Below are 54,601 nucleotides of genomic sequence, written 5' to 3' on the forward strand. Positions count from 1 at the left end.
GCCACCGCGAGCCCCCGCCACCGCCGCGCGGCCACGAACAACAGCAGCACCGGCACAAGGAGCGGCTTCACCGCGATGGCCGCTCCCACCACCGCACCCGCGACCACCCACCGCCCCCGGTGCGCGAGCAGCAGCGCGAGCGGCAGCGCCGCGGCCGCGACCACCGTCCAGTTGCCGAGCCGCACCAGATGCCCGAACGGCGCGAAGCCGAGGGCGAGTCCACCGAGACCGAGCGCCGCGTACCGGCTGCGCCACGGGATCCCGTACAGCCGCAGCGCGCTGCCCCAGCCGACCAGCAGCCCGCAGACGACGACGGTCGGGGCGAGGAAGCGCAGCAGCCGAGCCGGTACGAACACCTCCGCCGACGCGGCGAGCACCGCGCTCGGGAGATAGAGGAAGTGCCGGTCGGCGTACGGCGATCCGCCGTCCAGCCAGGTCTCGGCGGCGCGCACCACGATGGCGTTGTCCATCCCGCCGTCCGGCGAGCTCAGCCCCGCGTGCACGACCGAGGCGAGCAGTACCGCACCGACCGCGCCCCACACCTGCCAGGGCACGGAGCGCCAAAACCACTGCACTACACCCGATTTGACCGCAATCATGGTGTTGAGGCTAAGTCGCGAACCCCACATCACCCCTGCATAACGCGCGCTCCAGCCCGTTCGAATAGCGCTTAGGATGCGGCCCATGAGCTTTGGGCAAGGGGGGCCTCAGTACGGCCCCGGCGCACCGCAGGATCAAGGGTCGACGCCCGACTGGGCAGCGCTCGCGGAAGCCTCTGAGGCACGCAGCAAGCGCCGCAAGTGGGTCATGGTGGGAGGCGGAGCGCTCGCGACCGCCGTGGTCGCCGGCATCGTCGCGGTCGCCGTCGTCTCCGCCAACAGCAAGAACGAGGCGAAGGACCCCGACGAGCTGCCCCCGTCCCAGTCCATCCCGAACAGCACCTCGTCCGGGGGCCCGACCTTCGCGGAGACCAAGCCGCCGCCCCCGCCGGACCCCAAGGAGTTCATCTCCAGCGCCAAGAAGGACAAGGCGCCGCTGAGCGTCCAGTCCCTCTTCCCCGGCACCAAGTTCACCAAGGGCGCCGTGGTCTACAAGAAGGGCGCGACGGACGCCACCAAGAAGTGCGCGGGCGTCACCCAGGGCAAGCTCGGCTCGGTCCTGAACGCCAACGACTGCTCCCAGCTGATGCGCGTCACCTACAGCAAGGACGGCATCGCGGTCACCGTCGGCGTCGCGGTCTTCGACACCGACAAGCAGGCCCAGAAGGCCAAGGACCAGGCCGACCGCGACGGCAACGTCACCTCGCTCTCCGGCAAGGGCGTCCCCACCTTCTGCCGTACGTCGACGTGCTTCACGACCATCAACTCCTATGGCCGCTACGCCTACTTCACGACCGCCGGGTTCACCAACGGCAAGACGGTCACGGAGAAGGACGAGAAGGTCTTCACCGTCGCCAAGGACCTGCAGGGCCTCGCCTTCCAGCAGATCCACAAGCGCGGCGAGATGCAGGCCTCAGCAGCAGCCGGCCTCGGGTAGCGAGCCGGGCAGCGAACGCTTGTTGCGGGCCGCGCGGTTGCGCGCGGCCAGCAACTCGTCGGCGGGGTAACCGACTTCCTCCAGCGTCAGCCCGTGCGGCCGTACGACATGCACCGCCGAGTCCCGCACCCGCGCGGCGAGCACCTTGCCCGGCCAGTCGCTGTCCCGGTGCCCGTCGCCGACGAACAGCAGCGCGCCGATCAGCGAGCGCACCATGTTGTGGCAGAAGGCATCGGCCCGCACGGTCGCGGTGATGATCCCGTCATCCCCGCGCACGAGGCTCAACTGCTGCAGCGTACGGATGGTCGTGGCGCCCTCACGCTTCTTGCAATACGCCGCGAAGTCGTGCTCACCGAGCAGCGCCTCGGCCGCCGCGTTCATCGCGTCGACGTCCAACTCCCAGTCGTGCCACAGCACATGACCGCGCAACAGCGGGTCGACGCCGCCCGGATGGTCGGTCACGCGGTAGGCGTACCGCCGCCAGATCGCGGAGAACCGCGCGTTGAACCCGGCCGGCGCCTCCTCGGCCCGCCAGATCCGCACATCGTGCGGCAACCGCCCGGCGAGCCGCCGCAGCAGCTTCTCCCGGTGCTCGGCCCACAGTTCCTCGGGCAGGTCGACGTGGGCCACCTGCCCGCGCGCGTGCACCCCGGAGTCGGTCCGCCCCGCGACGGTCAGCTCGAAGGTCTCCGCGGACCGGGTCACCGTCCGCAGCGCGTCCTCGATCTCGCCCTGTACGGTCCGCTGGCCCTGGCGCTGCTTGGCCCAGCCGGAGAAGTCCTTGCCGTCGTACGACAGGTCGAACCGCACCCGTACGAACCCGGCCGCCGCTTCGTCACTCACCAGAACATCCTCATCTTCCGGTCCTGCACCGGTCTCACAAAGAAAAGCGGGCCCACCCCGCGAAGGGGTGGACCCGCTCACGAACGCGAGGCGAAGCCTCAGGCGTCCTTGGCGTCCTCGGCCGGGGCCTCGACGGCCTCGTCCTTCTTGAGGGCGTCTTCCTTGACCGCGCGCTTCGTCGCGGCCTCGGCCTCACCGGTGGCAGCCTGCGCCACGGTCAGGGCCTCGACCAGCTCGATGACAGCCATGGGCGCGTTGTCGCCACGACGGTTACCGATCTTGGTGATACGGGTGTAACCACCGGGGCGGTTCTCGTACCGCGGGCCGATCTCGGTGAACAGCGTGTGCACGATGCTCTTGTCCGTGATGGTCTGCAGCACCTGGCGACGGTTGTGGATGTCGCCCTTCTTCGCCTTGGTGATCAGGCGCTCGGCGACCGGACGCAGACGACGGGCCTTGGCCTCGGTCGTGGTGATGCGGCCGTGCTCGAAGAGCGACTTCGCCAGGTTGGCGAGGAGCAGCTTCTCGTGCGCGGCGGAACCGCCGAGGCGGGCACCCTTCGCGGGACGCGGCATGGTGTTTCTCCTTGTGATCTGCACCGGCCGTATGAGGTACCGGTGTCAGTGTCCGAGCAGGCGGTCACCCGTCGGAGACCCCGCGCCCCATAGGGGCGCGGGGAACTGCGCGGCCGGCAGAAGCCGGTCGGCAGCCAAATCTGGACCGTCGGGCCCGAGCTATCAGTACTGCTCGGTCTCGACGAAGCCCGCATCCGCGTCATCGTCCGCACCGAACGCGTCAGCCGCGGCGGTCGGGTCGAAGCCGGGAGGCGAGTCCTTCAGCGCGAGACCCATGCCGGCGAGCTTGGCCTTGACCTCGTCGATGGACTTCGCACCGAAGTTGCGGATGTCGAGCAGGTCCGCCTCGGAGCGGGCGACGAGCTCACCCACGGAGTGGATGCCCTCGCGCTTGAGGCAGTTGTACGACCGAACGGTGAGCTCGAGCTCCTCGATCGGCAGCGCCAGATCGGCGGCCAGGGCGGCGTCCGTGGGGGACGGGCCCATGTCGATGCCCTCGGCGTCGATGTTCAGCTCGCGGGCGAGACCGAACAGCTCGACCAGCGTCTTACCGGCGGACGCCATGGCGTCACGCGGCCGCATGGCCTGCTTGGTCTCGACGTCGACGATCAGCTTGTCGAAGTCGGTGCGCTGCTCGACACGCGTGGCCTCGACCTTGTACGTGACCTTGAGAACCGGCGAGTAGATCGAGTCGACCGGAATACGGCCGATCTCCTGGCCCACCTGCTTGTTCTGCACGGCGGAGACGTAACCGCGACCGCGCTCGACGGTCAGTTCCATCTCCAGCTTGCCCTTGCCGTTGAGCGTGGCGAGGACGAGGTCGGGGTTGTGCACCTCGACACCGGCCGGGGGCGCGATGTCGGCGGCGGTGACCAGACCCGGACCCTGCTTGCGCAGGTACATCACGACCGGCTCGTCGTGCTCCGAGGAGACGACCAGCTGCTTGATGTTGAGGATGAGGTCGGTGACGTCCTCCTTGACGCCCGGCACGGTGGTGAACTCGTGCAGGACACCGTCGATACGGATGGACGTGACAGCCGCACCCGGGATCGAGGAGAGGAGCGTACGACGGAGGGAGTTACCGAGGGTGTAGCCGAAACCCGGCTCCAGCGGCTCGATCACGAACCGGGAGCGGAATTCGTCGACGACCTCTTCGGTCAGCGACGGACGCTGAGCAATAAGCATGTGGTGTTCCTTCAGTCATGGGCACCCACTATTTGATGCCCGACCAGTACTGCAAGGGTACGGGCGGCACAGCCGGAAAGAGCCGTACCGCCCGAAAACCTCAGACCAAGCGGTCGTGCGTCAGACGCGACGACGCTTGGGGGGACGGCAGCCGTTGTGCGGGGTCGGCGTGACGTCCTGGATCGAACCGACCTCGAGGCCGGTCGCCTGCAGGGAGCGGATGGCGGTCTCGCGACCGGAACCCGGGCCCTTCACGAAGACGTCGACCTTGCGCATGCCGTGCTCCTGCGCGCGACGGGCAGCCGACTCGGCGGCCATCTGCGCGGCGAACGGCGTGGACTTACGCGAGCCCTTGAAGCCGACGTGGCCGGCGGAGGCCCACGAGATCACGTTGCCGGTCGGGTCCGTGATGGACACGATCGTGTTGTTGAACGTGCTCTTGATGTGCGCGTGGCCGTGAGCGACGTTCTTCTTTTCCTTGCGGCGCACCTTCTTGGCAGCGCCCTGACGACCCTTGGGGGGCATCTATAACTCCTACGGGGAGGTGGTCGGTCCTACAGCGAAGACCGCTGATGAAGCGTTGTCCGCTGAGGACTACTTCTTGCCCGGCTTCTTCTTACCGGCGATGGCGCGACGCGGGCCCTTGCGGGTGCGGGCGTTGGTGCTGGTGCGCTGACCGTGGACCGGCAGGCCACGACGGTGGCGGATGCCCTGGTAGCAGCCGATCTCGATCTTGCGGCGGATGTCGCCCTGGATCTCGCGACGGAGGTCACCCTCGGTCTGGATGTTGGCGTCCACGTACTCGCGGATCTTGACCAGGTCCTCTTCGGCCAGGTCACGAACGCGGGCGTTGGGGTCCACACCGGTGGCGGCCAGCGTCTGCTGGGAAAGCGTCCGGCCAATGCCGAACACGTAGGTGAGGGCGACCTCCACGCGCTTTTCGCGCGGGATGTCAACACCGGAAACGCGTGCCATTTAATGGCTCCAGTTGATTTTTCGGAGGTCTTCCACAGGGCCGCTCCCGCCCGCCGTCCACCCATCAAGGGGTTTCGGTACGTATCGGGTCCCCGGCCTCCGACCGGGGGTATCGCCCTCCATCACTGAAGAGAGGCGGGTCCTGCGTATGTACGTTTCGCTTGCGTCGCGCGAAGATCTGCGGATGCAGACCTGCGTCAGCCCTGGCGCTGCTTGTGGCGCGGGTTGTCGCAGATGATCATGACTCGGCCGTGACGGCGAATCACCCTGCACTTGTCGCAGATCTTCTTGACGCTCGGCTTGACCTTCATTGGGTGAGGTTCTCCGGGTCAGGTGCCACCACCCCGCGGGAAGCGGGATGCAGGCAAGATCTACTTGTACCGGTAGACGATCCGGCCACGCGTCAGGTCGTACGGAGACAGCTCCACCACGACCCGGTCGTCAGGGAGGATGCGGATGTAGTGCATGCGCATCTTGCCGCTGATGTGTGCCAGGACCTGGTGGCCGTTCTGGAGCTCCACCTTGAACATGGCGTTCGGGAGAGACTCGACGACAGTGCCTTCGATCTCGATGGCACCTTGCTTCTTGGCCACGCTTTGCCCTTCGAATCGACTACCTTGATCGACTCTCGCTGGCCACTGTCTGACATGCAGACATGCGGATACACGAGAGCCGACGAGTCAGTCTACGTCAGAGCACTCGGAAAGACGAATCCAGAGAGAATGCCCCGAACGGGAGATCCTTAAGCGGCGCGTTAGGCCAGAGGATCCGGAGCGGCCGTGATCCCGTACTCCGCGAGCTTCGCCTTACCGCCGTCAGGCGCGGTGAGAACCAACGGGCCCTGCTCGGTCAGCGCGACCGAGTGCTCCCAGTGCGAGGACCAGGTGCCGTCCGTCGTCTCGACCGTCCAGTCGTCCTCGAGGACATGGGTCCGCGGTGTGCCGAGGCTCACCATCGGCTCGATGGCCAGGCACATGCCGGGCACCAGCTTCGGACCGCGGCCACGCCTGCGCTCGACGTAGTTCAGGACGTGCGGGTCCATGTGCATCTGGGTGCCGATGCCGTGGCCGCCGTAGTCCTCGATGATCCCGTACTTACCGGTCGCGGGGCGGGGCTGACGGCGGATATACGACTCGATGGCCTTGGAGATGTCGACCAGGCGGTTGCCGAGCTTCATCGCGGCGAGCCCGGCCCACATCGACTCCTCGGTCACCCGGGACAGCTCGATCAGCTCGGGCGCGTGCCCGGAACCGACGAACGCGGTGTACGCGGCGTCGCCGTGCCAGCCCTCGATGATCGCGCCGCAGTCGATGGAGATGATGTCGCCGTTCTCGAGTACGACGTCGTCGCTCGGGATGCCGTGCACGACGACCTCGTTCTTCGAGGTGCAGATGGTCGCCGGAAAGCCGCCGTAGCCAAGGAAGTTGGACTTCGCGCCGTGCTCCGCGAGCACCTTGCGCGCCACGTCGTCCAGGTCCTTGGTGGTGGCTCCCGGAACGGCCGCCGCGCGAGTCGCCTCATGGATGGCGGCGACGACCAGGCCCGCCTCGCGCATCTTCGCGATCTGCTCGGGAGTCTTGATCTCCACCATGGCCTGCCGTGCCTTCCGCCGCTGCTTTCGGTACTACCGCTGGAATTCAACAGTACGGCCGCGGAGACCTGTCGGTCACCGCGGCCGTACCTGCGTAACTCTGTGCTGCCGGGCCGGTCAGGCCTCGGCGGACTTCTTGAGCGCCGCCATCGCGCGCTCCGTCACATCGGCGACCTCGCCGAGCGCGGAGATCGTGACCACCAGGCCCTGGGCCCGGTAGTGGTCGATGATCGGCTCGGTCTCGCTGTGGTAGACCTCGAGCCGCTTGCGCACGGTCTCTTCCTTGTCGTCACCGCGCTGGTACAGCTCGCCGCCGCAGACGTCGCAGACGCCCTCGGACTTGGGCTGCTTGTACTCGACGTGGAAAACGTGCGCGCTGTCGTTGCGGCAGATGCGGCGGCCGGCGATGCGCTTGACCACCTCGTCCTCGGGGACCTCCAGGTCGAGCACCGCGTCCAGCTTCACCTCGTCGGCCTTGAGCGCCTCGTCGAGGGCCTCGGCCTGCGAGACATTGCGCGGGAAACCGTCGAGCAGGAAACCGCCGACAGCGTCGGCCTGCTCCATCCGGTCCTTCGCCATGCCGATGGTGACCTCGTCGGGAACCAGGTTGCCGGCGTCCATGTAGGACTTGGCCAGCTTGCCCAGCTCCGTCTGCTGGCTGATGTTGGCGCGGAACAGGTCACCCGTGGAGATGTGCGGGATCGACAGGTTCTTGGCAAGGAACGCGGCCTGCGTTCCCTTGCCCGCACCGGGCGGTCCGACGAGGACGATACGCATCAGCGGAGGAACCCTTCGTAATTACGCTGCTGGAGCTGGCTCTCGATCTGCTTCACGGTCTCCAGACCCACACCCACGATGATCAGGATGCTTGTCCCGCCGAACGGGAAGTTCTGGTTAGCCCCGAAGCCCGCCAACGCCATCGTCGGCACGAGAGCGATCAAGCCCAAGTACAACGACCCCGGCCAGGTGATCCGGTTGAGCACGTAGCTCAGGTACTCAGCAGTGGGTCGGCCAGCCCGGATACCCGGGATGAAGCCACCATACTTCTTCATGTTGTCGGCGACTTCCTCGGGGTTGAACGAGATAGCCACGTAGAAGAAGGCGAAAAACACGATCAAGAGGAAGTACAGCGCGATGTGCACCGGAGCGTCCGTTGGCTCCAGATTGTTCCGGATCCACTGGGCCCAACCGGCTTGAGAATTACCGGAGAACTGCACGATCAGCGCCGGAATGTAGAGAAGCGACGACGCGAAGATGACGGGAATCACACCCGCCTGATTCACCTTGAGCGGGATGTACGTCGACGTACCGCCGTAGGAACGGCGCCCGATCATGCGCTTCGCGTACTGCACGGGGATACGGCGCTGCGCCTGCTCGACGAAGACCACCAGGCCGACCATGAAGAGGCCGACGAGGATGACGGTGCCGAACTCGATCCAGCCGCCCGCCAGGTCGCCCTGCTCCTTGATGGCCCACAGGGCACCGGGGAAGCCGGCGGCGATCGAGATGAACATCAGGATCGACATGCCGTTGCCGATGCCGCGGTCGGTGACGAGCTCACCGAGCCACATCACGACGGCGGTACCGGCGGTCATGGTGAGCACCATGGTGATGGTCACGAAGATCGACTGGTCAGGCACGATCTCGCTGGCGACCGGGCACCCCTGGAAAAGCGCGCCGCTGCGGGCAGTGGCCACCAGGCCGGTGCCCTGCAGGATGGCGAGGGCGACCGTCAGATAACGCGTGTACTGCGTGATCTTGGCCTGCCCCGACTGCCCTTCCTTCTTCAGCGCTTCCAGCCGCGGGATCACCACGGTGAGCAGCTGCAGAATGATGCTTGCCGTGATGTACGGCATGATGCCCAACGCGAAAATGGTGATCTGCAGCAAGGCGCCGCCGCTGAACATGTTCACCAGGCTCAACAGGCCCTGGTTGGCGTTGGCCTGGTCCATACAGACCTGAACGTTCGCGTAACTGACGCCCGGGATCGGGATGTGCGCACCGATCCGGTAGATCACGATCATGCCGAGTGTGAAGAGCAGTTTCTTGCGCAGGTCGGGCGTTTTGAACGCCCGGGCGAACGCGGTGAGCACGGTGCCTCCTGCGACCCCCGCGCTATGCGTCAGAGGTGACGGTCTTGAGGATCGACAAATACGTATCAGGCAAGAACCGCGCGATACGCCCTCAAGCAGACCGCGCGGAGAGTAGCAAGTGCACGCCACCTTACCGGCGTACGTGCCCCCCTTGGAACGACCAACCGGGGATGCCCCTTTTGTGAGGCATCCCCGGTGGGATCGTTCAAGTCACGGTACGTCAGATCCAGTCAGGATCAGACGAGTTCGGTGACGGTACCGCCCGCGGCGGTGATCTTCTCCTTGGCGGAGCCGGAGACGGCGTCAACCGTCACCTGCAACGCCACGGTGACCTCGCCCTGGCCGAGGACCTTGACAAGGCTGTTCTTGCGAACGGCACCCTTGGCGACGAGACCCTCAACGGTGACCTCGCCACCCTCCGGGTACAGCGCGCTCAGCTTGTCGAGGTTCACGACCTGGAACTCGGTCTTGAACGGGTTCTTGAAGCCCTTGAGCTTCGGGAGACGCATGTGGAGGGGCATCTGGCCACCCTCGAAGCGCTCCGGAACCTGGTAGCGGGCCTTGGTGCCCTTGGTGCCACGACCGGCCGTCTTACCCTTCGACGCCTCACCACGACCGACACGGGTCTTGGCGGTCTTGGCGCCGGGGGCCGGACGGAGGTTGTGGATCTTGAGCGGGTTCTGCTCACCCATGATCAGTCGACCTCCTCGACCGTCACGAGGTGGCGGACGGTCTGCACCATGCCGCGGAACTCGGGACGATCCTCCTTGACGACCTGCGTGTTGATGCCCTTGAGACCAAGGGTGCGCAGGGTGTCACGGTGGTTCTGCTTGCTGCCGATGTACGACTTCGTCTGCGTGATCTTGAGCTGTGCCATTACGCAGCACCAGCCCCGGCACGCGCACGCAGCAGGGCCGCGGGAGCGACGTCCTCGAGGGGCAGACCACGGCGAGCCGCGATCTCCTCGGGACGCTGCAGACCCTGCAGGGCCGCCACGGTCGCGTGCACGATGTTGATCGCGTTCGACGAACCGAGCGACTTCGACAGGATGTCGTGAACGCCGGCGCACTCGAGCACGGCACGCACCGGGCCACCGGCGATAACACCGGTACCGGGGGAAGCCGGCTTGAGCAGGACGACGCCCGCAGCCTTCTCGCCCGTGATCGGGTGCGGGATGGTGCCCTGGATACGGGGGACCTTGAAGAAGTGCTTCTTGGCCTCCTCAACACCCTTGGCGATGGCGGCCGGCACCTCCTTGGCCTTGCCGTAACCGACACCCACGGTGCCGTCACCATCGCCCACTACGACGAGCGCAGTGAAGCTGAAGCGACGACCACCCTTCACAACCTTGGCGACGCGGTTGATCGCGACAACGCGCTCAACGTACGCGGTCTTCTCGGCGGCGGCGTTGCCACCGTCGCGACCCTTCCGGTCCCGCCGCTCGCCGCCACCGGCACCGCCACCGCGGCGCTGGGGTCCAGCCATTGGAATTACCTCTCTCTGTTTCCGCTAGCTACGGAACCAGGACTCAGAACTTGAGTCCGGCTTCGCGGGCGGCGTCCGCCAGGGCAGCGATGCGCCCGGCGTACTGGTTACCACCACGGTCGAACACGACAGCCTCGACGCCGGCGGCCTTGGCGCGCTCAGCGACCAGGGCACCGACGGACTTGGCCTGCGCGGACTTGTCGCCCTCGCCACCGCGGATCGAGGTGTCCAGGGTGGACGCCGACGCGAGGGTGTGACCCTTCACGTCGTCGATGACCTGGGCCACGATGTTGCGGTTCGAGCGTGTCACGACCAGACGCGGACGCTCAGCCGTACCCGAGATGTGCTTACGGATACGAATGTGGCGGCGCTTGATAGACGCACGCTTGTAAGCGTCGCCCTTAGCGATCTTCTGACCGTATGCCATGGCTTACTTACCCGCCTTTCCGACCTTGCGGCGGATGACTTCGCCTTCGTACTTGACGCCCTTGGCCTTGTACGGGTCGGGCTTGCGCAGCTTGCGGATGTTGGCCGCAACCTCGCCGACCTTCTGCTTGTCGATGCCCTCGACCGAGAACTTGGTCGCCGATTCGACCTTGAACGAGATGCCCTCGGGCGCCTCGATCAGGATCGGGTGGCTGTAGCCCAGCGAGAACTCCAGGTTGGAGCCCTTCGCCAGAACGCGGTAACCGACACCGCTGATCTCGAGCTTCTTCACGTAACCCTGGGTCACGCCGGTGATCATGTTCGCCACCAGCGTGCGGGACAGGCCGTGCAGGGCCTTGTTCTGACGCTCGTCGTTGGGGCGGGTGACGTTCAGAACGCCGTCCTCACCCTTGGCGATCTCGATCGGCGCCACGACGGTGTGGGTCAGCGAGCCCTTGGGGCCCTTGACCGCGACCGTCTGGCCGTCGATGGTGACGTCCACGCCGGCGGGAACCGTGATGGGGAGCTTGCCAATACGCGACATAGCTGTTTCCTCCGTTCCCTTCCGTTACCAGACGTAGGCGAGAACTTCTCCGCCTACGCCCTTCTTGCCTGCCTGCTGGCCGGTCAGGAGACCGTGCGACGTGGAGATGATCGCCACGCCGAGGCCGCCGAGGACCTTCGGCAGGTTGGTGGACTTCGCGTAAACGCGCAGACCCGGCTTCGAGATTCGCTTGATGCCGGCGATCGAACGCTCACGGTTCGGGCCGAACTTCAGCTCGAGAACGAGGTTCTTGCCGACCTCGGCGTCCTCGACCTTCCAGCCGGTGATGAAACCCTCCTGCTGGAGGATCTCGGCGATGTGCGACTTGATCTTGCTGTGCGGCATAGCCACGGTGTCGTGGTACGCCGAGTTCGCGTTCCGCAGACGCGTAAGCATGTCTGCGATCGGATCAGTCATGGTCATGAATTGGCCTTCGGCCTCTCTCGCCGGGGTTTCCTGTATGCGCCATCCCTCTCCCCACTCAGAGGCAGGACGGGTGCGGCACGGGGACCTACGGCGTAGTAAGTCGGTCAGGGCGGCAGACGCCCAACCCTCCTAGCCTAAGCCATGGAGAGAAGCGCCTCTGCCGACCCTTTACTTACCGAGAGATCCGGACAACCCCTACGCCCAAAGGGCAGTAGTGGTTACCAGGAGCTCTTGGTCACGCCCGGCAGCTCGCCACGGTGAGCCATCTCACGGAGGCACACGCGGCACAGGCCGAACTTGCGGTACACGGAGTGCGGGCGGCCGCAGCGCTGGCAGCGGGTGTAGCCACGCACACCGAACTTGGGCTTACGAGCAGCCTTGGCAATAAGTGCCTTCTTCGCCATCTCGCTCACGCCTCCTTGAAGGGGAAGCCGAGGTGACGAAGGAGGGCACGGCCCTCGTCGTCGTTGGTCGCCGTGGTGACCACGGTGATGTCCATACCCCGGACGCGGTCGATCTTGTCCTGGTCGATCTCGTGGAACATGACCTGCTCGGTGAGACCGAAGGTGTAGTTGCCACGACCGTCGAACTGCTTGGGGGAAAGACCACGGAAGTCGCGGATGCGCGGAAGCGCGAGCGACAGGGTGCGGTCCAGGAACTCCCACATGCGGTCGCCACGGAGGGTGACGTGCGCACCGATCGGCTGACCCTCACGCAGCTTGAACTGCGCGATGGACTTGCGGGCCTTGGTGATGGCCGGCTTCTGACCGGTGATGGTGGTCAGGTCACGGACGGCACCGTCCATGAGCTTCGAGTCACGGGCGGCGTCGCCGACACCCATGTTGACCACGATCTTGACGAGGCCCGGGGTCTGCATGACGTTCTCGTACGAGAACTCTTCCTGCAGCTTGCCCGCGATCTCCTCGCGGTACTTCGTCTTGAGACGCGGAGTGGTGGTGGTAGCCATCAGATGTCCTCACCCGTCCGCTTGGCAACGCGAACCTTGTTGCCCTCGTCGTCGAAGCGGTAACCGACACGCGTGACGACCTTGTTGCCGTCCTTCTCCACCACGAGCTGAACGTTGCTCACGTGGACAGGGGCCTCGGTCGTGACGATGCCACCGGCCTGCGAACCGCTGGCGGTGGGGCCGGCCTTGGTGTGCTTCTTGACCCGGTTGACACCCTCGACCAGGACGCGGTCCTCGCGGGGGAAGGCCGCGATGACCTTGCCCTGCTTGCCCTTGTCCTTACCGGTGATGACCTGGACCAGGTCGCCCTTCTTGATCTTCATGCTTACAGCACCTCCGGCGCGAGCGAGATGATCTTCATGAACTTCTTCTCGCGCAGCTCACGGCCCACCGGGCCGAAGATACGGGTGCCACGAGGGTCGCCGTCGTTCTTGAGAATGACAGCGGCGTTCTCGTCGAAGCGGATGTACGAGCCGTCCGGACGGCGGCGCTCCTTGACGGTGCGAACGATGACCGCCTTGATGACGTCACCCTTCTTCACGTTGCCGCCGGGGATCGCGTCCTTGACGGTGGCGACGATGACGTCGCCGATGCCCGCGTAGCGGCGACCCGAGCCACCGAGAACACGGATGCAAAGGATTTCCTTCGCACCAGTGTTGTCGGCGACCTTGAGCCGCGACTCCTGCTGGATCACGTCTATCTCCTGTTTGTCTGCCGGTTCCCCCGGGGCAGTTCAGTTGAACTGCCCCGGGAGCCTGGCGGAACGAACTCCGAGGGGGATGCCCCTCGGAGAATTACTTGGCCTTCTCGAGGATCTCGACGATGCGCCAGCGCTTGGTCGCCGACAGCGGACGCGTCTCCATGAGGAGGACACGGTCGCCGACGCCGGCAGCGTTCTGCTCGTCGTGCGCCTTGAGCTTGTTCGTACGGCGGATGACCTTGCCGTACAGCGCGTGCTTGACGCGGTCCTCGACAGCGACGACGACGGTCTTGTCCATCTTGTCGCTGACGACGAGACCCTCACGGGTCTTGCGGAAGCCGCGGGCGGCAGTCTCTTCAGTCACAGTCTTCTCGCTCATCAGGCGTTCTCCACCGTCTCGATGCCGAGCTCACGCTCACGCATGAGGGTGTAGACCCGGGCGATGTCCTTGCGGACGGCCTTGAGCCGGCCGTGGTTCTCGAGCTGTCCGGTCGCCGCCTGGAAGCGGAGGTTGAACAGTTCTTCCTTGGCCTCACGAAGCTTGGCGACAAGCTCCTCGTTGCCGAGCTCACGGAGCTCGGACGCCTTGGTACCGGCCGACATCACACTTCACCTGCCTCGCGCTTAACGATCCTGCACTTCATCGGCAGCTTGTGCGCCGCACGAGTCAGCGCCTCACGCGCGGTCTTCTCGTTGGGGTACGACAGCTCGAACATCACGCGTCCGGGCTTGACGTTGGCGACCCACCACTCCGGGGAACCCTTACCGGAACCCATGCGGGTCTCGGCAGGCTTCTTGGTGAGGGGACGGTCCGGGTAGATGTTGATCCAGACCTTGCCGCCACGCTTGATGTGACGCGTCATGGCGATACGAGCGGCCTCGATCTGACGGTTCGTCACGTACGCCGGCGTGAGGGCCTGAATGCCGTACTCGCCGAACGCAACCTGCGTGCCACCCTTGGACATACCGCTGCGCTTCGGGTGGTGCTGCTTGCGGTGCTTGACCCTACGGGGGATCAGCATTTCGGTCAGGCCTCCGTTCCGGTGCTCTCAGCAGCCGGAGCGGCGGCGGGAGCCTCGGCCTTGGGGGCCTCGGCAGCCTGAGCCTGCTGCGGCTTGCGACCGCGACCGCCACGCTCGCCACCGCGGCCACCACGGGCCGGGCGGTCATTGCCACCACGGGCCGGGCGGTTGCCGGCGCGGGCAGCAGCGTTCTCGGCGCGGACCTCGGCGATGTTCTTGACGTCGCCCTTGTAGATCCAGACCTTCACGCCGATACGGCCGAAGGTCGTCTTGGCCTCGAAGAAGCCGTAGTCGACGTTGGCGCGGAGCGTGTGCAGGGGCACGCGGCCCTCGCGGTAGAACTCCGAGCGCGACATCTCGGCGCCGCCGAGACGGCCACCACACTGGATCTTGATGCCCTTGGCGCCGGCCTTCATCGTGCCCTGCATGCTCTTACGCATGGCGCGACGGAAGGAGACGCGGGAGGACAGCTGCTCGGCAACGGCCTGAGCAACCAGCTGAGCATCGGTCTCGGGGCTCTTGACCTCGAGGATGTTGAGCTGGACCTGCTTGCCCGTGAGCTTCTCGAGGTCACCGCGGATGCGGTCGGCCTCGGCGCCACGGCGGCCGATGACGATGCCGGGACGAGCGGTGTGGATGTCCACCCGCACGCGGTCACGGGTGCGCTCGATCTCAACCTTCGAGATGCCGGCGCGCTCCATGCCGGACGTCATCATCCGACGGATGGCGACGTCTTCCTTGACGTAGTCCTTGTACAGCTTGTCGGCGTACCAACGCGACTTGAAGTCGGTCGTGACACCGAGCCGGAACCCGTGCGGGTTTACCTTCTGGCCCATTACCGGGTTCCTTCCTTGCTGCTGACGACCACGGTGATGTGGCTGGTCCGCTTGCGGATCCGGTAGGCACGACCCTGTGCACGCGGACGGAACCGCTTCAGGGTCGGGCCCTCGTCGACGTACGCCTCGCTGATGACCAGCGAAGAAGCGTCGGTGTGGTCGTAGTTGTGCGCGGCGTTGGCAATGGCGCTGTCAAGCACCTTGCCGACCGGCACAGACGCGGCCTGCGGGGCGAAACGCAGGACCGCCTGGGCCTCCGTGGCATCCATGCCACGGATGAGGTCCACCACGCGGCGGGCCTTCATGGGCGTGACGCGGATGTACCGCGCCTGGGCCCTGGCTTCCATGGTTGTCCCTTCGGTGTTCTTCATCAGTCTTTGCACCCGCCTCGTCAGCGACGCTTCGACTTGCGGTCGTCCTTGACGTGGCCGCGGAAGGTGCGGGTCGGCGCAAACTCGCCGAGCTTGTGGCCGACCATCGACTCGGTGACGAACACCGGGATGTGGGTCTTGCCGTTGTGCACCGCGATGGTGTGTCCCAGCATGGCCGGGATGATCATCGAGCGACGGGACCAGGTCTTGATGACGTTCTTGGAACCAGCTTCGTTCTGTACGTCCACCTTCTTGATCAGGTGGTCGTCGACGAAGGGCCCCTTCTTCAGGCTACGAGGCATCTCAACCCGTCCTTAGCGCTTCTTGTTCGTCTTGCGGCGGCGGACGATGTACTTGTTCGACGCCTTCTTGGGCGAACGAGTACGGCCTTCCTTCTTGCCCCAGGGCGAGACCGGGTGGCGACCACCGGAAGTCTTGCCCTCACCACCACCGTGCGGGTGGTCAACCGGGTTCATCACGACACCGCGAACGGTGGGACGGACGCCCAGCCAGCGCTTACGGCCGGCCTTACCCCAGTTGATGTTCGACTGCTCGGCGTTGCCGACCTCACCGATGGTGGCGCGGCAGCGGACGTCGACCAGGCGGATCTCTCCGGACGGCATGCGGAGGTGGGCCATCGAGCCCTCCTTCGCGAGCAGCTGAACGGAGGCACCCGCGGAACGGGCGAACTTCGCGCCACCACCGGGACGGAGCTCGATCGCGTGGATCGTGGTACCGACCGGGATGTTGCGGAGCGCCAGGTTGTTGCCGGGCTTGATGTCGGCGCCCGGGCCGTTCTCGATCCGGTCGCCCTGGTTCAGGCCACGCGGAGCGATGATGTACCGCTTCTCGCCGTCTGCGTAGTGCAGCAGCGCGATGCGAGCGGTGCGGTTCGGGTCGTACTCGATGTGCGCGACCTTCGCCGGCACGCCGTCCTTGTCGTGACGACGGAAGTCGATCACTCGGTAGGCGCGCTTGTGGCCACCGCCCTGATGGCGGACGGTCACACGACCGGAATTGTTACGGCCGCCCTTGCTGTGCAGGGGGCGGACCAGCGACTTCTCCGGCGTGGACCGCGTGACCTCGACGAAGTCGGCGACGGAGGAGCCACGGCGGCCCGGCGTCGTCGGCTTGTACTTGCGGATTCCCATTTCTCAGTCCTCGTCCGATATCGGACCAGGGCACTCCGTTAGGAGGCCTGGCCGAAGATGTCGATACGGTCGCCCTCGGCGAGGGTCACGATGGCCCGCTTGGTGTCGGCACGCTTGCCGAAACCGGTGCGGGTGCGCTTCCGCTTGCCCTGACGGTTGATCGTGTTGACCCCGGTGACCTTGACCGAGAAGACCGCCTCGACGGCCTGCTTGATCTGGGTCTTGTTGGAGCCAGGCGCGACGATGAACGTGTACTTGTTCTCGTCGAGCAGCGCGTAGCTCTTCTCCGAAACAACCGGCTTGACGAGGACGTCGCGCGGGTCGGTGAAGGTCTTGCTGGTGACGTTGGCCTCAGACATCAGGCCTCGCTCCCTTCGGTCTCAGCGGCCTTGGGGCCAGCGACGAAGGAGTCGAAGGCGGCCTTGGTGAAGACCACGTCGTCCGAGACGAGCACGTCGTACGTGTTCAGCTGGCCCGGCTCCAGGATGTGAACCTGGGGCAGGTTACGAGCGGACAGCAGAGCCGTCTCGTCCTCGCGGGTGAGGACCAGGAGCACGTTCTTGCGCTCGCTGACCTTGCCCAGGAGGGTCTTCGCAGCCTTGGTGGAGACGTCGCCCGAGACCACGTCGGACACGACGTGGATGCGGTTGTTGCGGGCCCGGTCGGTGAGGGCGTGACGCAGCGCGGCAGCCTTCATCTTCTTCGGGGTCCGCTGCGAGTAGTCACGCGGCACGGGACCGTGCACAACGCCACCACCGGCGAACTGCGGCGCGCGGGTCGAGCCCTGACGGGCGCGACCGGTGCCCTTCTGGCGGTAAGGCTTCTTGCCACCACCACGGACTTCGCCACGGGTCTTGGTCTTGTGCGTGCCCTGACGGGCAGCGGCCAGCTGCGCGACGACGACCTGGTGAAGCAGCGGAACGCTGATCTTCTCTACGTCGAAGATCTCCGCGGGGAGCTCGACGGACCCGGCCTTGTCGCCCGCCGGCGAAAGGATGTCAACAGTGCTCATCGGTACCTCAGGCCCCCTTGGCCGCAGTGCGGACCAGGACGAGGCCGCCGTTCGGACCAGGAACCGCGCCCTTGATGAGCAGCAGACCCTTCTCCGCGTCAACGGCGTGGACGGTCAGGTTCTGGGTGGTGACCCGCTCGTTGCCCATGCGACCGGCCATCCGCATGCCCTTGAAGACACGACCGGGGGTGGCACAGCCACCGATGGAACCGGGCATACGGTGCACACGGTGGGCACCGTGGGACGCCTTGCCACCTTTGAAGTTGTGGCGCTTCATGACACCGGCGAAGCCCTTGCCCTTGGTCTTGCCCGTGACGTCAACCTTGACGCCGGACTCGAAGACCTCGGCAGTGATCTCCTGGCCGAGCGTGTACTCGCTGGCGTCGGAGGTACGGAGCTCCACCAGGTGGCGGCGCGGGGTCACGTCGGCCTTGGCGAAGTGGCCCTTGAGGGGCTTGTTCACCTTGCGCGGGTCGATCTCGCCGAAGGCGATCTGGACCGACTCGTAGCCGTCGATGTCGTTCGTACGGACCTGGGTCACGACGTTCGGGCCGGCCTTGACGACGGTGACGGGGACAACGCGGTTGTTGTCGTCCCACACCTGAGTCATGCCGAGCTTCTCGCCCAGGATGCCCTTGATCTGCTTAGCCATCTCTCAGATCACCGGCCCTTAGAGCTTGATCTCGATGTCGACACCGGCCGGGAGGTCGAGTCGCATCAGGGAGTCAACGGTCTTGGGCGTCGGGTCGAGGATGTCGATCAGGCGCTTGTGCGTACGCATCTCGAAGTGCTCGCGCGAGTCCTTGTACTTGTGCGGCGACTTGATGACGCAGTACACGTTCTTCTCGGTAGGCAGCGGCACCGGGCCCGCGACCGACGCACCAGTACGCGTCACCGTCTCGACGATCTTCTTCGCCGAGGAATCGATGACCTCGTGGTCGTAGGCCTTGAGCCGGATGCGGATCTTCTGTCCCGCCATGGCTACTTAGTAGTCCTGTCTCTCGTAACGCTCTGGAACCCGGAGGCTTGAACCTTCTCCGACCCACGCGGTCGGGCGTGTCGCAACCTCACTGACACGGATTTCCCGAAGGATTTCCCTGCTAGGGGTGCGGGCCCGAAGACCGCGGCCGGAGAAGACTGCGTCGATCGCAGTGGGCCACCGGATGCCTGGAAGAGGCACCCCGCTGACACTTCCCGGAAGATTCCCGTACGTCCGCCTCAGCGCTGCCTCACGGCAGTTGAAGCGACGAGTACTGTGGGACTCGCTTCCGGTCCTCCCGGCGGGAGGCGCGCAGCATTGGCACTCAACCGAGCAACCTGGACAGTGTGCCATATCGGCCGCACTGGGCGCCAATCGGGGCCCAGGAGCGTACCCCTCGACGGGTCCTTGTCAAACTCGGCACCCCGTTCGGACCTCCGAAAAACGACCGAAGCCCCCGCACACGCAAGGTGTGCGGGGGCTTCGGCTTGAAGCTGGAGCTCAGCGAGCTACCAGGTCAGAGCAACAATTACTTGTTGATCTTGGTGACCTGGCCGGCGCCGACGGTCCGGCCACCCTCACGGATGGCGAACTTCAGGCCCTCTTCCATCGCGACGGGCTGGATGAGCTCAACGGTCATCTCAGTGTTGTCGCCCGGCATGACCATCTCGGTGCCCTCGGGGAGGGTCACGACGCCGGTCACGTCGGTGGTGCGGAAGTAGAACTGCGGGCGGTAGTTGTTGAAGAAGGGGGTGTGACGGCCACCCTCGTCCTTCGACAGGATGTACGCCTGCGCCTCGAACTCGGTGTGCGGCGTGACCGAACCCGGCTTGATGATGACCTGGCCGCGCTCGACGTCCTCGCGCTTGATGCCACGGAGGAGCAGACCGACGTTCTCACCGGCCTGGCCCTCGTCGAGCAGCTTGCGGAACATCTCGATGCCGGTGACCGTGGTGGTGGTCTTCTCGGTCTTGATGCCGATGATGTCGACGGTCTCGTTGACCTTGAGGACACCACGCTCGATACGACCGGTGACGACGGTGCCACGACCGGTGATCGTGAAGACGTCCTCGATCGGCATCAGGAACGGCTTGTCGACGTCACGCTCGGGCTCCGGGATGGACTCGTCGACAGCCTTCATCAGGTTGAGGACGGACTCACCCCACTCCTTGTCGCCCTCGAGCGCCTTGAGCGCCGAGACCTTGACGACCGGCAGGTCGTCGCCCGGGAACTCGTACTCGGAGAGGAGCTCACGGACCTCGAGCTCGACGAGCTCCAGGATCTCCTCGTCGTCCACCATGTCGGCCTTGTTCAGGGCGACGACGATGTACGGAACGCCGACCTGGCGGGCCAGGAGCACGTGCTCCTTGGTCTGCGGCATCGGGCCGTCGGTGGCGGCGACCACGAGGATGGCGCCGTCCATCTGCGCGGCACCCGTGATCATGTTCTTGATGTAGTCCGCGTGACCCGGGCAGTCGACGTGGGCGTAGTGACGCGCCTCGGTCTGGTACTCGACGTGCGCGATGGAGATCGTGATACCGCGCTGGCGCTCCTCAGGAGCCTTGTCGATCTGGTCGAAGGCCGAGGCCTCGTTCAGGTCCGGGTACGCGTCGTGCAGCACCTTGGTAATGGCGGCCGTGAGGGTCGTCTTACCGTGGTCGATGTGACCGATGGTGCCGATGTTGACGTGCGGCTTAGTCCGCTCGAACTTCGCCTTCGCCACTGGGTCCTCCTGTGGAGTGGTTCTGGTACGCCTTACTCATCGGCGCCAGGTGATCTTTGCTGGGATGCCGGGGCCCGGGGCACTCCGTCACGGAATCGGACGGAATGCCCCAGCAGGCTCCGGTGACAAGCCTAAAGCGTGAACTCGGGTGAGTTACTCGCCCTTGGCCTTCGCGATGATCTCCTCGGCGACGTTCCGGGGAACCTCGGCGTAGGAGTCGAACTGCATCGAGTAGCTTGCGCGACCCGAGGTCTTGCTGCGGAGGTCTCCGACGTAGCCGAACATCTCCGAGAGGGGCACGAGGCCCTTCACGACGCGGGCGCCGCTGCGCTCCTCCATGGCCTGGATCTGACCACGACGGGCGTTGATGTCGCCGATGACCTCACCCATGTAGTCCTCGGGCGTGGTGACCTCAACGGACATCATCGGCTCGAGAAGCACGGGGGACGCCTTGCGCGCGGCCTCCTTGAAGGCCTGCGATCCGGCGATCTTGAAGGCGAGCTCGGAGGAGTCGACCTCGTGGTAGCCACCGTCGAGAAGGATGACGCGGACGCCAGTCATCTCGTAGCCGGCCAGGATGCCGAACTGCATGGCCTCCTGCGCACCCGCGTCCACCGACGGGATGTACTCCCGGGGGATGCGGCCACCGGTGACCTTGTTCACGAACTCGTACGACGAGTCGCCGCCCTCGATGGGCTCGATCGCGATCTGCACCTTGGCGAACTGACCGGTACCACCGGTCTGCTTCTTGTGGGTGAAGTCGTGACGCTCGACGGCCTTACGGATCGTCTCGCGGTACGCGACCTGCGGCTTGCCGACGTTCGCCTCGACCTTGAACTCGCGACGCATACGGTCGACGAGGACGTCGAGGTGAAGCTCGCCCATACCACCGATGATGGTCTGGCCGGTCTCCTCGTCCGAGTGGACCTGGAAGGAGGGGTCCTCCTCCGCGAGACGCTGGATGGCTACACCCAGCTTCTCCTGGTCACCCTTGGACTTGGGCTCGATGGCGACCTGAATGACCGGCGCCGGGAAGTCCATGGACTCCAGGATCACCGGCTGCTTGTCGTCGCACAGCGTCTCACCGGTGGTGGTCTGCTTCAGGCCCATGACGGCGACGATGTCACCGGCGCCCACCGACGCGATCTCCTCACGCTTGTTCGCGTGCATGCGGTAGATCTTGCCGATGCGCTCCTTCTTGCCCTTGACGGAGTTCAGCACCGCGGTGCCGGCCTCCAGGCGACCCGAGTAAACCCGGATGAAGGTGAGCTTGCCCAGGTGCGGGTCGCTCGCGATCTTGAAGGCGAGAGCGGCCAGCGGCTCGTCGTCGTTCGGCTTGCGCTCGACGACCTTCTCCGGGTCCTTCACGTCGTGGCCTTCGATGGCCTCGACGTCCAGGGGGGAAGGCAGGTAGCGCACGACCGCGTCGAGCAGGGGCTGAACGCCCTTGTTCTTGAACGCGGTGCCGCAGAACACGGGGGTGACGGTGGTGTCGCCGCCCTTGCCCGACGCGATGGTGATGCGGCGGATCGCCGCGTACAGCTGCTCCACCGAGGGCTCGGTGCCCTCGAGGTACAGCTCCATCATCGCTTCGTCGTTCTCGGCGACGGCCTCGAGCAGCTTGCCGCGGTACTCCTCGGCAGCCTCGGTGTGCGTGGCCGGGATCTCGACGGTGTCGTAGGCCTCGCCCTTGGCGGCCTCGGCCGACCAGACGTACGCCTTCATCGTGACGAGGTCGACGACACCCTGGAAGTCGGCCTCGGCACCGATGGGCAGCTGCATGACGATCGGGGTCGCGCCGAGGCGGTCCACGATCATGTCGACGCAACGGTGGAACTCGGCACCGGTCCGGTCGAGCTTGTTGACGAAGCAGATACGCGGAACGCCGTAGCGGTCCGCCTGACGCCAAACGGTCTCGGACTGGGGCTCGACACCGGCCACGCCGTCGAACACAGTCACAGCACCATCGAGAACACGCAGGGAGCGCTCCACCTCAACGGTGAAGTCGACGTGCCCAGGCGTGTCGATGATGTTGATCGTGTGGTCGACGTCCTCGAGCGGCCAGTGGCAGGTCGTCGCGGCGGACGTGATCGTGATGCCGCGCTCCTGCTCCTGCTCCATCCAGTCCATCGTGGCAGCGCCGTCGTGGACTTCACCGATCTTGTACGAAACGCCGGTGTAGAACAGGATCCGCTCGGTGGTGGTCGTCTTGCCCGCGTCGATGTGGGCCATGATGCCGATGTTGCGCACCTTGGCCAGGTCAAGCGAAGTGGTAGCCATATCGGCTCAGTCTTCTCTCGGTCTCGATGTGGGTTGCGACTACCAGCGGTAGTGCGCGAAGGCCTTGTTGGACTCGGCCATCTTGTGCGTGTCCTCGCGCTTCTTCACGGCTGCGCCGAGGCCGTTGGAGGCGTCGAGCAGCTCGTTCATCAGACGCTCGGTCATCGTCTTCTCGCGGCGAGCGCGCGAGTAGCCGACGAGCCAGCGGAGCGCGAGGGTGTTGGCGCGACCGGGCTTGACCTCGATCGGCACCTGGTACGTGGCGCCACCGACACGGCGGGACTTGACCTCGAGGGTCGGCTTGATGTTCTCAAGCGCGCGCTTCAGCGTGATGACCGGGTCGTTGCTGGTCTTCTCGCGCAGGCCCTCCATGGCGCCGTACACGATGCGTTCGGCGGTGGAGCGCTTGCCGTTCAGCAGCACCTTGTTGATGAGCGACGTCACCAGAGGAGAACCGTAGACCGGGTCGATGATGACCGGGCGCTTCGGGGCGGGGCCCTTACGAGGCATTCTTACTTCTCCTTCTTGGCGCCGTAGCGGCTGCGGGCCTGCTTGCGGTTCTTGACCGCCTGGGTGTCGAGCGCACCACGGATGATCTTGTAGCGAACACCCGGCAGGTCCTTCACACGACCGCCACGCACGAGCACGATGGAGTGCTCCTGCAGGTTGTGCCCCTCACCCGGAATGTAGGCCGTGACCTCGATGCCCGAGGTCAGACGCACACGCGCGACCTTCCGCAGCGCCGAGTTCGGCTTCTTGGGCGTGGTGGTGAACACACGCGTGCAGACGCCACGACGCTGAGGCGACGCCTCAAGAGCCGGGGTCTTCGTCTTTTCGACCTTGTCCTGCCGGCCCTTCCGGACCAGCTGCTGGATCGTAGGCACTACTTCTCCGGTTTCTGTGTGCCGTATGAGTAAAGCTAACCTGGAACTTTGCCGACCCACGCGGTCGGGTGTGTCGAACCCCGCAGACTCCTGCCGTAAGGCAGAAGAGAGCACGGATTACGGTGGCCACCTACGGCTCCCCGTGCGGTTGATGGCACGCACTGAAGCCAGGGCACACCCCAGGCACAAGGTCTGAGCGTACCTACCTCATGGACTTCGGTCAAAACAAATGAGATGGACCCTGACACGCCGGAAACCTTTCGCATTCGCGGCACCGAAGACCGGACACATCGGCCGGTTCTCGCCCGTTTCTTGCATGGCCCCTTCAAGTACGTTCTGACTGATCGCGGAGTGACCGCGTCGGTACACAGAGACACGGGGGCGATCGATGGCCGAGGGCCGTACCCACGCGTGGGACGACGACGGGTTCGACGACCGGGTGCCGTTCCTCGCCCGGCTTGAGAAGGAGGACCGGGTCGCCCTGCTCGCGATCGGCCGCCCGCTGAAGTACCGCGCCCGCGGCGTACTGATGCACCAGGACGAGCCGTCCACCCACGTACTGCTGCTCCTGCACGGCTGGACGAAGGTGACCGCCCTCGCGGCCAACGGGTACGAGGCCCTGCTCGCGCTGCGCGGGCCCGGCGACATCATCGGCGAGGGCGCCGCGCTCAGCGGGCGGCACCGCTCGGCCACGGTGACGGCGCTCGAACCGGTGGAGGCGGTGGCGATCGACCAGAACCGGTTCACCGCCTTCCTCTCGGGCAACGCACCGGTCGCCCTGCAGCTCCTCGGCCTCGCCACCGACCGGCAGCGGTCCACCGACCGGCGAAGGCTGGAGTGGGCCGCCCTCAGCGTGCGGGAGCGGCTCGCCGTACTCCTTCTCGAACTGGTACGGACCCACGGCACCCGCACCGAGCAGGGCATCGAGCTCGCCATCGGGCTGAGCCAGCAGGAGTTCGCCGGGTCCGTCGGCTCGTCGCGAGAAGCCGTGGCCCGGCTGCTGAAGGAGCTGCGGGCCCGCAAGGTCGTCGCGACCGAGCGACGGCGCATCGTCGTCCTGCGACCCGACGTACTGCGTCGCATCATCGGCGAGAGTGCCGCCTGACGGCACACCGTCACGTCGTTGTCTGTGCACACGGTCACAGACCGTCCGTGTCATCGGGCCTCTGACGCGAGCTCCCGTCCCGCCATCGTGCTGGGCAACAGCGGAGCGAACGTGAGAGGCACCCATGACCAACCCCGTGTACCGCACCATCCTTCTCTTCGACATCGAGCAGTACGGCTCCCGCGACGACGTGGAACAGGCGTACCTGCGCCGGGTCCTGTACGACGTGGTCGACGGCACCCTGAGCGCGGCCGGCGTGGACGAGACCGACCGGCTGCGCGCGGACCGCGGTGACTCCGTGATGGAGCTGATCGACACGCGGGTGTCCGTGCCGACGCTGGTCAAGGCGCTCCTGGCGGACGCGCCCGCACGGCTGCACAACAAGAACCGCCTGCTCGCCAAGAGCGCCCGGATGCGGCTGCGCATCGTCCTCGCATCCGGCTACGTAGCCGTGGACGAGCTCGGCGGCTGGGTCGGCTCGGACCTGAACCACGCGGTACGCCTGCTGAACTCCGACCCCCTGCGCGAGGCGCTCAAGCGGCGGGGCGACGACAGCGTGCTGTGCGTGTCGGAGGCCGTGTACCAGGGCGTCGTACGGCACGGCCCGCTCGGCGTACGCCCGGAGGACTTCCGCGCGCTGACCGTGCCGACGAAGGAGGGGCCCACGGTGGCGTGGGTGCATGGCGTTCCGGAGGTGCAGGAGCCGGCCGAGGAGCAGGCCGATGCCGAGGACCGGGCCGGCTCCCCCGCTGCCGTCGCGCCCACGACCCGGATCGGCGGCGACCAGTACGGGATGACTGGGGGGACCCTCAACGGCGGGATGCGGTTCGACTTCGGTGGGCCCGGTCGGGACGCTCAGCGATGAGTCCGGCGGAGGGGGACGGGGCCAAGGCGGAGAACACGGCGCCACAGGACGGTGAGCAGCGCAATCAGGAGGCCGACGGGGAAGGCCAGGAGCAGCACCGGCAGCCCGCCTGGTCCGCGCGGCGGGACCTCATCGCGCACGGCCCCGACTTCATCTCGACCCTGGTGGAGCGCGATCAGTTCGGCCAGACCGGGGGCACCCACTACGGGAACACCATCTTCAACTTCGGCGCCCGCGCCGAGGCGTCGCGCCCCGCTTCCGGGCCGATCCCCGCGACGGAGCTCCAGGCACTGCACCAGGTCTTCCGCGAGTGCCCGAGCTTCGACGAAGCGCGGGAGCGGCTGCGGACGGACAGGGTCGTGTTCCTGTCCGGCGGGCGCGACAGCGGCCGCCGTTCGGCCGCGCTGATGCTGCTGCACCGACTCGACATCGACCGCGTGCGCGCCATCGACGCCGACACGCCGTTCTCGGCACTCCCCGATCAGCTCGACACCCCGGGCGGATACGTCCTGTGCAACCTGCCCGTCAGCAGGAACCGACCCCTGCTCGAACCCCAACTGCTCGCACTGCACGAGCAGTTGGAGAACGCCCGGGCCCATCTGGTGATCACCGTGGAGCCCTCGGTGTCCTTGGGCGACACTCCGTTCGTACGGTGGGAGCCGCCCTCCACCGAGGACATGCTGCGGGCTCACGTGACGCACCGGATCGACGCGGCCGCCTGGCCCGACCTGTGCGGGCTGCCCCCGGTGAAGGAGTTCCTCAGCCGGCACCAACGCCCGGACGAGATCCGGGAGTTCGCCCAGAAGGTCGTCGCGTACCACAGGGGCGAGATCGGCATCGAGCAGCTCGCCTCCTACGGGCACACCGCCATGGCCGCCCAGATCGCACGCTGGCTCACCGGGCCGGAGGCCGAACTGCGCGACAAGGCCTTCCTGATCTCCCTCGCCGTCTTCGACAAGTCGCCCTACGCCGTGACCGCCGAGCTGAGCGACAGCCTCTTCGTACGGCTGCAGAAGACCGACGACCCCGGCGAACTGCCCAAGGTTCCCGTCTTCGGCACGTCCCGGGAGGAGCGGCTCCAGCTCGCCCGCGCCAACGGGTACGTCACGGCGGAGGCCACCGAGTGGGGGCCGCTGAACGGCACGTTCTGCGCCGCGTTCCGGGACGAGCGCACGGCACGCCTCCTGCTCACCGAGGTGTGGAACCTCCACCCGTCCGCCCGTATCGACCTCGCGGCCTGGCTCCGCAAGCTGGCCGAGGACCGGCGGCCCCTGGTCCGTACCCGTGCCGCCTCGGCGGCCGCGCTGCTCGCCCACGCCGACCTGCCGTCGGCCCTGGCCCATCTCATCGAACCGTGGGCGGACAGCCGTAACCCCAACTCCTGGCTGACCGCCGCCAACGCGCTCACCATGGCCCAGCTGCTCGCCTCCCCCGACATCCCCACCGTGCTGCGGATCCTGCACGAGTGGTGCATCGGTGGCGCCGAGAGTCGCCGCTGGACCGCGATCCGCGGCTTCGGTCTGCTGGGGCCCGTACACCACGAGGAGGCGCTCACCGCCCTGCTCGACGCGATCCGGGCGCAGTCCGGCGCCAGCACCGACGACGAACCCGACGGCAAGGAGAGCGCCCGGGGCAAGGGCAGGGACAAGCCCACCGAGGCGGACCAGCAGTTCGCCGACGCGCTGGAACTGCTGCTCCTCGCCGTCCGCGAACCCGTACTGCGCACGTTGGCGTCGCGCCTCCCGAACGACAGGCGGGTACGCGCGCACGCGGTGCTCGCCTTCCTCCAGGCCTGCGACCAGCCGGCCGATGACAGCGACCGGCCCGCCGTACTCGACTGGTACGCGCAGGCCGTCGAGAGCGGCGACACCGCCACGGCCGAGGACCTGATCACGTTCTGGCGGGCGGCGCTCGCCGATCGCCGGGTGACCACGAAGGCGCTGGCCATCCTGCGCCGTTGGGTCCTCGCGGCCGACCGCGCCCCTGAAGCCCACTACGAACCCCGGCTCGCCGCGCTCCTGACCGAGCTCGCGAGCACCCTCCCGGACCGGCGGCGCATCACACATCTGCTGCGGACCACCCATGGCTCTGACGGGGAGCACTCGCCGGTGGCCCAGCGGCTGTTCGCCCTCGTCACCGCCGCCTGACCACACCCCCTCCCCTCACGGAGCCGCCGCGCTTCGACCCGCCGTACCCGACGCACCTGCCGCTCCGACACCTTCAAGGAGACCCGGTGGAATTCCTCGAACCACGCATCGGACCCAGACCACTCCTCGGACCGACCGAGCCGGACGGCTCCGATCACGTCAGGGCCGAGCAGGCCATACACGCGGACGACCTGCTCGACCAGGAGCAGGTCGACCAGCTCGTGTCCCAACACCGCGCCCCGTCCGCGCCACCCGGTTCGGATCCCGACCCGGTCCGTGCCGTCTGGCGGCTCCCCCGGTACGGCCTCGGCGGCCGCCGTTTCGTCGGCCGTGTCGACCACGCCCTGGTCTTCGTCACGCGCAGCGGTGCGTACAAGACGTACCTGCCGCCCCAACGCCCCACCAGCGTGCGCCGGTACGTGGCCCTGTACGAGGTGAACACGGACCCGCACGCCTTCCAGCTGCGGGTGCCGCTGCCCAGCGTGGAGGACAGCTTCGAGTTCGAGGTCACCGCGGACGTCACGTGGCGCGTCGTCGAGCCCGAGGCATTCGTGCGCAGCCAGGAACGCGACGTGCCCAGCCTCCTCACCCGACGACTCCTGCCTCTGATGCGGCGCACGAGCCGCGGGTACGAGATCGACGCGAGCGCCGCGGCCGAGGTGGCCGTGCAGGAGGCCGTGGACGCCGCCGAACCGGTGGGCAGCGCCGAAGGGCTCCAGGTCTTCTGCTCCGTACGACTGCGCAGGGACGCGGCGGAACGATTCCACCAGAGCCGGCTGCGGACCGCGAAGCACGCGGCGGAGGCGGCAGCGCCGGAGCACGAGGCGGCCCTGCGGCAGGAGGAGCAGGCGGCCGAGCGCAGGACCGCGCGGCTCGCCTTCTACGAGCGTCACCTGGCTCGGGGCGGCACCGCCGCGCTCGCCCTGCACCTGGCCGTCCACCCCGAGCAGACCCAGACCGTCCTGGACCGCCTCCAGGAGGACCAGGCACGGCTCCTGAGGGCTCAACTCGACCTGATCACCAAGGCGTTGGACAAGGAACGCCTGGAGGAGCACCAGCTGCACGGGCCGAACGAGCTGATCGCCGAACGTATGACGGCCATCCTGAGCGCGACGGGCCCGACCGCCGACCACATCGTTCCGCTACGCCCCGAGCTGCTGTCGAAGGCCGAACTGCTCTCCAAACACCGGCCCCAGGACCCGGAGCCCGGCACATGACCCCGGAACCCACACCGCCGACGACGCCCACGGCACCCGACGACGCCCCGTCCCCCGCCGGCGCCCACCTCCTGGCCGAGCTCCGCGTCGAGCTGGCCCGCGCCGACACCAAGGCCACCGTGCTTGTCGGCGTGCTCGGCATCACCGCCGCCGGGCTGAGCGCCCTGCTGACCGGCCGCGGCGCGATCCTCGGCACGCTCTCGGGGCCGGGCGCCCTGCTGTGGTGGACCGGCGCGGCCGCACTGATCGCGGCGCTCCTCGCCCTGCTGCTCGCCGTCGTGCCGCGCCACGGCCGGCACACCTGGGCGCCCGGCCGACCGCTCACCTACTTCGGCGACATCCACCGGGCCACCCGTTCCGGCTGCCTCACCACCGCGCTGACCCTGACCGACCACGAGCCCCACCAGGCCCTGCTCCTCGCGCTCGCCGAGACCAGCCGTATCGCCGCGGCCAAGAACTTCTGGATACGGGTCGGCCTCACCGCATTCGGCAGCGCCTCGGCCCTGCTCCCCGCGGCGCTGCTCATCGCCTGAGCGGTCCGCGCCCCGCTCCCCCACGTACGTACCGGAGGAACCCCATGTCCCTGCCGCACGCCCCCGAGGATCCGGAGAAACCGAGCCCGCCCAGGAAGGCGGCCCCGAAGACGCCGATCCGACCGAAGAAGCCGAGCCAGGACCGACCGCGCAGCCCGAAGAAGCCGGCGCCCGATCTGCCCTTCCCGGACCTGTCGAGCATCCCGGCACCCAGGACGCCACGCGAGTCGACGACCGAGACGACGTCGTACGACCCGACAGCGCCGCACCAGTCGCAGCAGTCACACCGGGCGCAGGATCCCCGAACGGCACGCGAAGCAGCCGCCCTTCAGGCACTCGTCGACGACACGGAGGCCCTCCAGAGCTTCCTCGACACCGTGCTCCTACGGCCACCCGGGGACCAGCAGCCCTCCCCGACCCAGCGCACCCCTAAGCTCCCGCACCCGCACCCTCCACGCGAATCCCACGCCGACCCTCACACCCACCGTCCACCGCCACGGCACGAAGCCCGAGGCGGCCCCCGCCCCGACCGCCGCTCGGGCCGTGTGCACGTCACCGCACGCCGCAGCGGCGTGGACGTGACCGCCCTCGGCCGCCTGGCCCTGCACCTGCCGCATCTCCTGGTCAGCCTGGCGGCGGTGGCCGTCGTGTCCCGGGTCATCGACAGCGTCGGCGGCCCGCCCTGGTGGCTCCCGCTCGGCGGCTGGATCCTCGGCGGCGCCTTCGTCCGCCACCGCTCCGCCGAACGCGCCCTCGCCAGGCGGCTGTTCGGGCTGCGCCACCCCACTCCGGACGAGGCACGTTCCATCCGCTCCGCCTGGCGCGAGGTCGCCGCCCGCGCGGGCGTGAACCCGCATGCGTACCAGCTCTGGGTCGAGGAGAGTGACGAGATCAACGCGACGGCGGCGGTCGGCCACATCGTCGCGGTGACCAGCCGCTCCCTCGGCGAACTGCCGTCCGACCGACTCGCCGGTGTCCTCGCGCACGAGCTCGGGCACCACATCCGCGGCCACACCTGGGCCACCCTGCTCGTCGGCTGGTACGCCCTGCCGGCCCGGGTCATCTGGCGTCAACTGCGCCTCAACGACCGCCTACGAGGCCTCACTTGGGGCGCCAGGTTCGTGGTGACCGCGCTGCTTGCCGTCGCGCTGATCGTCCTGGCGACAGCCACGTACGGCCTGGCCCTGCTCCCCTTCGCCACGCCGTACCTAGCCGCCGCCATCTCCCGCCGCGCGGAACTCCGCGCCGACGAACACGCCGCGAGCCTCGGCTTCGCCGAGCAACTCAGCGCCGTACTGCACGAGGAGACGCACCGCGAGAAGCCCGAGCCGTCCGTGGCGCTCGGCACCGAAGGCCCCTTCTGGAAGAGAGCGGTGATCGCCCGGCTGCTCACCCCGCACCCCGACGTCCACACCCGCCTCCACCACCTCCACCGCCACCTGGACGGCCCCCGTGCCGACGGCGGCTGACACGCCGAAGGGCGGCCACCCCGCAGGGTGACCGCCCTTCAACTCAAGCAACTCAGGCTGCTCGCTTACTGGTTGTACGGACCGTAGTCGTAGTCCTCCAGCGGGACGGCCTGGCCGGAGCCGGTGCCGAACGGCGAGTAGTCGATGTCGTCGTAGCCGACGGCCGAGTACATCGCGGCCTTGGCTTCCTCGGTCGGCTCGACCCGGATGTTGCGGTAGCGGGACAGACCCGTACCGGCCGGGATGAGCTTACCGATGATGACGTTCTCCTTGAGGCCGATCAGGGAGTCGGACTTGGCGTTGATCGCCGCGTCCGTCAGAACCCTGGTCGTCTCCTGGAAGGACGCCGCCGACAGCCACGACTCGGTGGCGAGCGAGGCCTTGGTGATACCCATCAGCTGCGGACGGCCGGAGGCCGGGTGGCCGCCTTCCTGGACCACACGACGGTTCTCGGTCTCGAACTTCGAGCGCTCCACGAGCTCGCCGGGCAGCAGCTCGGCGTCGCCGGACTCGATGATCGTCACGCGGCGCAGCATCTGCCGGATGATGATCTCGATGTGCTTGTCGTGGATCGACACGCCCTGGCTGTTGTAGACCTTCTGGACTTCGCCGACCAGGTGGACCTGGACCGCGCGCTGACCGAGGATCCGCAGCACGTCGTGCGGGTTGGTGGCACCCACGGTGAGCTTCTGGCCCACCTCGACGTGGTCGCCCTCGGCCACCTGGACACGGGCACGCTTCGAGATCGGGAACGCCGTCTCGTCGCTGCCGTCGTCCGGGGTGACGACGATCTTCTTGGTCTTCTCGGTCTCCTCGATGCGGACACGGCCCGCGGCCTCGGAGATCGGGGCGACACCCTTCGGCGTACGAGCCTCGAAAAGCTCGACGACACGGGGCAGACCCTGGGTGATGTCGTCACCGGCCACACCACCGGTGTGGAAGGTACGCATCGTCAGCTGCGTGCCGGGCTCACCGATGGACTGGGCGGCGATGATGCCGACCGCCTCACCGATGTCGACCAGCTTGCCGGTGGCCAGCGAACGGCCGTAGCAGTAGGCGCAGGTGCCGACCGCGGACTCACAGGTCAGGACCGAGCGGGTCTTGACCTCCTCCACGCCGTTGGCGACCAGGGCGTCGATGAGCACGTCACCGAGGTCGACGTTGGCCGGCGCGATGACCTTGCCGTCGATGACGACGTCCTCGGCCAGCATGCGGGCGTACACCGAGGTCTCGACGTCGTCCGTCTTGCGGAGCACGCCGTCCTCGCCCTTGACGGCGATCTTCAGCTTGAGGCCGCGGTCGGTGCCACAGTCCTCCTCGCGGATGATCACGTCCTGCGAGACGTCCACCAGACGACGGGTCAGGTAACCCGAGTCGGCGGTACGCAGGGCGGTGTCCGCCAGACCCTTACGGGCACCGTGCGTCGAGATGAAGTACTCGAGTACGGAGAGGCCCTCACGGAACGACGCCTTGATCGGACGCGGGATCGTCTCGTTCTTGGCGTTGGACACCAGACCACGCATACCGGCGATCTGACGCATCTGCATCATGTTTCCGCGAGCGCCCGAGTTCACCATCATGTAGATGGGGTTCGTCTTCGGGAAGTTCGCGTTCATGGCCTCGGCGACCTCATTGGTCGCGCGGGTCCAGATGCCGATGAGCTCGTTGGTGCGCTCTTCCTTGGTGATCAGACCGCGCTCGTACTGCTTCTGGACCTTCTCGTCCTGAGCCTCGTAGCCCTGGACGATGGCCTTCTTGGCCTCCGGGACGACGATGTCCGAAACGGCGACGGTGACGCCGGAACGGGTCGCCCAGAAGAAGCCCGCAGCCTTCAGGTTGTCGAGCGTCGCCGCCACGATGACCTTGGGGTAGCGCTCGGCCAGGTCGTTGACGATCTCGGAGAGCTGCTTCTTGCCCACCGAGTAGTCGACGAACGGGTAGTCCTCGGGCAGCAGCTCGTTGAAGAGCGCGCGGCCCAGGGTGGTGCGCAGGCGGAACGAGTCGCCCTGCTGCCACTCCGGCTCGCCCTCTTCCTGCGCCGGCGGGGTCCAGCCGCGCGGCGGGATGGTGCCCACCGGGAAGCGGATGTCGACCTTCGCCTGCAGCGAGAGCTCGCGGTTGTCGAACGCCATGGTCGCCTCGGCCGCGGAGCCGAAGGACCGGCCCTCGCCGATGACCTGGATCTCTTCCTCGTCAGTGGTGAGGAAGAAGAGACCGAGCACCATGTCCTGGGTCGGCATGGTGACGGGACGACCGTCGGCCGGCTTCAGAATGTTGTTCGAGGACAGCATCAGGATGCGGGCCTCGGCCTGCGCCTCCGCGGAGAGCGGCAGGTGCACGGCCATCTGGTCACCGTCGAAGTCCGCGTTGAACGCGGTGCAGACGAGCGGGTGGATCTGGATGGCCTTGCCCTCGACCAGCTGCGGCTCGAAGGCCTGGATGCCGAGGCGGTGCAGCGTGGGCGCACGGTTCAGCAGAACCGGGTGCTCGGCGATGACCTCTTCGAGGACGTCGTACACGACCGTGCGGCCGCGCTCGACCATCCGCTTGGCGCTCTTGATGTTCTGCGCGTGGTTCAGGTCGACCAGGCGCTTCATCACGAACGGCTTGAAGAGTTCAAGCGCCATGGCCTTCGGCAGACCACACTGGTGCAGCTTCAGCTGCGGACCGACGACGATCACGGAACGCGCGGAGTAGTCCACACGCTTACCGAGAAGGTTCTGACGGAAACGACCCTGCTTGCCCTTGAGCATGTCGCTCAGGGACTTCAGCGGGCGGTTACCGGGACCGGTGACCGGGCGACCACGACGACCGTTGTCGAAGAGGGCGTCCACGGCCTCCTGGAGCATGCGCTTCTCGTTGTTCACGATGATCTCGGGAGCACCGAGGTCGAGAAGCCGCTTCAGGCGGTTGTTGCGGTTGATCACGCGGCGGTACAGGTCGTTCAGGTCGGAGGTCGCGAAGCGGCCACCGTCCAGCTGCACCATCGGACGCAGGTCCGGCGGGATGACCGGCACGCAGTCGAGGACCATGCCCTTGGGGCTGTTGGACGTCTGCAGGAAGGCAGAGACGACCTTCAGCCGCTTCAGCGCACGGGTCTTCTTCTGACCCTTGCCGGTACGGATGATCTCGCGGAGGCGCTCGGCCTCTTCGTCGAGGTCGAAGGACTCCAGGCGCTTCTGCAGCGCCGCGGCACCCATCGAGCCGTCGAAGTACGTGCCGAAGCGGTCACGCAGCTCGCGGTAGAGCAGCTCGTCGCCCTCGAGGTCCTGGACCTTGAGGTTCTTGAAGCGGTTCCACACCTCGTCGAGACGGTCGATCTCGCGCTGCGCACGGTCACGCAGCTGCTTCATCTCACGCTCGGCACCCTCGCGCACCTTGCGGCGTACGTCGGCCTTGGCGCCCTCGGCCTCGAGCTCGGCCAGGTCGGTCTCGAGCTTCTTGGCGCGGGCCTCCAGGTCGGAGTCGCGACGGTTCTCGACCTGCTGACGCTCGACGGAGACGTGCGCCTCCAGGGACGGCAGGTCGCGGGTACGACGCTCCTCGTCCACGAACGTGATCATGTACGCCGCGAAGTAGATGACCTTCTCGAGGTCCTTCGGGGCGAGGTCGAGCAGGTACCCGAGGCGCGACGGGACGCCCTTGAAGTACCAGATGTGGGTGACGGGAGCGGCAAGCTCGATGTGGCCCATCCGCTCACGACGCACCTTGGCGCGAGTGACCTCGACGCCGCAGCGCTCGCAGATGATGCCCTTGAAGCGGACACGCTTGTACTTGCCGCAGTAGCACTCCCAGTCCCGGGTCGGACCGAAGATCTTCTCGCAGAAGAGTCCGTCCTTCTCGGGCTTGAGCGTGCGGTAGTTGATGGTCTCGGGCTTCTTGACCTCGCCGTGGCTCCACTGACGGATGTCGTCAGCGGTTGCCAGACCGATCCGGAGCTCATCGAAGAAGTTGACGTCGAGCACTATGCGTCAATCCCTCTCAGGGTTGTAAGTCTGTGGTCTGAAACGGGGGTCTTGGGGCCGGCGGAGCCCAGCAGAACTGGGCTCCGCCAGACTCCCGTCAGACCTCTTCGACGCTGCTCGGCTCGCGCCGGGACAGGTCGATACCGAGCTCCTCCGCAGCGCGGAAGACGTCCTCGTCGGTGTCACGCATCTCGATGGACATACCGTCAGAAGACAGCACCTCCACGTTCAGGCAGAGCGACTGCATCTCCTTGATGAGCACCTTGAAGGACTCGGGGATGCCGGGCTCGGGGATGTTCTCGCCCTTGACGATGGCCTCGTAGACCTTCACACGGCCGGTGACGTCGTCGGACTTGATCGTCAGCAGCTCCTGGAGGGCGTAAGCGGCGCCGTAAGCCTCCAGCGCCCACACCTCCATCTCACCGAAGCGCTGGCCACCGAACTGGGCCTTACCACCGAGCGGCTGCTGGGTGATCATCGAGTACGGGCCGGTCGAACGAGCGTGCAGCTTGTCGTCGACCAGGTGGTGGAGCTTGAGGATGTACATGTACCCGATCGAGATCGGGTCCGGGAACGGCTCACCCGAGCGGCCGTCGAACAGCCGGGCCTTACCGGACGGAAGCACCATGCGCTCGCCGTCGCGGTTCGGGATGGTGTGCTCGAAGAGGCCGGAGATCTCGTCCTCTCGGGCACCGTCGAAGACCGGGGTCGCGACGTTGGAGCCCGCGGGCACCTCGTCCGCGCCGATGGCCTGCAGACGCTGCATCCACTCCTCGGCACCCTGCACGTTCCAGCCCTGGCTGGCGAGCCAGCCGAGGTGGATCTCGAGGACCTGACCCGGGTTCATTCGGGACGGGACGCCGAGCGGGTTGAGGATGATGTCGACCGGGGTGCCGTCCTCCAGGAACGGCATGTCCTCGATCGGGTTGATCTTCGAGATGACGCCCTTGTTGCCGTGACGGCCGGCGAGCTTGTCACCATCGGTGATCTTGCGCTTCTGCGCCACGTAGACACGAACCAGCTGGTTCACGCCCGGCGGCAGCTCGTCGCCCTCTTCACGGTCGAAGACGCGGACGCCGATGACCTTGCCGATCTCACCGTGCGGCACCTTCAGGGAGGTGTCGCGCACCTCGCGCGCCTTCTCACCGAAGATCGCGCGGAGCAGACGCTCCTCCGGGGTCAGCTCGGTCTCACCCTTGGGCGTGACCTTGCCGACCAGGATGTCGCCGGCGACAACCTCGGCACCGATACGGATGATGCCGCGCTCGTCGAGGTCCGAGAGGACCTCCTCGGAGACGTTCGGGATGTCCCGGGTGATCTCCTCCGGGCCGAGCTTGGTGTCACGGGCGTCGACCTCGTGCTCCTCGATGTGGATCGAGGAGAGGACGTCGTCCTGCACGAGGCGCTGCGACAGGATGATCGCGTCCTCGTAGTTGTGACCCTCCCACGGCATGAACGCCACGAGCAGGTTCTTGCCGAGCGCCATCTCGCCCTCGTCGGTCGAGGGACCGTCGGCGAGGACCTGGCCCTCGATGACGCGCGCACCCTCGTCGACGACGACCTTCTGGTTGAAGGACGTGCCCTGGTTGGAGCGCGAGAACTTCGCGATCCGGTACGTGGTGTAGGTGCCGTCGTCGTTGGCCACCGTCACGTAGTCGGCGGAGACCTCCTGGACGACACCGTCCTTCTCGGCCTTGATGACGTCACCGGCGTCGACCGCACAGCGGTACTCCATGCCCGTACCGACCAGCGGGGACTCCGCCTTCAGCAGCGGCACGGCCTGGCGCATCATGTTCGAGCCCATGAGCGCGCGGTTGGCGTCGTCGTGCTCGAGGAACGGGATCATCGCGGTCGCGACCGACACCATCTGGCGCGGCGAGACGTCCATGTAGTCGACGTCGTCACCGGGGATGTAGTCGATCTCGCCGCCACGACGACGAACGAGCACACGAGCCTCGGCGAAGTGCAGGTCGCTCGTCAGCGGAGCGTTGGCCTGCGCGATGACGAAGCGGTCCTCCTCGTCAGCCGTGAGGTAATCCACGTCATCGGTGACGACACCCTCGACGACCTTGCGGTACGGGGTCTCGATGAAGCCGAACGGGTTGATCCGGCCGTACGAGGCCAGCGAACCGATGAGACCGATGTTGGGACCTTCGGGGGTCTCGATCGGGCACATGCGGCCGTAGTGCGAGGGGTGCACGTCACGGACCTCGAAGCCGGCCCGCTCACGGGACAGACCACCGGGGCCGAGCGCGTTCAGACGACGCTTGTGGGTCAGACCCGACAGCGGGTTCGTCTGGTCCATGAACTGCGACAGCTGGCTGGTGCCGAAGAACTCCTTGATGGAGGCGACGACCGGCCGGATGTTGATCAGGGTCTGCGGCGTGATCGCCTCGACGTCCTGAGTCGTCATCCGCTCACGGACGACCCGCTCCATACGAGCCAGACCCGTACGGACCTGGTTCTGGATGAGCTCACCGACGTTACGGATACGACGGTTACCGAAGTGGTCGATGTCGTCGGTCTCGACGACAACGGCCTGGCCGTTGTCCCCGACCGTCTCGGTCTCACCGGCGTGCAGCTTCACCAGGTACTTGATCGAGGCGATGATGTCCTCGACGGTCAGCACACCGGCGTCGAGCGGAGCGTCCGCACCGAGCTTCTTGTTGACCTTGTAGCGGCCGACCTTCGCGAGGTCGTAGCGCTTCGGGTTGAAGTAGAGGTTCTCGAGCAGCGTCTGCGCGGCCTCACGCGTCGGCGGCTCGCCCGGACGCAGCTTGCGGTAGATGTCGAGCAGCGCGTCGTCCTGGCCCTGGGTGTGGTCCTTCTCCAGGGTGGCGCGCATGGACTCGTACTCGCCGAACTCCTCGAGGATCTGCTCGGTGGTCCAACCGAGAGCCTTCAGGAGAACGGTGATGGACTGCTTGCGCTTACGGTCGATGCGCACACCGACCATGTCGCGCTTGTCGATCTCCATCTCCAGCCAGGCACCCCGGGACGGGATGACCTTGACCGAGTAGATGTCCTTGTCGGACGTCTTGTCGATGGAGGAGTCGAAGTAGACACCCGGCGAGCGGACCAGCTGCGAGACGACGACACGCTCGGTGCCGTTGATGCAGAAGGTGCCCTTGTCGGTCATGAGCGGGAAGTCGCCCATGAAGACCGTCTGGGACTTGATCTCGCCGGTCTCGTTGTTGGTGAACTCGGCGGTGACGAAGAGCGGCGCCGCGTACGTGAAGTCGCGCTCCTTGCACTCGTCGATCGAGTTCTTCGGGGGCTCGAAACGGTGGTCGCGGAACGTCAGCGACATCGACCCGGAGAAGTCCTCGATCGGGGAGATCTCCTCGAAGATCTCCTCGAGGCCGGACTTCCTGGGGACGTCCTGTCCGCTTTCGAGAGCCGCCTCGACACGAGCCTTCCACGCGTCGTTGCCGAGCAGCCAGTCGAAGCTTTCGGTCTGCAGCGCAAGAAGGTTCGGAACCTCGAGGGGCTCCTTGATCTTTGCAAAGGAGATGCGCAGCGGGGCGGTGCTGGCGCCGTTGTTCGTATTCGCGGTCGAGGCGTTGCGCGAGGCGGCCAAGAGGGGGTCCTTCCGAGGGCTCGGACTCACTACGCGCGTACCGGTCCCATACCGAGCGAGCCCCAAAGAATTCCCACGTCAGGGAGGTTCAGTCGACTCTGCTCAAGTGTGGGCATGCCCCTGGTGACGGGCAGGAGGCAGCTAACAGGCAGCGCAAAGGGTCAGTGTAGCCACTCGGCCCACTGATGTCCAGAGCGGGTTTTTTCTCAGACCCACGAACACCTCAGAGTCCTACTGTTGTCGTGCCCCAGCGGCAGACCCCTCGCTACTGGGTGCATATCCACACTGCCCTGTTCGTCACCGATCCATGCCTCGGATCCGGATCGATGTGACGACGCGTCCTGAGAATTGCGCGCTGCGTGCGGTTCGTCAAGGCCCCCCTGCCCAAACCGGGCTGCCACGATCGTCACCACGGGGGCGCTGGAGGCACAACGAAGATCACCATACTCGGCCGTGCCACCAGTGCAAGGCAGCCGTCACGGCAACGCCGAAGGGCGACCACCCCTATGGGTGATCGCCCTTCAGTGTGTACGCGTTACAGCGCACGAGCCTTACGGCCCAGAAGAGTCAGAAGACTCTCGAAGTCACTTGACCTCGACCGAGGCGCCAGCGGCCTCGAGGGACTCCTTGGCCTTCGCCGCGGCGTCCTTGGCGACCTTCTCGAGGACCGGCTTCGGGGTGCCGTCGACGAGGTCCTTGGCCTCCTTCAGGCCGAGGGAGGTCAGCTCGCGCACGACCTTGATGACCTGGATCTTCTTGTCGCCGGCACCGGTGAGGATGACGTCGAACTCGTCCTGCTCCTCGGCGGCCTCGGCGGCGGCGCCACCAGCGGCACCACCGGCGACGACGACCGGCGCGGCAGCGGCGGCGGTGACGTCGAACTTCTCCTCGAAGGCCTTCACGAACTCGGAGAGCTCGATGAGGGTCATCTCTTCGAACTGGGCGAGCAGGTCGTCCTGGCTGAGCTTCGCCATGGTGGCGGTCCTTCCACTAATTCGGCTGGTGCCGATGTACATGTGAGGCGGGCGTACGTTCGGGCCCGCTGCGACCGGCGCCCTAACGGGCGTCAGTCATGACGCGAGCCGAATTACTCGGCACCGCCCTGCTCGGCCTGCTTGGCACGAAGCGCCTCCGCGGTGCGGACGAACTTCGACGGCAGCGCCTGGAAGACAGAGGCAGCCTGAGACTGCTTGCCCTTCATGGCACCGGCCAGCTTGCTGAGCAGAACCTCGCGGGACTCGAGGTCCGCAAGCTTCTTGATCTCGTCGGCGGACAGCGCCTTGCCATCAAGGACACCGCCCTTGATGACGAGGTTGGGGTTGTCCTTGGCGAAGTCACGAAGACCCTTCGCCGCCTCGACCGGGTCACCGGTGACGAAGGCGACAGCCGTCGAGCCCTGAAGGTGCTCGTCCAGCTGAATCCCGGCCTCATTGGCCGCGATCTTGGTCAGCGTGTTCTTCACCACTCGGTACTGAGCGTTCTCGCCGAGAGAACGGCGGAGCTGCTTGAGCTGCGCCACGGTCAGTCCGGTGTAAGAGGTAACAACAGCAGCGTTGGAGTCGCGCAGCTTCTGCGTGATCTCTTCGACGGCTGCGACCTTGTCGGACGTCGCCATGTGCCTCGGCCTCCTTCCGGGGTGATGATCCTCGACTGACCTTTCGATCAGTCGCGTACGCCGGACCGCCTGAATCGGCACGTAGAAGGGGGCGTCTGCACAAAACGAAACGCCCCGGCATAGGTGCACGGGGCGTGAGCTCAACCCGACGGAATCCGTCCAGGAGCACTTCCACAGTCACCTACGCGGGTCGTCCGCAGTCAGCGGATCCTTCGGCCACCACGTCCTCAGGATGAGAACACAGCAACGACCAGCGGTCTTTGGCTTCCGTGGAACAGTACGCGAACGGGGCCTCGTCGAGCAAATCGCCCCCGGAGACTCCGCCGCGCCTCGCGTTCAGAGGCCGCGTTACGACTGCGGCTGCTGCTTCATCAGCTCCTTGACGTTGACCGTGTCACCAGCCGACGGCTCCTCGGTGGCCACGTCGACGCCGTAGTCGGTGTAGTACACCGTCCGGAAGAACTCACCGGTCTTCATCTTGGCCGCTTCGACCTTCTTCACCAGAAGGTCCTCGTCGTCGACCCAGATGTCGATCTTCTCGGTCGGCGTTCTTGGCCGTCAGGTCGGCCACGTCGACGGTGCCGGAGTAGCGCGTGGCCTCGACGCCGCGTACGGACTCCTCGCCCACGCGCTTCACGTCACCGGAGGCGAGCAGCATCTTCACCGTCTGGTCCGGCGTGGAGCTCTGCATCTGGTTCTTCAGCGCCGAACCGGCCGCGCCACCCATCTCGGCCAGCGTCTCGTAGTCGTACTCGATCCAGTGCTTACCGCCGGAGCCGGCCGCGAACTTGTCCCCCATGTTCGCGTAGTAGCCGTTCTTCAGGTAGCGGTAGTCGATCGAGGTGTCGCCGGTCTGCTTCATCGTGCCCTGGGCGCCCATGGTGGTCGTGCCGTCCACCTTGGCGGAGTCGGCGCTCTCCGTCTTGCTGTCGACCGTACGCAGGGCCGCGAGCGGGTTGAAGCCGCCGCCGTCCTTGCCCTCGCCCTGGCCCGCGGAGCCGCCACCACAGGCCGCGACGCCGGTCAGCGCGGCGGCGGCCGCGATCGAGGCACAAGTACGCCGCAAGGTCGTCGGTCGGCTGCACCGTGGCGCACACAAAAACAGGCGGGCCCCGCACCTCGAAGGTGCGGGGCCCGCCCGGTGGAACGCGTCCGCGACGCGGCTACCGAGGAGTCTCGAGGACTCAGACGGCGGCCGGGTCCTCCTCGACGAGGAGGTTACGGGTGCGGTTCGAGTCGAGCGGAATGCCGGGGCCCATCGTGGTGGTGAGCGCGGCCTTCTTGATGTACCGACCCTTGGCGGCGGAGGGCTTCAGGCGAAGCACCTCCTCCAGGGCGGCGGCGTAGTTCTCCACCAGCTTGGTGTCGTCGAAGGACACCTTGCCGATGATGAAGTGCAGGTTCGAGTGCTTGTCGACGCGGAACTCGATCTTGCCGCCCTTGATCTCGTTGACCGCCTTGGCGACGTCGGGCGTCACGGTGCCGGTCTTCGGGTTGGGCATGAGACCACGCGGGCCGAGGACGCGGCCGAGGCGGCCGACCTTGCCCATGAGGTCCGGGGTGGCGACGACTGCGTCGAACTCGTTCAGGCGGTTGCCCTGGGCGATCTCGGCGATCAGCTCGTCGGAGCCGACGATGTCGGCGCCAGCGGCTTCCGCGGCCGCAGCACGGTCACCGGTCGCGAAGACCAGGACCCGGGCGGTCTTGCCGGTGCCGTGCGGGAGGTTCACGGTGCCACGGACCATCTGGTCGGCCTTGCGCGGGTCAACACCCAGGCGGAAGGCGACCTCGACGGTGCCGTCGAACTTGGTCGCGGAGGTCTCCTTGGCGAGACGGACGGCCTCGAGCGGGGCGTAGAACTTGTCCCGGTCGATCTTGGCGTCCGCAGCGCGGAGAGTCTTGCTGCGCTTCACTTCTACTCCTGAGGTTCAGGTATGGAGTTCGTGGTCCGGGCCGCGCATGGCCCTGCCACTTCAGGTCAAACGGGGTTGAGGTCAGCCCTCGACCGTGATGCCCATGGAACGGGCGGTACCGGCGATGATCTTCGACGCGGCGTCCAGGTCGTTCGCGTTGAGGTCAGGCATCTTGGTGGTGGCGATCTCGCGGACCTGCGCCTCGGTGATCTTGGCGACCTTGGTCTTGTGCGGCTCGCCAGAGCCCTTCTCGACACCAGCGGCCTTGAGGATCATCTTCGCGGCCGGCGGGGTCTTGGTGATGAAGGTGAACGAACGGTCTTCGTAGACCGTGATCTCCACCGGGATGACCCAACCGCGCTGCGACTCGGTCGCGGCGTTGTAGGCCTTGCAGAACTCCATGATGTTGACGCCGTGCTGACCCAGCGCGGGGCCGACCGGCGGAGCCGGGTTGGCGGCACCGGCCTGGATCTGGAGCTTGATAAGCCCCGTGACCTTCTTCTTCTTGGGAGGCATTGCTCTCTCCGGGTCCTAGTGAGAGTGAACCGCCTTCACCCGATCATCCGGATGGAGGCATACCGCACAACGATAACGGGTACAGCTGCGCGGCTAAAAACCGAGCAGGTCAGACCGGCTTTGGCAGCCCGTCTGACCTGGTCGGAAGCGTACGGTCCAGAAGTACTGGATCAGTTCTTCTGGATCTGGTCGAAGCTCAGCTCGACCGGAGTCTCGCGGCCGAAGATCTCGACGAGGCCCTTGACCTTCTTCGAGTCGGCGTTGATCTCGTTGATCGTGGCCTGCAGCGTCGCGAACGGGCCGTCGGTGACGGTGACCGAGTCGCCCACCTCGAAGTCCAGCACCTGGACCTCGACCTTGCGCTGCGGAGCGGGCTTGCCCTCGGCCTCGGCGGCCTCGCGGGCGGCCTTCTCCTCGGCCTCGGGGGCGAGCATCTTGACGATCTCGTCCAGGGTCAGCGGGTACGGGTCGTAGGCGTTGCCCACGAAGCCGGTGACGCCGGGGGTGTTACGGACGACGCCCCAGGACTCGTTCGTCAGGTCCATGCGCACCAACACGTAGCCGGGGAGCTTGTTCTGACGGATCGTCTTGCGCTCGCCGTTCTTGATCTGCGCGACCTCTTCCTGCGGCACCTCGGCCTGGAAGATGAAGTCCTCGACGTTCAGCGAGACGGCGCGCTGCTCGAGGTTGGTCTTCACGCGGTTCTCGTAACCGGCGTAGGTGTGGATGACGTACCACTCGCCGGGGAGGGTGCGGAGTTCCTCGCGCAGGGCGGCGATGGGGTCGACCGGCTCGGCTTCCTCGGCCTCGACCTCTTCGACGGCTTCCTCGTCCTCGGCGGTCTCGGCGACGACCTCGGCCTCGTCCTCGATCTGCACCGCGGCCTCTTCGGCGGGCACGCCCGCCTCGAGGTCGGCAGCCTCGGCCTGGTCCGGCTCCTCGGCGTCCGCCGCCTCAACGATGTCGAGCTGGTCCTCCACGGACTCCGCCGACTCGATGGCGTCGTTCAGGTTCGGGTCAGACACGGTGGCTGCTTCTTCCTGGATACAGATGGGTGGAACGCGCGAAACGGGCGCCGATTCCGGCGCCCTCCGCTCGGCTCTTAGCCGAAGACGTACTTGACGGCCTGCGAGAAGCCATAGTCAAGCACGGTCACCAGGCCGATCATGATGACAACGAAGACAATCACTACGGCGGTGTATGTCGTGAGCTGGCTGCGAGTGGGCCAGACGACCTTGCGGAGTTCCGCGACGATCTGACGGTAGAAGAGCGCGAGACGACCCAGGGGGCCCTTCTTGCCGCGCTTTCCGCCCTTGCGGGACTTCTTCTTCGACTCAGTCGCCTCGTCCGAAGCATCAGGCGTGTCGATGGAGCCCACGGCGTCCGTCACTCGTTCTCACCTGATTCCGGGTCGTGGCCGTGCCGCGCCCGGTGGAGCCGCACGGCGGTGCTTTGCAGTACGTACATGCGCACACATCCCTGGCGATCGATGTGTGTAGCAGGGCCGGAGGGACTTGAACCCCCAACCGCTGGTTTTGGAGACCAGTGCTCTACCAATTGAGCTACGACCCTTTGGTTTTTCCCCAACGTACAGCATCCGCCCAACTGCACGGAGTGTGCAGGGAAGGTGCCGACCGCTGAAGGCCAACGAGGGACGAGTGTACGTGGTCCCGCGCCCGGCGTCGAACAGAAAGCACCCGGCCGGTGCCGCAAACCTGTGTACCCGGGGTCTTTCCGGTCTGGAACGATGGGGCTCATGAGCGCTGCAACCTCACCCACCGAACGTCGCATCTCCGCCCGCATCGGCGCGATCTCCGAGTCCGCCACCCTCGCTGTCGACGCCAAGGCAAAGGCCCTCAAGGCCGCCGGCCGTCCGGTGATCGGCTTCGGCGCGGGCGAGCCGGACTTCCCGACGCCCGACTACATCGTCGAGGCCGCCGTTGAGGCCTGCAAGAACCCGAGGTACCACCGGTACACGCCGGCGGGCGGGCTGCCCGAGCTGAAGGCCGCGATCGCCGCCAAGACGCTGCGCGACTCCGGATACGAGGTGGAGGCCGCGAACGTCCTGGTCACCAACGGCGGCAAGCAGGCCATCTACGAGGCCTTCGCCACCATCCTGGATCCGGGCGACGAGGTCATCGTGCCGACCCCGTACTGGACGACGTACCCCGAATCGATCCAGCTCGCGGGTGGTGTGCCGGTCTTCGTGACCGCCGACGAGACCACCGGGTACCGGGTGTCGGTCGAGCAGCTCGAGGCCGCGGTCACCGAGAACACCAAGGTGCTGCTTTTCGTCTCCCCCTCGAACCCGACGGGCGCTGTCTACACGCGCGCGCAGGTGGAGGAGATCGGCCGCTGGGCCGCCGAGAAGGGCCTGTGGGTCCTGACCGACGAGATCTACGAGCACCTGGTGTACGGGGACGCCGAGTTCAGCTCGCTGCCGGTGGTCGTGCCCGAGCTGCGGGACAAGTGCATCGTCGTCAACGGCGTGGCCAAGACGTACGCCATGACGGGCTGGCGCGTGGGCTGGGTGATCGGTCCGAAGGACGTGGTCAAGGCCGCGACGAACCTTCAGTCGCACGCCACCTCCAACGTGAGCAACGTGGCGCAGGCCGCCGCGCTCGCCGCCGTCTCCGGTGACCTGACCGCCGTGGCCGAGATGCGCAAGGCCTTCGACCGGCGCCGGCAGACCATCGTGAAGATGCTCAACGACATCGAGGGCGTGCTCTGCCCGGTGCCCGAGGGCGCCTTCTACGCGTACCCGTCCGTGAAGGGCCTGCTCGGCAAGGAGATCCGCGGCAAGCATCCGGAGACCACGGTCGAGCTGGCCGCGCTGATCCTGGACGAGGTCGAGGTCGCCGTGGTGCCGGGCGAGGCCTTCGGTACGCCGGGCTACCTGCGGCTTTCGTACGCGCTCGGCGACGAGGACCTGGTCGAGGGTGTGTCGCGGATCCAGAAGCTGCTGGCCGAGGCGCGCTAGCAGGCACGTATAGCGGCGGTTTTCGTGAACGGGCTCCCGGCTGCGGCCGGGGGCCCGTTTCTTCGTTCGGGTCCGTACTCCTTGGAGAGTCCTTGGCGGAAAGCGGCTTCCGGGACGGCATATCCGTACGGCAGGATCTTGGGATGGAGCGTGTTCGTGACGTCAGCCTGTTGCCCAAAGCCCATCTGCATCTGCACTTCACCGGGTCGATGCGGCCCACGACGCTGCTTGAGCTCGCGGACAAGTACGGGGTGCATCTCCCCGACGCGCTGACCGCGGGGCAGCCGCCGAAGTTGCGGGCCACCGATGAGCGCGGATGGTTCCGCTTCCAGCGGCTGTACGACATGGCGCGGTCCTGTCTGCGGGAGCCGGAGGACATCCAGCGGCTGGTCCGTGAGGCCGCGCAGGAGGACCTCGCGGACGGTTCCGGTTGGCTGGAGATCCAGGTCGATCCGACCTCGTACGCGCCCCGGCTCGGCGGTCTGATTCCCGCGCTCGAGGTCATCCTGGACGCGGTGGATTCCGCTTCCCGGGAGACCGGGCTCGGGATGCGGGTGCTGGTCGCGGCGAACCGGATGAAGCACCCGCTGGACGCCCGCACGCTGGCCCGGCTCGCGGTGCGGTACGCGGACCGGGGCATCGTCGGCTTCGGGCTCTCCAATGACGAACGGCGGGGCATGGCACGGGACTTCGACCGTGCCTTCGCCATCGCGCGGGAGGGCGGGCTGCTCGCGGCGCCGCACGGCGGCGAGCTGACCGGGCCCGCCTCGGTGCGCGACTGCGTCGACGATCTGCACGCCGCCCGGATCGGGCACGGGGTGCGCGCCGCCGAGGACCCGCGGCTGTTGAAGCGCCTGGCCGAGCGGGGCGTGACCTGCGAGGTCTGCCCGGCCTCCAATGTGGCGCTCGGGGTGTACGAGAAGCCCGAGGACGTGCCGCTGCGGACGCTGTACGACGCCGGAGTGCCGATGGCGCTCGGCGCCGACGACCCGCTGCTATTCGGCTCGCGCCTCGCCGCGCAGTACGAGATCGCGCGGGCGCACCACGGGTTCGACGACGCGGAGCTCGCGGAGCTGGCCCGGCAGTCGGTGCGCGGTTCGGCGGCGCCGGTCGACGTGCGGGAGAAGCTCCTGTCGGGGATCGACGACTGGCTGCGGTGAGCCCGCTCCCCTAGGCCGCGGACTCCGTGGCGATCCCCGCGAGGAGCGTGCGGACAAGACCGGTGGCGAACGTGTCGACGGGCGGCGGCGGGTGCGGCCCGTCCGTGTCGTACGCGAAGGAGCGCTGCGCGCAGGCACCCAGGAGCAGTGACGCGGCCGCGAAGGTGTCGGCGTGCGCGGCGATGCGGCCCGCCTGCTGTTCCGCCCGCAGGTAGCCGTCGAGGCCCGTGATCGGCATGTGCGGGCCGGTGCCCATCTCCCGCAGCGCCTCCTGGTGGCGGTTGCGCAGCTGGGTCTCCGCGTACAGGGAGGCGGCGATCGGGAAGCTCTGCTCGTAGAAGAGCGCGGCGGCACGGGCGATCTCGACCAAGTTCTCCTCGACGCTCCGGCTGCCCGGGTCGGCGACCAACCGGTGCAGCAGTGGGGAGAGTTGGGGCAGGCGCTCCTGGAGGACGCTGACGAACAGTTCTTCCTTGCTCGCGAAGTGCTTGTAGAGCGCGGCCTCCGAGCAGCCGGCCGCCTTGGCGATCTCCTTGGTGGTGGTGCGGGCGAGGCCGATCGTGCGCATCAGCTCGTGGGCTGCCGTGAGGATGCGCTCCCGGGCCGGTTTCTGCATGTGCCCTCCAATCAGACTTGACGGGTGAGTGAGTGCTTACCCACTCTAGAAGGCGCAGGGGTGAGTGAACACTCACCCACCTTGGGAGGCTGCGACATGAGGCTCACAGTTTTCGGTGCCACCGGCGGCATCGGCCAGGAGGTCGTCCGGCAAGCGCTCGACACGGGGCACGAGGTCACGGCCGTGGTGCGCGATCCGGCACGTCTGACGGTGACCGGTGACGGCCTGACGGTGGTCCGGGCCGACCTGCGGGACCCGGAGGTGCTGCGGGACGCGGTCGCCGGGCGGGACGCGGTGCTGTCCGGGCTCGGCGCGCGCTCGACCAAGGACGCCCGTACGGGGATCGCGGCGCGGCTGACGGGGCCGGTTCTGCGGGCGCTGGACGTGACCGGCACCCGGCGCTTCCTCGCGGTGAGCGCGGCGCCGCTCGCCGCCGAGCCGGCCGACCAGACGTTCATGCAGCGCGCGGTGGTGCTGCCGCTGATCAACACCGTCCTGAAGGCGGTCTACGACGACCTCAAGGTGATGGAGGAGGAGATCCGGCGCAGCGCCACGGACTGGACGCTCGTACGCCCGCCGAAGCTGCTCGACAAGCCGGTGACCGGCACCTATCGCACCGCGCTGAACGAGAATCTGCGCGGCGGCAGCACCATCGCGCGCGCGGACGTGGCGCACGCGATGCTGGCGCTGGCCGACGATCCGGCGGCCGTACGGCAGGGCGTGAGCGTGGCGTACTAGCGCCGGTACGCCACTGGTCGCGTACTAGCGCCGATGTCCCACTAGAGGCTGACGCCGACCGTCACCGGCTCGTTGACCAGCGTGATGCCGAAGGCGTCCCGGACTCCGACGACGACCTCACGGGCGAGGTCGAGCAGGTCCTCGGTGGTGGCCTCGCCTCGGTTGGTGAGGGCGAGGGTGTGCTTGGTGGAGATGCGGGCCGGCCCCTCTCCGTACCCCTTCGTGAAGCCCGCCTTGTCGATCAGCCAGGCGGCGGAGGTCTTCACCTGGCCCTCCCCCTCCGGGAAGGCGGGCGGGCGGGCGTCCGCGCCGAGGCGGTCCACCACGCGCGCGTGGAAGACGTCGAACTCCTCCCCGGTGAGGATCGGGTTGGTGAAGAACGACCCCGCCGACCAGGTGTCGTGGTCCTCCGGGTCGAGCACCATGCCCTTACCGGCGCGCAGCTTCAGGACCGTCTCGCGGGCGCTCGCCAGCGGGACGCGGTCGCCTGCCTCGACACCCAGGGTGCGGGCCGTCTCGGCGTACTTCAGCGGGGCGCTCAGACCGTCCGCGTCCTCCAGCTCGAAGCGGACGCGGAGCACCACATAGCGCGCGGGGTCGGCCTTGAAGCGGCTGTGGCGGTACGAGAAGGCGCAGTCGGCGTTGCTCAGGGTGACCGTTTCCCGGGCCTCCCTGTCGTACGCCACCACCTCGGTGATGGTCGAGGAGACCTCCTGGCCGTACGCCCCCACGTTCTGGATCGGGGTCGCGCCCGCGGAGCCGGGGATCCCGGCGAGGCACTCGACGCCCGCGAGACCGGCCTCCACCGTGCGCGCCACGGCGTCGGTCCACACCTCGCCGGCGGCCAACTCGAGCTTCGCGCCGTCCAGTTCGAAGCCCTTCGTGGCGATGCGCAGGGCGGTGCCGTCGAAGCCCTTGTCGCTGATCACGAGGTTGCTGCCGCCGCCGATGACGAGCAGGGGGGTGCCCGAGGCGTCGGCCTCGCGCACGGCGGAGACCACCTCGGCGTCGGTCGTCGCGGTGATCAGGCGGGTCGCGGGTCCGCCGAGCCGGAAGGTGGTCAGCGGGGCGAGCGGGGCGTCGTGGAGTTGCTGCACGCGCTCAAGGGTACGGTCCGGGACGGACAACGCCGGTCCCGGACCGTGAGAGGTTCCGCGACGCGCCTCAGCCGAGGCGTACGACGGCCCGCGACATACCGAGGACCTTCTGGTCCGCGCTCTTCGCGAGCAGGTCCACGCGCACGGTGCGGGCGTCGTCGTCGAGCTTGGCCGCGACCTTGGCGCTGACCTCGATGACCGCGCCTTCGTCGTCATTGGGCACGACGACCGGCTTGGTGAAGCGGACGCCGTACTCGGTCACAGCCGCCGGGTCGCCGACCCAGTCGGTGACGACGCGGATCGCCTCGGCCATGGTGAACATGCCGTGCGCGATGACGTCGGGCAGGCCGACTCCCTTGGCGAACTTCTCGTTCCAGTGGATCGGGTTGAAGTCGCCGGACGCGCCCGCGTACCGCACGAGTGTGGCGCGAGTCACCGGGAAGCTCTGCGCGGGGAGTTCGGTGCCGACCTCGACGTCCGCGTACCGGACCTGCGCCGTGGTGCTCGATGTGGTCATCGTCACGCCTCCTCTGCCGCGCGGGCGACGAGCTTGGTCCAGGCGGTCACCACGTGCTCGCCGGCCTCGTCGTGCACCTCACCCCGGATGTCCAGGATGTCGTTGCCCGCCATGGACTTGATCGCCTCGATGCTCGTGGTGACGCTGAGCCGGTCACCCGCGCGCACCGGGCGCGTGTACGCGAACTTCTGGTCGCCGTGCACGACGCGGCTGTAGTCGAGGCCCAGTTGCGGGTCCTCGATGACCTGTCCGGCCGCCTTGAAGGTGATGGCGAACACGAAAGTCGGCGGAGCGATCACATCGGGGTGTCCGAACGCCTTGGCCGCTTCCGGGTCGGTGTACGCCGCATTGGCGTCACCCACCGCCTCCGCGAATTCACGGATCTTCTCCCGGCCGACCTCATAGGGGTCGGTGGGCGGGTAGGACCGCCCCACGAAGGACTGGTCGAGCGCCATGGCCGTCGGCACCTCCTGTGCTTTCCGCGGTATTCCGCGGTGTTCCTGCCTCACCCGCGGCGACGACCACGGGCGGTAACGACACGAGGCCGCCCCCTGGAAAGGGGACGGCCTCGTATACGAGCCTGATTCAGCGAGTCTCGCGGTGTGCAGTGTGCGAGTTGCAGCGCGGGCAGTGCTTCTTCATCTCAAGACGGTCCGGGTTGTTACGCCGGTTCTTCTTGGTGATGTAGTTCCGCTCCTTGCACTCCACGCAGGCCAGCGTGATCTTCGGGCGGACGTCGGTGGCAGCCACGTGAGTGCTCCTTGGACGGACGGATGGGCGAATAAAACAGATGAACGCAGAAAAGAGTAGCCGACCGGAGGACAGACCCCGCAATCGGCTACTGTCAGTAGCGGTGACCGGACTTGAACCGGTGACACAGCGATTATGAGCCGCTTGCTCTACCGACTGAGCTACACCGCTTTGATGCGAGTCCCCTCACCCTAAGGTGAGGGAGCCGCACATCAGAGCCCCAATACGGAATCGAACCGTAGACCTTCTCCTTACCATGGAGACGCTCTACCGACTGAGCTATTGGGGCGAGCGATGAAGACATTACACGGTCGGCTGCCGTTCGCCCAAATCCGTTTGAGAGCCCCGCGCACAACGATCGCCCCACGCCTCTCAGTCGCCCCTTCAGGGGCCCGTGCACCACACCGGTACGACTATTCCGCTCCTCCGCGAAGGCGGGTGACCTGCGCCCTAGGCTCGGCACACGCTGCGTGATCTTGATCGAACGCCGCGTGGTCCTGACCGTTCGAGCCACGCACCCGGGAGCGCGATGCCCGACAGCCAGCCGCAGCCGCCGCACCATGACGGCGCCGCCGAGGACACCGCCTCCCTCCTGCTCTGCGGAGCCACGCTCACCGACGGCCGGACGGTCGATGTGCGCCTCGGCCGGGGGCGGATCGAGGCGGTCGGCACAGCGGGCAGCCTGACCGCGCACACCGCGCGCGTGGATCTCGCCGGCTACCTGCTGCTGCCCGCGCCCGCGGAGCCGCACGCGCACAGCGACACCGCGCTGACGGCGGACTGCGACGGTCCGGCCGCGTACGACATCCAGGACGTCCAGCGGCGCACCACCGAAGCGGCGCTCCTGCAACTCGGCCACGGCGCCACCGCGTTGCGCAGCCATGTGCGGATCGGGGACGTGCAAGGGCTCGACGCCATGGAGGCCGTTCTGCAGACACGCAGGGCGGTGCGCGGGCTGACGGATCTCACCGCGGTCGCCGTGCCGCGGCTGCTCACCGGGGTCGCGGGTGCCGACGGTCTCGCGATGCTGCGGGACGCGGTGAAAATGGGCGCCTCCGTGGTCGGAGGTTGCCCCGATCTGGACCCGGATCCGACCGGCTACGTAGAGGCGGTTCTCGAGGTCGCCGCTGAGCACGGCTGCCCCGTCGACCTGCACACCGACGGTGGCGATCCGGCTCGGCTCGCGCGCCTCGCGGCCATGGCGGGCGGGCTGCGGCCCGGGGTGACGGTCGGGCCCTGCGGCGGGCTCGGCCGGATGCCCGCCGACGTGGCCTCGCGCAGCGCCGACGCCCTCGCCGCCGCCGGTGTCGCCGTGGCCTGCCTGCCGCAGGGCGACTGCGGCGGCCTGGAGCGGCGTGGGTCCTGCACGGCCCCCGTACGGCTGCTCAGGGCGGCCGGGGTGCGGGTGGCCGCGGGCAGTGGCGCGTTGCGTGACGTGGCCAATCCGGTGGGGCGCGGCGACCCCTTGGAGGCCGGGTACCTGCTGGCTTCGCAGCACGGGCTCGCCGCTGAGGACGCGTACGCCTCGGTCAGCACGGTGGCGCGGGCCGCCATGGGGCTGCCCGAAGTGCGCGTGGAGGCCGGTTTCCCGGCCGAGCTGCTCGCCGTACGCGGCTCTCGGCTCGCGGGCGCCCTGTCGCTCGCGTACAGCCGGATCGTGGTGCATCGCGGGCGCGTGGTGGCGCGGACCAGTGCGGTACGGGAGTACTGCGACTCGGCGGTGGCTGTGGCGCTCGACCTGCCGCGTCAGGGGCGGTCGAAGGGGACGGCCGGGGAGAGCGGCACGGCGTGAAGTCGGCTGCCACGCGCGCGTGGTGACGGTTTTGCGGTGCGGTACGGCACCACGCGCGCGTGCGGGCTGTTGTGCCGGCGGGCCGGGTCAGCCGATGAGGCCGGCGCCGCCCAGGAACATCAGGTCGGCGGGCTTCAGCTCGGTGGCGTCCGCCGGGCGCTCGATCTTCCCCGCTGTGCCGAACTTCACGGTCAGCGGCAGCTCGGTGCCCTTCTGCAAGCCGTCGGACTTGTCCGCGAGTTGAGCGAGGTCGAACGTGACCTGTCGCAGTTTGCCGTTCTCGATCTCGAACTCGACCGTGACGGGCTTGTTCGGGAGGGACTTGAAGTCCTTGGCGGTCGGCAGTTCGGAGCCGGGCGGCAGCTCGTCGGCCATCGGCTCGAGCTTGTTCACGATGCCCTTCAGGAGCGAGCGGGCGTGCGCCTTCGCCTTGATGCGGCCGGTGCCGTCGGCGTCCGTGTCGCCCTTGAACGTGACCTCGCGGGCGAGCACGCGCTGGATGCCCTTGAGGAGCTTGCCCCGCGCCTTTTCGTCCGTGCGCTGCCGCTGCGCGGGGCCGGGCAGGGTCCCGGGAGCGACCCTGATCCAGTCGCCCTCGAGGACGCTGCGCAAGCTCCCGGCCTGCGGGGGAAGGTCGCCGGCCGACGGCATCGGAACCTTCGCCAGCTCACCGAAGGCTCGCAAGTCGGCGCGGTAGTACGTGTCTTCGCCCAGGGCTCGGTATTCGACCAGCGTTCCGTCGGCTCCGGCGATCTTCATCGACTTACCGGAGAAATCCTTCTCCCTGGTGTCGGCCAGCGGCTTCTTCGAGCGCAGCGCGACCTGCAGCCGGGCCTCGCCCAGGAAGGCGCCGAAGCCGGGCGGCGGGCCGTCGCCCCCGCGCACTCCGTCGCTGCGGCCGACGAGCTCCTCGAGCGTGGCCGGATCGGCGTCCAGGCTCAACTCGACGGAGAGCGAGTGCTGTTCACCCAGCTTCGCCACGGCGTCGTCGACCTGGCGCCCCGCGGAGGCGCTCTCGATCGGGTCACAGGCGGTGGTGCCCGCGAGGACGACGGCGGCGCAGCCGGTGGCGATCAGGGTGGTGCGTATGGCGGTGATGGCAGGCTCCTCTTGAAGATGAACACTCATGTGACGCCCGAGGCACGGCACTGGTTGCACGGCACGGTCGGCCGACGCGGCGTACGGTCGGAAACATGCGGATTGTCATCGCTGGAGGACACGGTCAGATCGCGTTGCGGCTGGAGCGTCTGCTCGCCGCGCGCGGATACGAGGTCGCGGGCCTGATCCGCAACCCCGATCAGGGCGACGACCTGCGGGCTGCGGGCGCCGAGCCGGTGCTGTGCGACCTGGAGTCGGCCTCGGTCGAGCAGGTCGCGGCCCATCTTCAGGGCGCCACAGCGGCGGTTTTCGCGGCCGGCGCGGGGCCCGGCAGCGGCATGGGCCGCAAGGACACGGTGGACCGGGGCGCGGCGGTGCTGTTCGCCGAGGCCGCCGAGCGGGCCGGAGTGCGGCGGTACGTGGTGGTGTCGTCGATGGGCGCGAACCCGGACCACAAGGGCGACGACGTCTTCGACGCGTACCAGCGCGCGAAGGGTGAGGCCGATGCGTACGTACGCGGCCGTGCGGGGCTCGACTGGACGATTCTGCGGCCCGGCATGCTGACGAACGACGCCGGTACGGGTCTGGTGCGCCTGGCGGCCTCGACGGGCCGCGGACCTGTCCCGCGCGACGACGTGGCGGCGGTCCTGGCCGAGTTGGTGGACGCGCCGGGGACGGTCGGCCTCACGCTCGAGTTGGTCAGCGGGGGGACGCCGGTTTCCGTAGCGGTGAAGGACGTGGCGGGGAACTGAGGGCTCCCCGGGGGGTTTTCGGGAGCGGCGGCCAGGCATTATCGGGTTGCTGGCCGGAATTTGCTTGCTCGGTGGCGCGTTCTTCAACTGCCGAACGGAATAACGACGTTGTGGCGTACGCCGCCGCGCTCGGCCCTACGCTGGCCGGATGACGGATCGGCGAACTCGCCCTGCGGGCGACCCGGAGGGCTGATGGAACCCACCGTGATCGGGGCCCGGCTCGCGTCCGGTGTCGTCGGTCCCCTGGTCAAGAAACTGTTCCTGCCCGACGGTCCCGGCGCCGGCCTGGTCGACAAACCGGTGCGCGTGACCCGGCTCATTTCATTCCGCGGCGAGCAACGGACGCTTTCCGACAAGGAACTGCGGAAGATCGCGGACGAACTCGTCCGGCGCGCGGCCCATTCGACCGGCGCGGAGGAGTTGCTGCCCTCCTTCGAGAAGCGGGGCGTCATCAATGCCGTCACCGATTCCCTGCGGTCCCTCGGCACGATCGACATGGACGACGTACAAGCGGTGCGGCTCGGCCATCTCGAACTCTCGCAGCATTTACGGGCGCAGAGCAGGGCGGCCAC

At 67.3% G+C, this 54,601-nt stretch carries 63 protein-coding genes, 3 tRNA genes and 1 pseudogene (1 of these 67 cut by a window edge); 13 read left to right on the forward strand and 54 right to left on the reverse strand.

The window, feature by feature from the left end; translation table 11 throughout:
- Window positions 1-599: glycosyltransferase 87 family protein (locus GUY60_RS01090; RefSeq protein ID WP_187369901.1), on the reverse strand; the 599-nt coding region annotated here is incomplete at its 3' end.
- Between the two features lie 85 nt (window positions 600-684).
- Between GUY60_RS01090 and GUY60_RS01095 the strand changes: the two genes are divergently transcribed.
- Window positions 685-1,536, forward strand: coding sequence for a hypothetical protein (locus GUY60_RS01095; protein ID WP_161692932.1), 852 nt, complete (start codon window positions 685-687; stop codon window positions 1,534-1,536).
- On the opposite strand, the gene truA is transcribed toward GUY60_RS01095, so the two are convergent.
- From truA to rpsL, 35 genes are all read right to left on the reverse strand, one after another.
- A complete protein-coding gene (truA, locus tag GUY60_RS01100) occupies window positions 1,513-2,379 on the reverse strand; it encodes a tRNA pseudouridine(38-40) synthase TruA (protein WP_161692933.1) in 867 nt (288 codons plus the stop codon). The genes GUY60_RS01095 and truA overlap by 24 nt on opposite strands.
- Before the next feature lie 98 nt (window positions 2,380-2,477).
- The gene (gene rplQ / locus GUY60_RS01105) at window positions 2,478-2,954 is read right to left on the reverse strand and encodes a 50S ribosomal protein L17 (protein WP_161692934.1); all 477 of its coding nucleotides are present in this window, start codon (window positions 2,952-2,954) and stop codon (window positions 2,478-2,480) included.
- A 162-nt stretch (window positions 2,955-3,116) separates the two neighbouring features.
- Window positions 3,117-4,139, reverse strand: a complete 1,023-nt coding sequence (locus GUY60_RS01110) for a DNA-directed RNA polymerase subunit alpha (RefSeq protein WP_003966937.1) — start codon at window positions 4,137-4,139, stop codon at window positions 3,117-3,119.
- A 120-nt stretch (window positions 4,140-4,259) separates the two neighbouring features.
- A complete protein-coding gene (gene rpsK / locus GUY60_RS01115) occupies window positions 4,260-4,664 on the reverse strand; it encodes a 30S ribosomal protein S11 (protein WP_003948617.1) in 405 nt (134 codons plus the stop codon).
- Window positions 4,665-4,733: 69 nt separating this feature from the next.
- Window positions 4,734-5,114 carry a 30S ribosomal protein S13 gene (rpsM, locus tag GUY60_RS01120; RefSeq protein ID WP_161692935.1) on the reverse strand — a complete coding sequence of 127 codons (381 nt, stop codon included), beginning with the start codon at window positions 5,112-5,114 and terminating at the stop codon, window positions 4,734-4,736.
- Window positions 5,115-5,311: 197 nt separating this feature from the next.
- Complete coding sequence (gene rpmJ / locus GUY60_RS01125) at window positions 5,312-5,425, reverse strand: 50S ribosomal protein L36 (protein ID WP_003948619.1); 114 nt, start codon at window positions 5,423-5,425, stop codon at window positions 5,312-5,314.
- Window positions 5,426-5,485: 60 nt separating this feature from the next.
- Window positions 5,486-5,707, reverse strand: a complete 222-nt coding sequence (gene infA / locus GUY60_RS01130) for a translation initiation factor IF-1 (protein WP_003948620.1) — start codon at window positions 5,705-5,707, stop codon at window positions 5,486-5,488.
- A 161-nt stretch (window positions 5,708-5,868) separates the two neighbouring features.
- Entirely contained in the window at window positions 5,869-6,705 is an 837-nt protein-coding gene (gene map / locus GUY60_RS01135; RefSeq protein WP_161692936.1) for a type I methionyl aminopeptidase, read from the reverse strand.
- Between the two features lie 117 nt (window positions 6,706-6,822).
- Window positions 6,823-7,482: an adenylate kinase gene (locus GUY60_RS01140; protein WP_161692937.1), complete on the reverse strand. Its 660-nt coding sequence runs from the start codon at window positions 7,480-7,482 to the stop codon at window positions 6,823-6,825.
- Window positions 7,482-8,798: a preprotein translocase subunit SecY gene (gene secY / locus GUY60_RS01145; protein WP_161692938.1), complete on the reverse strand. Its 1,317-nt coding sequence runs from the start codon at window positions 8,796-8,798 to the stop codon at window positions 7,482-7,484. The genes GUY60_RS01140 and secY overlap by 1 nt, the downstream gene beginning before the upstream one ends.
- Window positions 8,799-9,034: 236 nt before the next feature.
- A complete protein-coding gene (gene rplO, locus GUY60_RS01150; RefSeq protein WP_161692939.1) occupies window positions 9,035-9,490 on the reverse strand; it encodes a 50S ribosomal protein L15 in 456 nt (151 codons plus the stop codon).
- 2 nt (window positions 9,491-9,492) lie between these two features.
- Complete coding sequence (gene rpmD, locus GUY60_RS01155; RefSeq protein WP_161692940.1) at window positions 9,493-9,675, reverse strand: 50S ribosomal protein L30; 183 nt, start codon at window positions 9,673-9,675, stop codon at window positions 9,493-9,495.
- Window positions 9,675-10,283, reverse strand: coding sequence for a 30S ribosomal protein S5 (gene rpsE, locus GUY60_RS01160; protein WP_161692941.1), 609 nt, complete (start codon window positions 10,281-10,283; stop codon window positions 9,675-9,677). The genes rpmD and rpsE overlap by 1 nt, the downstream gene beginning before the upstream one ends.
- A 43-nt stretch (window positions 10,284-10,326) precedes the next feature.
- Complete coding sequence (gene rplR / locus GUY60_RS01165) at window positions 10,327-10,710, reverse strand: 50S ribosomal protein L18 (protein ID WP_161692942.1); 384 nt, start codon at window positions 10,708-10,710, stop codon at window positions 10,327-10,329.
- Between the two features lie 3 nt (window positions 10,711-10,713).
- Window positions 10,714-11,253 (reverse strand): 50S ribosomal protein L6, encoded by a 540-nt coding sequence (rplF, locus tag GUY60_RS01170; protein ID WP_161692943.1) that lies wholly within the window; start codon window positions 11,251-11,253, stop codon window positions 10,714-10,716.
- A 24-nt stretch (window positions 11,254-11,277) separates the two neighbouring features.
- On the reverse strand, window positions 11,278-11,676 hold the full coding sequence (gene rpsH, locus GUY60_RS01175) for a 30S ribosomal protein S8 (RefSeq protein WP_018528360.1): 399 nt from the start codon (window positions 11,674-11,676) through the stop codon (window positions 11,278-11,280).
- 221 nt (window positions 11,677-11,897) lie between these two features.
- Window positions 11,898-12,083 (reverse strand): type Z 30S ribosomal protein S14, encoded by a 186-nt coding sequence (locus GUY60_RS01185; RefSeq protein ID WP_003948630.1) that lies wholly within the window; start codon window positions 12,081-12,083, stop codon window positions 11,898-11,900.
- 5 nt (window positions 12,084-12,088) lie between these two features.
- A complete protein-coding gene (gene rplE / locus GUY60_RS01190) occupies window positions 12,089-12,646 on the reverse strand; it encodes a 50S ribosomal protein L5 (RefSeq protein WP_116511056.1) in 558 nt (185 codons plus the stop codon).
- Window positions 12,646-12,969, reverse strand: coding sequence for a 50S ribosomal protein L24 (gene rplX / locus GUY60_RS01195; RefSeq protein WP_100594879.1), 324 nt, complete (start codon window positions 12,967-12,969; stop codon window positions 12,646-12,648). Before rplX ends, rplE begins: the two co-directional genes overlap by 1 nt.
- 2 nt (window positions 12,970-12,971) lie before the next feature.
- A complete protein-coding gene (rplN, locus tag GUY60_RS01200) occupies window positions 12,972-13,340 on the reverse strand; it encodes a 50S ribosomal protein L14 (protein ID WP_119286207.1) in 369 nt (122 codons plus the stop codon).
- A 100-nt stretch (window positions 13,341-13,440) separates the two neighbouring features.
- On the reverse strand, window positions 13,441-13,725 hold the full coding sequence (rpsQ, locus tag GUY60_RS01205) for a 30S ribosomal protein S17 (RefSeq protein ID WP_018528358.1): 285 nt from the start codon (window positions 13,723-13,725) through the stop codon (window positions 13,441-13,443).
- Window positions 13,725-13,949, reverse strand: a complete 225-nt coding sequence (rpmC, locus tag GUY60_RS01210) for a 50S ribosomal protein L29 (RefSeq protein WP_161692945.1) — start codon at window positions 13,947-13,949, stop codon at window positions 13,725-13,727. The genes rpsQ and rpmC overlap by 1 nt, the downstream gene beginning before the upstream one ends.
- Complete coding sequence (gene rplP / locus GUY60_RS01215; RefSeq protein WP_161692946.1) at window positions 13,949-14,368, reverse strand: 50S ribosomal protein L16; 420 nt, start codon at window positions 14,366-14,368, stop codon at window positions 13,949-13,951. The genes rpmC and rplP overlap by 1 nt, the downstream gene beginning before the upstream one ends.
- A 5-nt stretch (window positions 14,369-14,373) precedes the next feature.
- Window positions 14,374-15,204 carry a 30S ribosomal protein S3 gene (gene rpsC, locus GUY60_RS01220; protein ID WP_161692947.1) on the reverse strand — a complete coding sequence of 277 codons (831 nt, stop codon included), beginning with the start codon at window positions 15,202-15,204 and terminating at the stop codon, window positions 14,374-14,376.
- On the reverse strand, window positions 15,204-15,551 hold the full coding sequence (gene rplV / locus GUY60_RS01225) for a 50S ribosomal protein L22 (RefSeq protein WP_004571827.1): 348 nt from the start codon (window positions 15,549-15,551) through the stop codon (window positions 15,204-15,206). The genes rpsC and rplV overlap by 1 nt, the downstream gene beginning before the upstream one ends.
- Before the next feature lie 44 nt (window positions 15,552-15,595).
- Window positions 15,596-15,877 carry a 30S ribosomal protein S19 gene (gene rpsS / locus GUY60_RS01230; protein ID WP_156722913.1) on the reverse strand — a complete coding sequence of 94 codons (282 nt, stop codon included), beginning with the start codon at window positions 15,875-15,877 and terminating at the stop codon, window positions 15,596-15,598.
- 12 nt (window positions 15,878-15,889) lie between these two features.
- Window positions 15,890-16,726, reverse strand: a complete 837-nt coding sequence (gene rplB, locus GUY60_RS01235; RefSeq protein ID WP_161692948.1) for a 50S ribosomal protein L2 — start codon at window positions 16,724-16,726, stop codon at window positions 15,890-15,892.
- 38 nt (window positions 16,727-16,764) lie between these two features.
- Complete coding sequence (rplW, locus tag GUY60_RS01240) at window positions 16,765-17,085, reverse strand: 50S ribosomal protein L23 (protein ID WP_161692949.1); 321 nt, start codon at window positions 17,083-17,085, stop codon at window positions 16,765-16,767.
- Window positions 17,085-17,738, reverse strand: coding sequence for a 50S ribosomal protein L4 (gene rplD / locus GUY60_RS01245; RefSeq protein ID WP_161692950.1), 654 nt, complete (start codon window positions 17,736-17,738; stop codon window positions 17,085-17,087). Before rplD ends, rplW begins: the two co-directional genes overlap by 1 nt.
- 7 nt (window positions 17,739-17,745) lie before the next feature.
- Complete coding sequence (gene rplC, locus GUY60_RS01250; protein WP_161692951.1) at window positions 17,746-18,390, reverse strand: 50S ribosomal protein L3; 645 nt, start codon at window positions 18,388-18,390, stop codon at window positions 17,746-17,748.
- Between the two features lie 18 nt (window positions 18,391-18,408).
- Window positions 18,409-18,717, reverse strand: coding sequence for a 30S ribosomal protein S10 (gene rpsJ / locus GUY60_RS01255; protein ID WP_003948644.1), 309 nt, complete (start codon window positions 18,715-18,717; stop codon window positions 18,409-18,411).
- A 529-nt stretch (window positions 18,718-19,246) separates the two neighbouring features.
- The gene (gene tuf / locus GUY60_RS01260) at window positions 19,247-20,440 is read right to left on the reverse strand and encodes an elongation factor Tu (RefSeq protein WP_161692952.1); all 1,194 of its coding nucleotides are present in this window, start codon (window positions 20,438-20,440) and stop codon (window positions 19,247-19,249) included.
- Between the two features lie 153 nt (window positions 20,441-20,593).
- Window positions 20,594-22,720 carry an elongation factor G gene (gene fusA, locus GUY60_RS01265; RefSeq protein ID WP_161692953.1) on the reverse strand — a complete coding sequence of 709 codons (2,127 nt, stop codon included), beginning with the start codon at window positions 22,718-22,720 and terminating at the stop codon, window positions 20,594-20,596.
- 39 nt (window positions 22,721-22,759) lie between these two features.
- Entirely contained in the window at window positions 22,760-23,230 is a 471-nt protein-coding gene (gene rpsG / locus GUY60_RS01270) for a 30S ribosomal protein S7 (protein WP_161692954.1), read from the reverse strand.
- A 2-nt stretch (window positions 23,231-23,232) separates the two neighbouring features.
- Window positions 23,233-23,604: a 30S ribosomal protein S12 gene (gene rpsL / locus GUY60_RS01275; protein WP_007265893.1), complete on the reverse strand. Its 372-nt coding sequence runs from the start codon at window positions 23,602-23,604 to the stop codon at window positions 23,233-23,235.
- A 388-nt stretch (window positions 23,605-23,992) separates the two neighbouring features.
- Here rpsL and GUY60_RS01280 point away from each other — a divergent pair, with 388 nt between their 5' ends.
- The 6 genes from GUY60_RS01280 to GUY60_RS01305 all read left to right on the forward strand — a co-directional run bounded on the left by GUY60_RS01280 (window position 23,993) and on the right by GUY60_RS01305 (window position 30,940).
- Window positions 23,993-24,709, forward strand: coding sequence for a Crp/Fnr family transcriptional regulator (locus tag GUY60_RS01280; protein ID WP_161692955.1), 717 nt, complete (start codon window positions 23,993-23,995; stop codon window positions 24,707-24,709).
- A gap of 124 nt (window positions 24,710-24,833) precedes the next feature.
- Complete coding sequence (locus GUY60_RS01285) at window positions 24,834-25,574, forward strand: hypothetical protein (RefSeq protein WP_161692956.1); 741 nt, start codon at window positions 24,834-24,836, stop codon at window positions 25,572-25,574.
- Window positions 25,571-27,721, forward strand: coding sequence for a hypothetical protein (locus GUY60_RS01290; protein WP_161692957.1), 2,151 nt, complete (start codon window positions 25,571-25,573; stop codon window positions 27,719-27,721). Before GUY60_RS01285 ends, GUY60_RS01290 begins: the two co-directional genes overlap by 4 nt.
- Before the next feature lie 86 nt (window positions 27,722-27,807).
- A complete protein-coding gene (locus GUY60_RS01295; RefSeq protein WP_187369902.1) occupies window positions 27,808-28,938 on the forward strand; it encodes a hypothetical protein in 1,131 nt (376 codons plus the stop codon).
- On the forward strand, window positions 28,935-29,471 hold the full coding sequence (locus GUY60_RS01300) for a Pycsar system effector family protein (RefSeq protein ID WP_161692958.1): 537 nt from the start codon (window positions 28,935-28,937) through the stop codon (window positions 29,469-29,471). Before GUY60_RS01295 ends, GUY60_RS01300 begins: the two co-directional genes overlap by 4 nt.
- A gap of 44 nt (window positions 29,472-29,515) precedes the next feature.
- Window positions 29,516-30,940, forward strand: coding sequence for a M48 family metalloprotease (locus GUY60_RS01305; RefSeq protein ID WP_161692959.1), 1,425 nt, complete (start codon window positions 29,516-29,518; stop codon window positions 30,938-30,940).
- Between the two features lie 65 nt (window positions 30,941-31,005).
- On the opposite strand, the gene GUY60_RS01310 is transcribed toward GUY60_RS01305, so the two are convergent.
- From GUY60_RS01310 to GUY60_RS01355, 10 genes and pseudogenes are all read right to left on the reverse strand, one after another.
- A complete protein-coding gene (locus tag GUY60_RS01310) occupies window positions 31,006-34,905 on the reverse strand; it encodes a DNA-directed RNA polymerase subunit beta' (protein ID WP_161692960.1) in 3,900 nt (1,299 codons plus the stop codon).
- 97 nt (window positions 34,906-35,002) lie between these two features.
- Window positions 35,003-38,485, reverse strand: a complete 3,483-nt coding sequence (gene rpoB / locus GUY60_RS01315) for a DNA-directed RNA polymerase subunit beta (RefSeq protein ID WP_161692961.1) — start codon at window positions 38,483-38,485, stop codon at window positions 35,003-35,005.
- Window positions 38,486-39,069: 584 nt separating this feature from the next.
- A complete protein-coding gene (gene rplL / locus GUY60_RS01320; protein WP_161692962.1) occupies window positions 39,070-39,459 on the reverse strand; it encodes a 50S ribosomal protein L7/L12 in 390 nt (129 codons plus the stop codon).
- 113 nt (window positions 39,460-39,572) lie between these two features.
- Complete coding sequence (gene rplJ, locus GUY60_RS01325; RefSeq protein ID WP_161692963.1) at window positions 39,573-40,100, reverse strand: 50S ribosomal protein L10; 528 nt, start codon at window positions 40,098-40,100, stop codon at window positions 39,573-39,575.
- A gap of 348 nt (window positions 40,101-40,448) precedes the next feature.
- Window positions 40,449-41,199, reverse strand: a pseudogene (locus tag GUY60_RS01330) (SCO4651 family lipoprotein).
- A gap of 85 nt (window positions 41,200-41,284) precedes the next feature.
- On the reverse strand, window positions 41,285-42,013 hold the full coding sequence (gene rplA, locus GUY60_RS01335; protein WP_161692964.1) for a 50S ribosomal protein L1: 729 nt from the start codon (window positions 42,011-42,013) through the stop codon (window positions 41,285-41,287).
- 81 nt (window positions 42,014-42,094) lie between these two features.
- The gene (gene rplK, locus GUY60_RS01340; RefSeq protein WP_016645192.1) at window positions 42,095-42,529 is read right to left on the reverse strand and encodes a 50S ribosomal protein L11; all 435 of its coding nucleotides are present in this window, start codon (window positions 42,527-42,529) and stop codon (window positions 42,095-42,097) included.
- 170 nt (window positions 42,530-42,699) lie between these two features.
- Complete coding sequence (gene nusG / locus GUY60_RS01345) at window positions 42,700-43,554, reverse strand: transcription termination/antitermination protein NusG (RefSeq protein ID WP_161692965.1); 855 nt, start codon at window positions 43,552-43,554, stop codon at window positions 42,700-42,702.
- 77 nt (window positions 43,555-43,631) lie between these two features.
- Window positions 43,632-43,919 carry a preprotein translocase subunit SecE gene (gene secE / locus GUY60_RS01350; RefSeq protein WP_161692966.1) on the reverse strand — a complete coding sequence of 96 codons (288 nt, stop codon included), beginning with the start codon at window positions 43,917-43,919 and terminating at the stop codon, window positions 43,632-43,634.
- 109 nt (window positions 43,920-44,028) lie between these two features.
- Window positions 44,029-44,101 (reverse strand) — tRNA-Trp (locus tag GUY60_RS01355).
- 184 nt (window positions 44,102-44,285) lie between these two features.
- Between GUY60_RS01355 and GUY60_RS01360 the strand changes: the two genes are divergently transcribed.
- Both GUY60_RS01360 and GUY60_RS01365 read left to right on the forward strand, forming a co-directional pair.
- Window positions 44,286-45,509 (forward strand): pyridoxal phosphate-dependent aminotransferase, encoded by a 1,224-nt coding sequence (locus GUY60_RS01360; RefSeq protein ID WP_161692967.1) that lies wholly within the window; start codon window positions 44,286-44,288, stop codon window positions 45,507-45,509.
- Between the two features lie 143 nt (window positions 45,510-45,652).
- A complete protein-coding gene (locus GUY60_RS01365; RefSeq protein WP_161692968.1) occupies window positions 45,653-46,669 on the forward strand; it encodes an adenosine deaminase in 1,017 nt (338 codons plus the stop codon).
- Window positions 46,670-46,679: 10 nt separating this feature from the next.
- Here GUY60_RS01365 and GUY60_RS01370 read toward each other — a convergent pair whose 3' ends face one another.
- A complete protein-coding gene (locus GUY60_RS01370; protein WP_161692969.1) occupies window positions 46,680-47,285 on the reverse strand; it encodes a TetR/AcrR family transcriptional regulator in 606 nt (201 codons plus the stop codon).
- A gap of 96 nt (window positions 47,286-47,381) precedes the next feature.
- Here GUY60_RS01370 and GUY60_RS01375 point away from each other — a divergent pair, with 96 nt between their 5' ends.
- Entirely contained in the window at window positions 47,382-48,023 is a 642-nt protein-coding gene (locus GUY60_RS01375) for an NAD(P)-dependent oxidoreductase (RefSeq protein ID WP_161692970.1), read from the forward strand.
- A 41-nt stretch (window positions 48,024-48,064) separates the two neighbouring features.
- Here the strand turns inward: GUY60_RS01375 and GUY60_RS01380 are convergent, their stop codons facing one another.
- From GUY60_RS01380 to GUY60_RS01405, 6 genes are all read right to left on the reverse strand, one after another.
- Window positions 48,065-49,120, reverse strand: coding sequence for a UDP-N-acetylmuramate dehydrogenase (locus tag GUY60_RS01380; protein ID WP_161692971.1), 1,056 nt, complete (start codon window positions 49,118-49,120; stop codon window positions 48,065-48,067).
- 67 nt (window positions 49,121-49,187) lie between these two features.
- Window positions 49,188-49,637 (reverse strand): MaoC family dehydratase, encoded by a 450-nt coding sequence (locus GUY60_RS01385; protein WP_161692972.1) that lies wholly within the window; start codon window positions 49,635-49,637, stop codon window positions 49,188-49,190.
- Window positions 49,638-49,639: 2 nt separating this feature from the next.
- A complete protein-coding gene (locus tag GUY60_RS01390; RefSeq protein WP_161692973.1) occupies window positions 49,640-50,092 on the reverse strand; it encodes a MaoC family dehydratase N-terminal domain-containing protein in 453 nt (150 codons plus the stop codon).
- A gap of 130 nt (window positions 50,093-50,222) precedes the next feature.
- Window positions 50,223-50,387, reverse strand: a complete 165-nt coding sequence (rpmG, locus tag GUY60_RS01395; RefSeq protein WP_003956487.1) for a 50S ribosomal protein L33 — start codon at window positions 50,385-50,387, stop codon at window positions 50,223-50,225.
- A gap of 98 nt (window positions 50,388-50,485) precedes the next feature.
- Window positions 50,486-50,558, reverse strand: a tRNA-Met gene (locus GUY60_RS01400).
- Window positions 50,559-50,603: 45 nt separating this feature from the next.
- Window positions 50,604-50,676: transfer RNA gene (locus GUY60_RS01405), tRNA-Thr, on the reverse strand.
- Between the two features lie 240 nt (window positions 50,677-50,916).
- On the opposite strand from GUY60_RS01405, the gene GUY60_RS01410 reads away from it, so the two are divergent.
- Window positions 50,917-52,179: an amidohydrolase family protein gene (locus GUY60_RS01410; RefSeq protein ID WP_161692974.1), complete on the forward strand. Its 1,263-nt coding sequence runs from the start codon at window positions 50,917-50,919 to the stop codon at window positions 52,177-52,179.
- A gap of 87 nt (window positions 52,180-52,266) precedes the next feature.
- Here GUY60_RS01410 and GUY60_RS01415 read toward each other — a convergent pair whose 3' ends face one another.
- Window positions 52,267-53,307 (reverse strand): hypothetical protein, encoded by a 1,041-nt coding sequence (locus tag GUY60_RS01415; RefSeq protein ID WP_161692975.1) that lies wholly within the window; start codon window positions 53,305-53,307, stop codon window positions 52,267-52,269.
- A gap of 65 nt (window positions 53,308-53,372) precedes the next feature.
- Between GUY60_RS01415 and GUY60_RS01420 the strand changes: the two genes are divergently transcribed.
- Entirely contained in the window at window positions 53,373-54,029 is a 657-nt protein-coding gene (locus GUY60_RS01420) for an SDR family oxidoreductase (protein ID WP_161692976.1), read from the forward strand.
- A gap of 192 nt (window positions 54,030-54,221) precedes the next feature.
- Window positions 54,222-54,601, forward strand: the 5' end (the start) of a protein-coding gene (locus tag GUY60_RS01425; protein WP_187369903.1) for an NACHT domain-containing protein. 2,341 nt of this gene lie beyond the right edge of the window; 380 of the gene's 2,721 nt are visible here — the first part of the coding sequence; its start codon is at window positions 54,222-54,224; the stop codon falls past the right edge of the window.

This window comes from Streptomyces boluensis, assembly GCF_009908195.1.
Lineage (GTDB): Bacteria > Actinomycetota > Actinomycetes > Streptomycetales > Streptomycetaceae > Streptomyces > Streptomyces boluensis.

What these genes read in the sequence shown, in the direction of transcription:
- rpmD (WP_161692940.1), bottom strand. Translation starts at nt 9,675, where the DNA reads ATGGCACAGCTCAAGATCACGCAGACGAAGTCGTACATCGGCAGCAAG.
- GUY60_RS01300 (WP_161692958.1), top strand. Translation starts at nt 28,935, where the DNA reads ATGACCCCGGAACCCACACCGCCGACGACGCCCACGGCACCCGACGAC.
- rplC (WP_161692951.1), bottom strand. Translation starts at nt 18,390, where the DNA reads ATGGCTAAGCAGATCAAGGGCATCCTGGGCGAGAAGCTCGGCATGACT.
- rpsS (WP_156722913.1), bottom strand. Translation starts at nt 15,877, where the DNA reads ATGCCTCGTAGCCTGAAGAAGGGGCCCTTCGTCGACGACCACCTGATC.
- GUY60_RS01420 (WP_161692976.1), top strand. Translation starts at nt 53,373, where the DNA reads ATGCGGATTGTCATCGCTGGAGGACACGGTCAGATCGCGTTGCGGCTG.
- GUY60_RS01410 (WP_161692974.1), top strand. Translation starts at nt 50,917, where the DNA reads ATGCCCGACAGCCAGCCGCAGCCGCCGCACCATGACGGCGCCGCCGAG.
- rplF (WP_161692943.1), bottom strand. Translation starts at nt 11,253, where the DNA reads ATGTCGCGTATTGGCAAGCTCCCCATCACGGTTCCCGCCGGCGTGGAC.
- rpmC (WP_161692945.1), bottom strand. Translation starts at nt 13,949, where the DNA reads ATGTCGGCCGGTACCAAGGCGTCCGAGCTCCGTGAGCTCGGCAACGAG.
- fusA (WP_161692953.1), bottom strand. Translation starts at nt 22,720, where the DNA reads ATGGCTACCACTTCGCTTGACCTGGCCAAGGTGCGCAACATCGGCATC.
- rplB (WP_161692948.1), bottom strand. Translation starts at nt 16,726, where the DNA reads ATGGGAATCCGCAAGTACAAGCCGACGACGCCGGGCCGCCGTGGCTCC.
- rplQ (WP_161692934.1), bottom strand. Translation starts at nt 2,954, where the DNA reads ATGCCGCGTCCCGCGAAGGGTGCCCGCCTCGGCGGTTCCGCCGCGCAC.
- GUY60_RS01280 (WP_161692955.1), top strand. Translation starts at nt 23,993, where the DNA reads ATGGCCGAGGGCCGTACCCACGCGTGGGACGACGACGGGTTCGACGAC.
- rpmJ (WP_003948619.1), bottom strand. Translation starts at nt 5,425, where the DNA reads ATGAAGGTCAAGCCGAGCGTCAAGAAGATCTGCGACAAGTGCAGGGTG.
- GUY60_RS01185 (WP_003948630.1), bottom strand. Translation starts at nt 12,083, where the DNA reads ATGGCGAAGAAGGCACTTATTGCCAAGGCTGCTCGTAAGCCCAAGTTC.
- GUY60_RS01390 (WP_161692973.1), bottom strand. Translation starts at nt 50,092, where the DNA reads ATGGCGCTCGACCAGTCCTTCGTGGGGCGGTCCTACCCGCCCACCGAC.
- GUY60_RS01140 (WP_161692937.1), bottom strand. Translation starts at nt 7,482, where the DNA reads ATGCGTATCGTCCTCGTCGGACCGCCCGGTGCGGGCAAGGGAACGCAG.
- GUY60_RS01370 (WP_161692969.1), bottom strand. Translation starts at nt 47,285, where the DNA reads ATGCAGAAACCGGCCCGGGAGCGCATCCTCACGGCAGCCCACGAGCTG.
- rpsM (WP_161692935.1), bottom strand. Translation starts at nt 5,114, where the DNA reads ATGGCACGCGTTTCCGGTGTTGACATCCCGCGCGAAAAGCGCGTGGAG.
- rplV (WP_004571827.1), bottom strand. Translation starts at nt 15,551, where the DNA reads ATGGAAGCCAGGGCCCAGGCGCGGTACATCCGCGTCACGCCCATGAAG.
- GUY60_RS01290 (WP_161692957.1), top strand. Translation starts at nt 25,571, where the DNA reads ATGAGTCCGGCGGAGGGGGACGGGGCCAAGGCGGAGAACACGGCGCCA.
- rpsH (WP_018528360.1), bottom strand. Translation starts at nt 11,676, where the DNA reads ATGACCATGACTGATCCGATCGCAGACATGCTTACGCGTCTGCGGAAC.
- GUY60_RS01375 (WP_161692970.1), top strand. Translation starts at nt 47,382, where the DNA reads ATGAGGCTCACAGTTTTCGGTGCCACCGGCGGCATCGGCCAGGAGGTC.
- GUY60_RS01365 (WP_161692968.1), top strand. Translation starts at nt 45,653, where the DNA reads ATGGAGCGTGTTCGTGACGTCAGCCTGTTGCCCAAAGCCCATCTGCAT.
- GUY60_RS01415 (WP_161692975.1), bottom strand. Translation starts at nt 53,307, where the DNA reads ATGAGTGTTCATCTTCAAGAGGAGCCTGCCATCACCGCCATACGCACC.
- rplL (WP_161692962.1), bottom strand. Translation starts at nt 39,459, where the DNA reads ATGGCGAAGCTCAGCCAGGACGACCTGCTCGCCCAGTTCGAAGAGATG.
- GUY60_RS01095 (WP_161692932.1), top strand. Translation starts at nt 685, where the DNA reads ATGAGCTTTGGGCAAGGGGGGCCTCAGTACGGCCCCGGCGCACCGCAG.
- rplW (WP_161692949.1), bottom strand. Translation starts at nt 17,085, where the DNA reads ATGTCTGAGGCCAACGTCACCAGCAAGACCTTCACCGACCCGCGCGAC.
- rplK (WP_016645192.1), bottom strand. Translation starts at nt 42,529, where the DNA reads ATGCCTCCCAAGAAGAAGAAGGTCACGGGGCTTATCAAGCTCCAGATC.
- rplP (WP_161692946.1), bottom strand. Translation starts at nt 14,368, where the DNA reads ATGCTGATCCCCCGTAGGGTCAAGCACCGCAAGCAGCACCACCCGAAG.
- rpsJ (WP_003948644.1), bottom strand. Translation starts at nt 18,717, where the DNA reads ATGGCGGGACAGAAGATCCGCATCCGGCTCAAGGCCTACGACCACGAG.
- rpsE (WP_161692941.1), bottom strand. Translation starts at nt 10,283, where the DNA reads ATGGCTGGACCCCAGCGCCGCGGTGGCGGTGCCGGTGGCGGCGAGCGG.
- rplR (WP_161692942.1), bottom strand. Translation starts at nt 10,710, where the DNA reads ATGGCATACGGTCAGAAGATCGCTAAGGGCGACGCTTACAAGCGTGCG.
- rplJ (WP_161692963.1), bottom strand. Translation starts at nt 40,100, where the DNA reads ATGGCGACGTCCGACAAGGTCGCAGCCGTCGAAGAGATCACGCAGAAG.
- rplO (WP_161692939.1), bottom strand. Translation starts at nt 9,490, where the DNA reads ATGGGTGAGCAGAACCCGCTCAAGATCCACAACCTCCGTCCGGCCCCC.
- rplD (WP_161692950.1), bottom strand. Translation starts at nt 17,738, where the DNA reads ATGAGCACTGTTGACATCCTTTCGCCGGCGGGCGACAAGGCCGGGTCC.
- rplX (WP_100594879.1), bottom strand. Translation starts at nt 12,969, where the DNA reads ATGAAGATCAAGAAGGGCGACCTGGTCCAGGTCATCACCGGTAAGGAC.
- GUY60_RS01110 (WP_003966937.1), bottom strand. Translation starts at nt 4,139, where the DNA reads ATGCTTATTGCTCAGCGTCCGTCGCTGACCGAAGAGGTCGTCGACGAA.
- rpsK (WP_003948617.1), bottom strand. Translation starts at nt 4,664, where the DNA reads ATGCCCCCCAAGGGTCGTCAGGGCGCTGCCAAGAAGGTGCGCCGCAAG.
- rpsG (WP_161692954.1), bottom strand. Translation starts at nt 23,230, where the DNA reads ATGCCTCGTAAGGGCCCCGCCCCGAAGCGCCCGGTCATCATCGACCCG.
- GUY60_RS01385 (WP_161692972.1), bottom strand. Translation starts at nt 49,637, where the DNA reads ATGACCACATCGAGCACCACGGCGCAGGTCCGGTACGCGGACGTCGAG.
- rpsQ (WP_018528358.1), bottom strand. Translation starts at nt 13,725, where the DNA reads ATGAGCGAGAAGACTGTGACTGAAGAGACTGCCGCCCGCGGCTTCCGC.
- GUY60_RS01305 (WP_161692959.1), top strand. Translation starts at nt 29,516, where the DNA reads ATGTCCCTGCCGCACGCCCCCGAGGATCCGGAGAAACCGAGCCCGCCC.
- rplE (WP_116511056.1), bottom strand. Translation starts at nt 12,646, where the DNA reads ATGGCTACCACCACCACTCCGCGTCTCAAGACGAAGTACCGCGAGGAG.
- GUY60_RS01360 (WP_161692967.1), top strand. Translation starts at nt 44,286, where the DNA reads ATGAGCGCTGCAACCTCACCCACCGAACGTCGCATCTCCGCCCGCATC.
- map (WP_161692936.1), bottom strand. Translation starts at nt 6,705, where the DNA reads ATGGTGGAGATCAAGACTCCCGAGCAGATCGCGAAGATGCGCGAGGCG.
- GUY60_RS01285 (WP_161692956.1), top strand. Translation starts at nt 24,834, where the DNA reads ATGACCAACCCCGTGTACCGCACCATCCTTCTCTTCGACATCGAGCAG.
- rpsC (WP_161692947.1), bottom strand. Translation starts at nt 15,204, where the DNA reads ATGGGCCAGAAGGTAAACCCGCACGGGTTCCGGCTCGGTGTCACGACC.